53 protein-coding genes, 2 tRNA genes, 1 rRNA gene and 2 other annotated features (1 of these 58 running past the window's edge) are annotated in these 57,671 nt (G+C 49.8%); of the genes, 53 read left to right on the top strand and 3 right to left on the bottom strand.

The genetic code is table 11. From position 1 onward, the window contains the following. On the bottom strand, window positions 1-343 hold the start of the coding sequence (gene asnB / locus OIN60_RS02680) for an asparagine synthase (glutamine-hydrolyzing) (protein WP_305753338.1). 1,502 nt of this gene lie to the left of the window's left edge; only the first 343 of its 1,845 coding nucleotides appear in the window; the start codon lies at window positions 341-343; its stop codon lies beyond the left edge, outside the window. Between the two features lie 129 nt (window positions 344-472). Between asnB and OIN60_RS02675 the strand changes: the two genes are divergently transcribed. Together OIN60_RS02675 and OIN60_RS02670 are read left to right on the top strand one after the other, a co-directional pair. Beyond that, window positions 473-823 (top strand): hypothetical protein, encoded by a 351-nt coding sequence (locus OIN60_RS02675; protein WP_305753337.1) that lies wholly within the window; start codon window positions 473-475, stop codon window positions 821-823. Between the two features lie 245 nt (window positions 824-1,068). Then, window positions 1,069-1,142, top strand: a tRNA-Arg gene (locus OIN60_RS02670). A 103-nt stretch (window positions 1,143-1,245) separates the two neighbouring features. Here the strand turns inward: OIN60_RS02670 and OIN60_RS02665 are convergent. After that, window positions 1,246-2,070, bottom strand: coding sequence for a MerR family transcriptional regulator (locus OIN60_RS02665; RefSeq protein WP_305753336.1), 825 nt, complete (start codon window positions 2,068-2,070; stop codon window positions 1,246-1,248). A gap of 133 nt (window positions 2,071-2,203) precedes the next feature. On the opposite strand from OIN60_RS02665, the gene OIN60_RS02660 reads away from it, so the two are divergent. The 4 genes from OIN60_RS02660 to OIN60_RS02645 all read left to right on the top strand — a co-directional run bounded on the left by OIN60_RS02660 (window position 2,204) and on the right by OIN60_RS02645 (window position 7,040). Continuing rightward, window positions 2,204-3,709, top strand: coding sequence for an MFS transporter (locus OIN60_RS02660; protein WP_305753335.1), 1,506 nt, complete (start codon window positions 2,204-2,206; stop codon window positions 3,707-3,709). Between the two features lie 69 nt (window positions 3,710-3,778). Beyond that, window positions 3,779-4,087, top strand: a complete 309-nt coding sequence (locus tag OIN60_RS02655) for a hypothetical protein (RefSeq protein WP_305753334.1) — start codon at window positions 3,779-3,781, stop codon at window positions 4,085-4,087. Between the two features lie 66 nt (window positions 4,088-4,153). After that, window positions 4,154-5,062 carry an aldo/keto reductase gene (locus OIN60_RS02650; RefSeq protein ID WP_305753333.1) on the top strand — a complete coding sequence of 303 codons (909 nt, stop codon included), beginning with the start codon at window positions 4,154-4,156 and terminating at the stop codon, window positions 5,060-5,062. 319 nt (window positions 5,063-5,381) lie between these two features. After that, window positions 5,382-7,040: a proline--tRNA ligase gene (locus OIN60_RS02645; protein ID WP_305753332.1), complete on the top strand. Its 1,659-nt coding sequence runs from the start codon at window positions 5,382-5,384 to the stop codon at window positions 7,038-7,040. 218 nt (window positions 7,041-7,258) lie between these two features. Here OIN60_RS02645 and OIN60_RS02640 read toward each other — a convergent pair. Further along, window positions 7,259-7,332 (bottom strand) — tRNA-Arg (locus OIN60_RS02640). Window positions 7,333-7,664: 332 nt separating this feature from the next. Between OIN60_RS02640 and OIN60_RS02635 the strand changes: the two genes are divergently transcribed. The 47 genes from OIN60_RS02635 to OIN60_RS02405 form a co-directional block, all read left to right on the top strand. Beyond that, complete coding sequence (locus OIN60_RS02635; RefSeq protein ID WP_305753368.1) at window positions 7,665-8,504, top strand: hypothetical protein; 840 nt, start codon at window positions 7,665-7,667, stop codon at window positions 8,502-8,504. 142 nt (window positions 8,505-8,646) lie between these two features. Next, window positions 8,647-9,954 (top strand): trigger factor, encoded by a 1,308-nt coding sequence (tig, locus tag OIN60_RS02630; RefSeq protein WP_305753331.1) that lies wholly within the window; start codon window positions 8,647-8,649, stop codon window positions 9,952-9,954. 435 nt (window positions 9,955-10,389) lie between these two features. After that, the gene (clpP, locus tag OIN60_RS02625) at window positions 10,390-10,980 is read left to right on the top strand and encodes an ATP-dependent Clp endopeptidase proteolytic subunit ClpP (protein WP_305753330.1); all 591 of its coding nucleotides are present in this window, start codon (window positions 10,390-10,392) and stop codon (window positions 10,978-10,980) included. Window positions 10,981-10,992: 12 nt separating this feature from the next. Next, the gene (gene clpX, locus OIN60_RS02620) at window positions 10,993-12,252 is read left to right on the top strand and encodes an ATP-dependent protease ATP-binding subunit ClpX (protein ID WP_305753329.1); all 1,260 of its coding nucleotides are present in this window, start codon (window positions 10,993-10,995) and stop codon (window positions 12,250-12,252) included. Window positions 12,253-12,362: 110 nt separating this feature from the next. Further along, window positions 12,363-13,478: a flavodoxin-dependent (E)-4-hydroxy-3-methylbut-2-enyl-diphosphate synthase gene (gene ispG / locus OIN60_RS02615; protein ID WP_305753328.1), complete on the top strand. Its 1,116-nt coding sequence runs from the start codon at window positions 12,363-12,365 to the stop codon at window positions 13,476-13,478. Between the two features lie 190 nt (window positions 13,479-13,668). Then, window positions 13,669-15,381: an ATP-dependent protease LonB gene (lonB, locus tag OIN60_RS02610; RefSeq protein WP_305753327.1), complete on the top strand. Its 1,713-nt coding sequence runs from the start codon at window positions 13,669-13,671 to the stop codon at window positions 15,379-15,381. A 161-nt stretch (window positions 15,382-15,542) separates the two neighbouring features. Beyond that, the gene (lon, locus tag OIN60_RS02605) at window positions 15,543-17,879 is read left to right on the top strand and encodes an endopeptidase La (RefSeq protein ID WP_305753326.1); all 2,337 of its coding nucleotides are present in this window, start codon (window positions 15,543-15,545) and stop codon (window positions 17,877-17,879) included. 16 nt (window positions 17,880-17,895) lie between these two features. Continuing rightward, the gene (gene yihA, locus OIN60_RS02600) at window positions 17,896-18,516 is read left to right on the top strand and encodes a ribosome biogenesis GTP-binding protein YihA/YsxC (protein ID WP_305753325.1); all 621 of its coding nucleotides are present in this window, start codon (window positions 17,896-17,898) and stop codon (window positions 18,514-18,516) included. A gap of 360 nt (window positions 18,517-18,876) precedes the next feature. Continuing rightward, complete coding sequence (locus tag OIN60_RS02595) at window positions 18,877-19,464, top strand: non-ribosomal peptide synthetase module (RefSeq protein WP_305753324.1); 588 nt, start codon at window positions 18,877-18,879, stop codon at window positions 19,462-19,464. 328 nt (window positions 19,465-19,792) lie between these two features. Next, entirely contained in the window at window positions 19,793-20,191 is a 399-nt protein-coding gene (gene speD / locus OIN60_RS02590; RefSeq protein WP_305753323.1) for an adenosylmethionine decarboxylase, read from the top strand. A gap of 308 nt (window positions 20,192-20,499) precedes the next feature. After that, window positions 20,500-21,894 (top strand): glutamyl-tRNA reductase, encoded by a 1,395-nt coding sequence (hemA, locus tag OIN60_RS02585; protein WP_305753322.1) that lies wholly within the window; start codon window positions 20,500-20,502, stop codon window positions 21,892-21,894. Between the two features lie 15 nt (window positions 21,895-21,909). Further along, window positions 21,910-22,737: a cytochrome c biogenesis protein CcsA gene (gene ccsA, locus OIN60_RS02580; protein WP_305753321.1), complete on the top strand. Its 828-nt coding sequence runs from the start codon at window positions 21,910-21,912 to the stop codon at window positions 22,735-22,737. Window positions 22,738-22,743: 6 nt separating this feature from the next. Next, a complete protein-coding gene (locus tag OIN60_RS02575; protein ID WP_305753320.1) occupies window positions 22,744-23,394 on the top strand; it encodes a precorrin-2 dehydrogenase/sirohydrochlorin ferrochelatase family protein in 651 nt (216 codons plus the stop codon). A gap of 2 nt (window positions 23,395-23,396) precedes the next feature. Then, the gene (hemC, locus tag OIN60_RS02570) at window positions 23,397-24,326 is read left to right on the top strand and encodes a hydroxymethylbilane synthase (RefSeq protein ID WP_305753319.1); all 930 of its coding nucleotides are present in this window, start codon (window positions 23,397-23,399) and stop codon (window positions 24,324-24,326) included. Between the two features lie 4 nt (window positions 24,327-24,330). Next, window positions 24,331-25,872, top strand: coding sequence for a uroporphyrinogen-III C-methyltransferase (cobA, locus tag OIN60_RS02565; protein ID WP_305753318.1), 1,542 nt, complete (start codon window positions 24,331-24,333; stop codon window positions 25,870-25,872). A 72-nt stretch (window positions 25,873-25,944) separates the two neighbouring features. Continuing rightward, window positions 25,945-26,952: a porphobilinogen synthase gene (gene hemB / locus OIN60_RS02560; RefSeq protein ID WP_305753317.1), complete on the top strand. Its 1,008-nt coding sequence runs from the start codon at window positions 25,945-25,947 to the stop codon at window positions 26,950-26,952. Window position 26,953: 1 nt separating this feature from the next. Beyond that, a complete protein-coding gene (gene hemL, locus OIN60_RS02555; RefSeq protein WP_305753316.1) occupies window positions 26,954-28,255 on the top strand; it encodes a glutamate-1-semialdehyde 2,1-aminomutase in 1,302 nt (433 codons plus the stop codon). After that, window positions 28,252-29,166 (top strand): RluA family pseudouridine synthase, encoded by a 915-nt coding sequence (locus OIN60_RS02550; protein WP_305753315.1) that lies wholly within the window; start codon window positions 28,252-28,254, stop codon window positions 29,164-29,166. The genes hemL and OIN60_RS02550 overlap by 4 nt, the downstream gene beginning before the upstream one ends. A 216-nt stretch (window positions 29,167-29,382) precedes the next feature. Next, entirely contained in the window at window positions 29,383-30,648 is a 1,266-nt protein-coding gene (locus tag OIN60_RS02545) for a LysM peptidoglycan-binding domain-containing protein (protein ID WP_305753314.1), read from the top strand. Window positions 30,649-30,869: 221 nt separating this feature from the next. Next, window positions 30,870-31,129, top strand: a binding site (T-box leader). A 69-nt stretch (window positions 31,130-31,198) separates the two neighbouring features. Then, window positions 31,199-33,865, top strand: a complete 2,667-nt coding sequence (locus OIN60_RS02540) for a valine--tRNA ligase (RefSeq protein ID WP_305753313.1) — start codon at window positions 31,199-31,201, stop codon at window positions 33,863-33,865. A gap of 31 nt (window positions 33,866-33,896) precedes the next feature. Then, window positions 33,897-35,273 carry a bifunctional folylpolyglutamate synthase/dihydrofolate synthase gene (locus OIN60_RS02535; protein ID WP_305753367.1) on the top strand — a complete coding sequence of 459 codons (1,377 nt, stop codon included), beginning with the start codon at window positions 33,897-33,899 and terminating at the stop codon, window positions 35,271-35,273. Between the two features lie 4 nt (window positions 35,274-35,277). Continuing rightward, window positions 35,278-36,669, top strand: a complete 1,392-nt coding sequence (gene murC / locus OIN60_RS02530; protein ID WP_370872353.1) for a UDP-N-acetylmuramate--L-alanine ligase — start codon at window positions 35,278-35,280, stop codon at window positions 36,667-36,669. A 141-nt stretch (window positions 36,670-36,810) separates the two neighbouring features. Next, entirely contained in the window at window positions 36,811-37,917 is a 1,107-nt protein-coding gene (locus OIN60_RS02525; RefSeq protein ID WP_305753311.1) for an SPOR domain-containing protein, read from the top strand. Window positions 37,918-38,037: 120 nt separating this feature from the next. Then, window positions 38,038-38,280, top strand: a complete 243-nt coding sequence (locus tag OIN60_RS02520; RefSeq protein ID WP_305753310.1) for a DUF4321 domain-containing protein — start codon at window positions 38,038-38,040, stop codon at window positions 38,278-38,280. A 23-nt stretch (window positions 38,281-38,303) separates the two neighbouring features. Next, on the top strand, window positions 38,304-38,912 hold the full coding sequence (locus tag OIN60_RS02515; protein ID WP_305753309.1) for a Maf family protein: 609 nt from the start codon (window positions 38,304-38,306) through the stop codon (window positions 38,910-38,912). A gap of 13 nt (window positions 38,913-38,925) precedes the next feature. Beyond that, window positions 38,926-39,615 carry a RadC family protein gene (gene radC / locus OIN60_RS02510; protein ID WP_305753308.1) on the top strand — a complete coding sequence of 230 codons (690 nt, stop codon included), beginning with the start codon at window positions 38,926-38,928 and terminating at the stop codon, window positions 39,613-39,615. 150 nt (window positions 39,616-39,765) lie between these two features. Then, window positions 39,766-40,800 (top strand): rod shape-determining protein, encoded by a 1,035-nt coding sequence (locus tag OIN60_RS02505; RefSeq protein ID WP_305753307.1) that lies wholly within the window; start codon window positions 39,766-39,768, stop codon window positions 40,798-40,800. A gap of 52 nt (window positions 40,801-40,852) precedes the next feature. After that, on the top strand, window positions 40,853-41,680 hold the full coding sequence (mreC, locus tag OIN60_RS02500; RefSeq protein ID WP_370872354.1) for a rod shape-determining protein MreC: 828 nt from the start codon (window positions 40,853-40,855) through the stop codon (window positions 41,678-41,680). Beyond that, window positions 41,680-42,210 (top strand): rod shape-determining protein MreD, encoded by a 531-nt coding sequence (gene mreD / locus OIN60_RS02495; protein ID WP_305753306.1) that lies wholly within the window; start codon window positions 41,680-41,682, stop codon window positions 42,208-42,210. Before mreC ends, mreD begins: the two co-directional genes overlap by 1 nt. Before the next feature lie 96 nt (window positions 42,211-42,306). Next, window positions 42,307-42,972 (top strand): septum site-determining protein MinC, encoded by a 666-nt coding sequence (locus tag OIN60_RS02490; protein ID WP_305753305.1) that lies wholly within the window; start codon window positions 42,307-42,309, stop codon window positions 42,970-42,972. Window positions 42,973-42,975: 3 nt separating this feature from the next. Next, window positions 42,976-43,770: a septum site-determining protein MinD gene (gene minD, locus OIN60_RS02485; RefSeq protein ID WP_305753304.1), complete on the top strand. Its 795-nt coding sequence runs from the start codon at window positions 42,976-42,978 to the stop codon at window positions 43,768-43,770. A 159-nt stretch (window positions 43,771-43,929) separates the two neighbouring features. Then, window positions 43,930-44,772 carry a M23 family metallopeptidase gene (locus OIN60_RS02480; protein ID WP_305753303.1) on the top strand — a complete coding sequence of 281 codons (843 nt, stop codon included), beginning with the start codon at window positions 43,930-43,932 and terminating at the stop codon, window positions 44,770-44,772. After that, window positions 44,765-45,625 (top strand): M50 family metallopeptidase, encoded by an 861-nt coding sequence (locus tag OIN60_RS02475; RefSeq protein WP_305753302.1) that lies wholly within the window; start codon window positions 44,765-44,767, stop codon window positions 45,623-45,625. Before OIN60_RS02480 ends, OIN60_RS02475 begins: the two co-directional genes overlap by 8 nt. A 135-nt stretch (window positions 45,626-45,760) precedes the next feature. Further along, on the top strand, window positions 45,761-46,957 hold the full coding sequence (locus OIN60_RS02470) for an Rne/Rng family ribonuclease (RefSeq protein ID WP_305753301.1): 1,197 nt from the start codon (window positions 45,761-45,763) through the stop codon (window positions 46,955-46,957). A gap of 74 nt (window positions 46,958-47,031) precedes the next feature. Continuing rightward, window positions 47,032-47,115: a sequence feature (ribosomal protein L21 leader region), on the top strand. A 12-nt stretch (window positions 47,116-47,127) separates the two neighbouring features. Further along, window positions 47,128-47,439 carry a 50S ribosomal protein L21 gene (rplU, locus tag OIN60_RS02465; protein ID WP_305753300.1) on the top strand — a complete coding sequence of 104 codons (312 nt, stop codon included), beginning with the start codon at window positions 47,128-47,130 and terminating at the stop codon, window positions 47,437-47,439. A 13-nt stretch (window positions 47,440-47,452) separates the two neighbouring features. Next, window positions 47,453-47,779, top strand: coding sequence for a ribosomal-processing cysteine protease Prp (locus OIN60_RS02460; protein ID WP_305753299.1), 327 nt, complete (start codon window positions 47,453-47,455; stop codon window positions 47,777-47,779). 16 nt (window positions 47,780-47,795) lie between these two features. Next, window positions 47,796-48,107, top strand: a complete 312-nt coding sequence (rpmA, locus tag OIN60_RS02455; RefSeq protein ID WP_305753298.1) for a 50S ribosomal protein L27 — start codon at window positions 47,796-47,798, stop codon at window positions 48,105-48,107. 176 nt (window positions 48,108-48,283) lie between these two features. Then, window positions 48,284-48,679 carry a Spo0B domain-containing protein gene (locus OIN60_RS02450; protein WP_305753297.1) on the top strand — a complete coding sequence of 132 codons (396 nt, stop codon included), beginning with the start codon at window positions 48,284-48,286 and terminating at the stop codon, window positions 48,677-48,679. Further along, entirely contained in the window at window positions 48,676-49,020 is a 345-nt protein-coding gene (locus tag OIN60_RS02445; RefSeq protein ID WP_305753296.1) for a hypothetical protein, read from the top strand. Before OIN60_RS02450 ends, OIN60_RS02445 begins: the two co-directional genes overlap by 4 nt. 13 nt (window positions 49,021-49,033) lie before the next feature. Beyond that, window positions 49,034-50,344, top strand: coding sequence for a GTPase ObgE (obgE, locus tag OIN60_RS02440; protein WP_305753295.1), 1,311 nt, complete (start codon window positions 49,034-49,036; stop codon window positions 50,342-50,344). Between the two features lie 220 nt (window positions 50,345-50,564). Further along, a complete protein-coding gene (locus OIN60_RS02435; RefSeq protein WP_305753294.1) occupies window positions 50,565-51,002 on the top strand; it encodes an ACT domain-containing protein in 438 nt (145 codons plus the stop codon). Window positions 51,003-51,039: 37 nt separating this feature from the next. After that, entirely contained in the window at window positions 51,040-52,326 is a 1,287-nt protein-coding gene (locus OIN60_RS02430; protein ID WP_305753293.1) for a homoserine dehydrogenase, read from the top strand. 95 nt (window positions 52,327-52,421) lie between these two features. After that, window positions 52,422-53,393, top strand: coding sequence for a homoserine kinase (gene thrB / locus OIN60_RS02425; RefSeq protein WP_305753292.1), 972 nt, complete (start codon window positions 52,422-52,424; stop codon window positions 53,391-53,393). Beyond that, window positions 53,390-54,310: a prephenate dehydratase gene (gene pheA / locus OIN60_RS02420; RefSeq protein ID WP_305753291.1), complete on the top strand. Its 921-nt coding sequence runs from the start codon at window positions 53,390-53,392 to the stop codon at window positions 54,308-54,310. The genes thrB and pheA overlap by 4 nt, the downstream gene beginning before the upstream one ends. Continuing rightward, the gene (gene ilvE / locus OIN60_RS02415; RefSeq protein ID WP_305753290.1) at window positions 54,303-55,187 is read left to right on the top strand and encodes a branched-chain-amino-acid transaminase; all 885 of its coding nucleotides are present in this window, start codon (window positions 54,303-54,305) and stop codon (window positions 55,185-55,187) included. Before pheA ends, ilvE begins: the two co-directional genes overlap by 8 nt. A 167-nt stretch (window positions 55,188-55,354) precedes the next feature. Next, window positions 55,355-56,800 carry a LysM peptidoglycan-binding domain-containing protein gene (locus OIN60_RS02410; RefSeq protein WP_305753289.1) on the top strand — a complete coding sequence of 482 codons (1,446 nt, stop codon included), beginning with the start codon at window positions 55,355-55,357 and terminating at the stop codon, window positions 56,798-56,800. 768 nt (window positions 56,801-57,568) lie between these two features. Next, window positions 57,569-57,671, top strand: a 16S ribosomal RNA gene (locus tag OIN60_RS02405); the annotation flags it as partial.

Genomic DNA, 57,671 nt, shown 5'->3' with positions numbered 1-57,671 from the left:
GGCCCCATTCGATGTAGGAAGCAAGCAGCACCTCCGTGTCACATTTGGTTAGAAAGACATGTCCCCTCTGTTGGAGTTCTATTTTCAGCTCAGGTGCATTGTACAATTCTCCGTTATATACCAGTGTATACGTAAGGTCATCCTGTTTACGGATCATCGGCTGTGCTCCGTTCTCGGGATCCATAACACTAAGACGCCGGTGCCCAAAAGCGCATGGATTAGAGATCCATGTTCCCGCCGCATCCGGACCCCGATGGGACAATGTACGTGTCATGTCGGCCAGCAATTCCGACTGTATAGTTAAATCTTTATGCCACTGTATAAAACCAGTAATTCCGCACATGTTGGTTCATCCCTTCCTTGTCTTCCTGCATAAACAAACATATGCCGGATAAAGGCATAAAATGTCTGTCCTTACCGAAAACTACAAACATAAAACGGTTAGCGGCTGACGCGGACAAGGAGGAAACGGATGTATACGATTAAAGATGCAAAAATACGGAGATTTACCGAAATTGATGGTGTGCGCTGTGCAGAAATCGAGGTGAATTCGGCCAGTAAGGAGGATACGGGGCTTCTTGTATATCTCGCTCCGTCTGACGGAGGCGATGGATACAACATGCTGCGTATGATCCGCAATGACGCGGATTTGGAGCTCGACTGGTACGACAATAATCTCCATTCTGCTTTTGAGGAAGTGACGAATGTCGTATTCCGCGATGCTGACGGCAATGATCTGCCGGAGAAGCGGGGGCGTTTCACGCGGGAGCTGTTATCCCATGGTAAGATGGACACAGAGCTTGCGGAGGAGTTCGGGAAATGAAGCTGCCCTGCTGCAGTGGGATGCTTCGATTGGTAATTCTGTTTCGCCGGGATCCGCTGCGATTCGTGAAAGGCGGGTCCGGCGGATCAAACGGCAAGATGAAGTGAAAGGCAAGCAGCCCCAAATAGCCGTGGCATGAAAGTCGGCCTTCTGGGGCATTTCTGTATGAAACATTAAAAAAACACTTCACATACCACCATGAATTATGGTATACTCATTAATGCGCTGTCATACATAATATATATGTCCCAGTAGCTCAGCTGGATAGAGCAACGGCCTTCTAAGCCGTCGGTCGGGGGTTCGAATCCCTCCTGGGACGTAAAAAAAAGTGAAGCTTCCCTTTTAGGGAGGTTTCACTTTTTTTTTACGTCCGGAACTGTTGCTAATTTGCAATTTGATCCATATTTCTAAAAGGTAGCGCTCTACACTCTACTTACTTCTACTGATATCTGTATTACATAGTCATTCGGATTTTTTTCTGTGAAATAGCTAAGCAAATCCACCGTGTACGCATTTCCGCCTACAGCCATCCCGTTATCCTTTATAAATCTTTTTAGAAGTGAGTACGTTTCAGACATGGTTTCATAGGATCCTCTATGATTCACGACCGCGTAGAGACCTTTCGGTTTACTGATCTGTTTCTCTCCCCACACCTGAGTCTTTAATTTATTGGCAATATAGTCAGGATAATAATCCTCTGACTCCAAACGATCCTTGGATAAAATGGTCCAAATCGGGAATTCGTAATCAATGAAGTGATTTTCACAATAATTTCGATGCTCGGTTAATTTGTGGGCAAACTCAGGATCACCATCGCCCTGTTCCAGTCGTGTGACAATGAAATATTCCTCTTCACATTCCTCCATCGACGGCCTATCGTATAACTCTCCCTTGGCCAGCTCCGTCATTTCAATGGCGTCCTTCAAAAGGCTTTGCATTCGTTTTATTCTAATCCGTTCCACTTCCAGGGCCTGCTGTTTCTCTTTAAGTAGCTCTATGAATAGAGGCGTATTCTGATTTTGAATAAAGCCTTTGATTTCCTGGAGTGAGCTTCCTGCCTTTTTCAGTACATTGATAATATCCAGTACATAACATTGTCGAAGAGAGTAATAGCGGTAGCCGTTAGAATTCACGAATTCGGGTTTTAAGAGTCCAATTTCGTCGTAATGAAAAAGCGTATGTTTGGTCACCCCGCAAGTTCTAGCTAACTCACTGGTTGTAAAGTACTCTGTAGACATTCTTTGCATGCTTGTTTCCTCCGCTTGTTATTAACTCCTTATCTAAAGACTCAAAATTAACATTTGACTATAGGGTTACCCTATAGATTATAGTGCGAAGAGTTAAGGATTCAAAACAATATGTTATGGAGGAATGTTAAGCATGTCAAAATTTAATCGCTGGATGATTCTGTTCATCGTCTCCAGTGCGCTTTTACTCATCGTCATGGATATGACCATTCTTTACACGGCATTACCCATGTTAACCCATGATTTGGGAGCCTCTGCTTCAGAAAAATTATGGATACTCAATGGTTACTCGCTCGTTATGGCTGGTCTGCTTCCTGCAATGGGAACATTAGGGGACCGCCTGGGATATAAAAAAATTTTCTCCCTCGGATTAATCGTATTTTCAATAGCTTCACTTATTGCTGCTTTTGCTCCAGAACCTTATGTGTTAGTAGCTGCAAGAGTACTTCTTGCGGTTGGAGCATCTATGATGATGCCTGCTACATTGTCTATCATTAGAGTTACTTTTACAGATCCACGTGAGCTGGGGCTGGCCATTGGCATTTGGGGTTCTATTGCCTCTGGTGGTGCAGGATTAGGGCCTATCGTCGGGGGACTTCTCCTTGAGCATTTTTCGTGGGGGGCGGTCTTCTTAATTAATTTACCGATCGCCATGCTTGCATTTGTACTAACAGTAGTCTTTGTTCCAAAACATGCAGGCAATAAGGACAAAAAGTGGGATCTTACCAGCTCAATCCAGATTATGATTGCCATGGTGGCTCTAATCTATGCAATTAAAGAGTTTACTCGACGAGAGGGTTCCGTAGCTTTTGCAATTATAGGTGCTATTGTCGGCATCGTGGCTCTTGTTATTTTTATACGTCGTCAACACAGAAGCTCTAACCCGCTTATTGATCTTTCATTGTTTAAAATATCTCGTTTTACCACGGCATTTATTACGGCTTTGGTAGGGGCATTTGGCCAGATGGGAATTCAATATATTGTGACTCAACGACTTCAATTGGTGGAAGGTCTCAGTCCACTTCAAGCCGGATTGTATACGTTAAGTGTACCGTTGGCAGCACTTATTGCTGGTCCAGTGACTGGAATGCTGCTGCATCGCTTGGATGTTATTCGTATCAAGAGTGTTGCTCTTTTGATTGCAGCTTTAGGGATGGGGATCTATCTGGTGCAATTTGACTCAAGCATGGCCTGGCAGATTCTTGGACTAGCATTGCTCGGGGCAGGCTTAGGTGCAGGAATGACTGTAGCTTCTCATTCTATAATGAGCTATGCTCCTCCTGAAAAAGCAGGTATGGCTGCATCTATCGAAGAAGTGGCCTATGAAATCGGAGGAGCTACAGGAATAGCAATAATCGGAAGTATTTCAGGCCTTCTGTATACATTATCCATGAAAATTCCAGCCGGACTGAATATGCCAGCTAATGTCAAAGACAGCTTGGATGAAGCATTAATAGCAGCAGAAGGGCTGACTGGACCTGCTTCGGAAGTGTTGAAACAGGTTGGCCGAACTGCTTTTGATGAATCCTTTTTTGCTATTATAGCCGGGTTAACTGTGTTTCTGGTAGTTGCTTCGGTAGGTATCGTAATACTAGGAGCTCGGTCAAAAACAAGAGAATCTGCAGATCCAAGACGGTAAAGCACCAATTATAGAATATTCATCACTCGGTTGTAAGCCGGATTTTTGGCAAACCAAAGAGTCATTCAAATGGCAAAAGAAGCTGGCGTTAAAAAGATCGTGGCGTTGATGGATTATGAAGGAAATCCGCGTCAGGGATTTCGCGTGGTGTTTGCTTCTCATTTTGATCGTCCCACGCCGCTGGCAGATGGAGAAAACGGGATTTTCCACTGGCTGTCCGGGTTTGCAGGGGAATCGTTTTTGTCTTCTTTTCGAGGTGATGAAAGACAGCAAATGTATGAAAAAATCGCTGACAGAGCTATGCCGAGCTTATTTCGGGAAGGTGTGTGGCACGCGGATTACAAGCGAATCCGGGTTGTTGCGGTTAAACCAGCCTAGCTTGCCCGGCAGGCAGGGTTTTGGTTAAGATAAGGGGGAAATACATATTGAAAGGAGTGCTTATCGGTGAAATTCAGAAAGTTAGGGAGAACCGGACTGGAAGTATCGGTTGTCGGTGTAGGGACCTGGCAGTTCGGTGGAGAATGGGGCCTGAATTATACGCAGGCTGAAGCGGATGCGATTCTGGATAAGGCGGCTGAGCTGAATATTAACCTGATCGACACGGCGGAATGTTACGGGGATCATTTATCGGAATCATTGATCGGCGATTATCTCAGCAGACGCAAACGGGAAGACTGGATTGTGGCAACCAAGTTCGGACATCGCTTCCATGACCTGTTCACCCGGACGGACGCCTTTAACCCCGAAGAAGTATTAACTCAACTGGACGCATCGCTTAAAGCGCTCCGTACGGATTATGTGGATCTGTATCAGTTTCATTCGGGTCCTGATCAGGTTTTTGACAATGACGACTTGTGGACGCTACTGGATAAGCAGATTCAGGCTGGAAAAATCAGGCATCTGGGCATTTCTATAGGCAGCAATGATAACCTCCATCAAACACAACAGGCGACCCAGGTGAATGCGGATGTGATTCAGGTGGTGTACAACCGTCTGGATCGCGTTCCGGAGGAGAGAGTTTTCCCTTCCTGTCTGGAGCAGAATCTCGGTGTTCTGGCACGTGTGCCGCTCGCCAGTGGTTATCTAAGCGGAAAATATAAGCCGGGTGCGGAATTTCAGAAAAATGATGTCAGGAACAATCATGATGTGGGGCAACGTGATGAAAAGCTGAGACTTGTGGAGGAAATCCAGCGGAACGAGGTGCCGGAAGGCGTACCGATGGCTGAATGGGCATTGGCCTGGTGCCTGCAGCACCCCGCCGTGACGAGTGTTATTCCCGGATGTAAGACTCCCGAGCAGGTGGAATCGAATGCGCGTGCGGCTGACCTGGTGCTTACTGTTGAAAAGGCTTGACAGTTTGATGGCCTGGATGTAATTTGAATAGCAAGCAATTATATCTAAAAGGTGTTGAACGGGACCATATGCTGCGATTCGGCTGCCGTCAGAGAAGAAACCCTCGGCTGTAAGGTTTCCCGGCACGGTCGTTGCATCCTACCCCGCTAACCGCTTATTTCGCCGGGTCGTTCCGTTATCAACATGAGAAGCGCATGTTTGCTGTAATTTTGAAGTCTGCGCCTAAATAAGGGTGGTACCACGACGCATTCGTCCCTTGATGAATGCGTCTTTTTTGCGTTTGGGCGAAGGCCGAACTCTAAAAAAAGGAGGAAGTAAAATGAGACAGACTCGGGCTGCTGTTCCAACCTGGAGAGAAGCTCCTGCGGAGGCAGAATCCGCCGGACATCGATTCCTGCTGCGGAGCGGCATGATTCGGCAATTGGCAGCGGGGGTATTTACTTATCTCCCGTTGGGCTTTCGAGTATTGACTAAAATTTCTGCAGTTATTCGTGAAGAACTTAATCATGCAGGGGCACAGGAGATGCTGATGCCAGCGTTGCAGCCGGCAGAGCTTTGGCAAGCTTCAGGAAGATATGAGGTGTACGGTTCTGAGCTGATCCGACTTAAAGACAGGCATAACCGTGAATTTGCGCTTGGGCCGACTCATGAGGAAGTCATCACCTCACTGATCAAACAAGAAATTTCTTCCTACAGGCAGTTGCCGGTCGCATTTTATCAAATTCAGACCAAATTCCGTGACGAACGACGTCCGCGCTCGGGTCTGCTGCGGGGGCGGGAGTTTTTGATGATGGACGCATATTCTTTTCATGACGGTTACCCAAGTCTTGATACCTTCTACGAGATCATGCATGATGCCTATGAGCGGATTTTCACCCGCTGCGGCCTGGAATATCGCGGAGTTGAGGCAGATGCCGGAGCCATAGGCGGGCAAGGAGGCTCCCATGAGTTCATCGTCTTGTCCGATATCGGGGAAGATACAATTGCTGTTTGCGGCAGTTGCGGTTATGCCGCCAATTTGGAGAAGGCTGAAGTAGGCCTGTGTCAAAATCGAGGTGAAGAAGATTGGAGTCATGAGGATAAGAAGCCAGCCTCTTCATTTATAAAGACCATATTGTATAATGCAGACGGGCAGGCGGCTGCAGTGCTGGTCAGGGGAGACCGGGAGGTCAACGAGATTAAGGTGAAGCAGGCCTTGGGAGTACAGGAGCTTCGCTTGGCCGAAGAACAGGAGATTACGGCTTGGACCGGGACTGCTTCCGGTTTTTCGGGGCCGGTCGGTCTTGCTATTCCGCTCCTTGTAGATCAGGAGGTTGCGTGTATGAGCGAGGGCATTGCCGGAGCTAATGAGGAGGATATCCACCTCCGCGGTGTCCGTCCTGGAAGAGACTTCAGCCTCGAACGTACTGGTGATTACCGTAATGCGGTTGATGGTGACGCATGTCCTTGCTGTAACGGTGTGTTGACACTGCAGCGGGGGATTGAGATAGGGCACATTTTTAAACTTGGGGATAAATATACCTCCGCGTTTAACGCTGAGGTGCTGCAGGCGGACGGGCAAATCCTGACCCCTGTTATGGGCTGTTACGGAATCGGTGTATCCAGGCTCATGGCTGCTGTTGCGGAACAGTGTCACGACGAATACGGCCTAATCTGGCCGGAGGAAATTGCTCCTTTCCGGGTTCATATAATTCCCGTGACTTCAAAGGATGCTCTTCAGATGCAGACAGCGGAAAAGCTGTACCAGGATTTGAGTGGGTTAGGTGTTGAGGTCCTTCTGGATGATCGCGATGAACGGCCGGGTGTAAAATTTAACGATGCTGATCTGTTCGGAATTCCTTGGAGAATTGTTGTGGGCAAAGGGGTTACCGAAGGTCGTGTTGAGGTGAGGAGGAGGGGAACGGAACAGGCGGACTCGTTGCCGGTGGATGAAGCGGTGCGTCTGGTTGCGTTCCTTACAGAGCCGACTGCGAAGTAGCGCTACCGAAGCGTATGCTCCGACGAACCCAGTGGGTTCTCATACCCAGACGTAAAAAAGCTCCCCAAAAGAGGAGCTTCTACATACGTCCCAGGAGGGATACGGCTCTGGCGAGCCGACTGCGAAGTAGCGCTACCGAAGCGTATGCTCCGACGAACCCAGTGGGTTCTCATCCCCAGACGTAAAAAAAGCTCCCCAAAAAGAGGAGCTTCTACATACGTCCCAGGAGGGATTCGAACCCCCGACCGACGGCTTAGAAGGCCGTTGCTCTATCCAGCTGAGCTACTGGGACATAAAATTCAAGCGAAAATTAATATATCATATTGAATTGGAGTTTGCAAGTAGTATTGTTTATGATTTATAAATAGCGACATACCCGACACGTCATATATAAGTAGAATATATACGTTTTTTTGTTTCTATAAAAGGGTATGTTAGAATAACGGCAATATGTTAGGCGGATTAAGTTGGACAGCGGCTTCCGTTTCCCATATAATCTAACATCATTTAAGCTTTCGGTTGAAAGGGGGTGCCTTTATTAAGGACTCCAGTGCTGCCAAATCGGCGAATAACATTGTATTGTTCCCCCGTACGCTTGATTACTACCAGATTCAGCTTACAGTCATGCTCGAAAACGAGCGTTACGGGGAAGCGGTACGGCTGCTGCAATTTTTGCTGCAATGCCAGGGACAGGAGAAAAAGCACTACGATGAATGGACCGCGCTTTTACAATGGCTTGAAGCGGCCTTTCCTCAATATATGAACCAGGAGCCTGAGACGGCAGACCTGGATGATGAAGACATCAGCGAGGAGGAAATCGCAAGAAGGCATCTTCGCTCCAAGCTCGAAGAGGATGCAGGCTATGGAGATAAGCTATTGCGTATGGCTATGGACGGGCCCTTATCGGATCAAACCATGCTCGCCCTTGAACAGCTCTCTTATCTGGAGCAGCCGGGGATCGACGAAGAGCTGATTCGCTGGTTGAAGGAGGCTAAATTACATCCTTTGCTGCAGTTCCGGGTTGTCCAGACGCTGCGCAAACGGGGGCATGAGGGCATCATTACCTTTAACAGAGGAAATATGAAAGCAGAGATCGAAGTGGAGAGCGTTCCTCTGAAGCCGGACCAATTTCCGGACCCGATCATCCGCATCCTGGAGCGGGTAGCGGATCAGACCGAGGTGCATGAACCGACGCTGTTCTACTTTGCCCAGGAGCTGTGGTCTCAATTTGTGATGGCAATCTATGGAACGGATGATTACCTGTCCATGCTCACCGATGATGACAGCATGCTGGATACTTGGGCGGCCGCGTTGCATCAAGCTGTTTCGGAGACGCTTTCCGGCGGCAGGGCGGAAGAGGAAATGAGAGCGATGTATGGCGTTACGGATACAATGCGCTTCCGTTACGAGCAGGCCTACCGATCCGTGAAACAGTTTGTGATGGCAGGAATGAGCGGCCTGTGACTGGACGGAAACGTTTTCCTCTTGCGTGCTCAAGGGTTCACCCTTGAAAAAGATAGTAATGTTGTTTATACTAGAGTGGTTATTTTGTGCGTGTCTATAAACGTGACTATAAGTAAGATTTTGTTGGAGGGGAAAGCATAAAATGAAAGCAACTTGGGAGAAAATAGAGAAGAACCTTGGGGTTCTTGAAGTAGAAGTGGATGCGGAACGCGTAGCCGCTGCGCTTGACAAAGCTTTTAATAAAGTGGTTAAACAAATTAACGTGCCGGGCTTCCGTAAAGGTAAAGTGCCTCGGTCGATCTTCGAAGCGCGTTTTGGTGTTGAGAGTTTGTACCAGGATGCAATTGATATCCTTCTTCCTGAAGTTTACGGTGAAGCTGTTGACCAAACCGACATCTTCCCTGTAGACCGTCCGGATGTGGAAATCGACCAGTTCACCAAAGGCCAGTCCTTTAAATTCAAAGCGAAAGTAACAGTTAAACCGGAGGCTGAGCTTGGCGAATACAAAGGCGTCGAGGTTCCTGCATCCAAGGTTGAAGTTACTGATCAGGAAGTAGCGGAAGAACTGGAGCGTTTGCAGCAGCGCCATGCCGAACTGATTGTCGTAGAAGACGAAGCGGCACAATCCGGCGATATTACAGTGATTGATTTTGACGGTTCCGTGGACGGTGTGCAATTCGAAGGTGGACAAGCTGAGCGTTACTCGCTGGAGCTGGGCTCCAATACCTTCATTCCTGGTTTCGAAGATCAGGTTGTCGGCATGAATACAGGTGATTTCAAGGACGTTGAAGTAACTTTCCCTGAGAACTATCACTCTGCAGACCTGGCTGGCAAACAAGCGATCTTCAAAGTGAAAATTCATGAGATCAAGCGCAAACAGCTTCCTGAGCTGGATGATGAGTTTGCTAAAGATGTGAGTGAATTCGACACGCTTGCTGAATACAAGGAAGATCTTAAGAAGCAGCTTCAAGCCCGCAAGGAGAACGAAGTCAAAGCGGCTCGCGAGAACGCAGTAGTAGAGAAAGTTGCCGAGAATGCAACTGTCGATATTCCTGAAGCGATGATTAACAACGAAGTTCAAAACTTGGTGCGTGATTTCGACAATCGTCTGCGCAGTCAAGGCATGAATATGGAAATGTTCCTCAGCTTCTCTGGCCAAACCAATGAAGATCTGGAAAACCAAATGAAGGATGACGCCGAGAAGCGTGTGCGCAACAACCTTGTGCTTGAGCAAGTTGCCAAAGTTGAGAACATTGAAGTTTCCGAAGAGGAAATCAACGAAGAATTGCAGACGATGGCTGATACCTACAAGCGCTCTGTTGAGGAGATCCGTAGCATCCTTGAAAGCAACGGTTCCCTTGGAAATCTTCGTGAGGAAATTACACTGCGCAAAACGATTAGCTTCCTGGTAGATAACAGCAAGGAAGTCGAAGCTCCTGCAGCAGAGTAATCTTCTGTAACACCTAGTAAATGTATATTCCATAAGGCACGCGGTTACCCATACTCGTGCCTTATTTTTTCACTACGGAACCCATTTTAGGGGGGATATGGAACTGAATGGATCAGTTTAGTGTGGTGAAAAATAGACGTATTAAGTTACCGCAGCATTACATATACTATTAAAATGATCAGTAAGTAAAATGATCAGTAAGTGTCGCCAACGTCGTCTTGTTCTGAAATTTGCACATACATAAGAAACATGTTTAAATATGATAAGGTCCGAGAGAAATGACATCGGATTGGTATCATGTTAGAATATTTCTAGGTATATCTGTTTCGAAACCGGTTTCCGCTTTAATGGGGAATAAGCATGCTTACCTGCTTAAACTGGATCAACAAACGGTGTATCTGGGTATTATTACCAAAGGAAAAGAGGTTGGTCACGATGAGTCTCGTACCTATGGTTGTGGAACAAACAAGTCGGGGGGAACGTTCCTACGACATTTATTCGCGTCTGCTTAAGGATCGTATCATATTCCTCAGCGGACCGATCGATGACGATGTCGCCAATCTCGTCATTGCGCAGCTCCTGTTTCTGACTGCGGAAGATTCAGAGAAAGATATTCATTTGTACATCAATTCCCCGGGCGGTTCTGTGACTGCCGGTATGGGTATATATGATACAATGCAATTTGTGAAGCCGGACGTATCTACGATTTGTGTGGGTATGGCTGCAAGTATGGGTTCACTTCTGCTTACTGCGGGCGCTCCGGGCAAGAGGTATGCCCTTAGTAACAGTGAGGTTATGATTCATCAGCCGCTGGGCGGAATTCAGGGTCAAGCATCCGATATTCAAATTCATGCGGACTGGATCATCAAAACTCGTCAGAAGCTCAACCAGATTTATGTGAAGACGACGGGTCAGCCTCTCGAAAAAATCGAACGCGATACTGACCGCGACTTTTTTATGGATGCGGAAGAAACAAAAGCTTACGGCATCATTGACCAAATTCTCACGAAGCCGATCAATTTGTAAAGGGGTGGCCCCATGTTTAAGTTTAATGATGAAAAAGGACAATTGAAATGCTCCTTTTGCGGTAAGTCCCAGGAGCAGGTACGAAAGCTGGTAGCCGGTCCCGGCGTTTATATATGTGACGAGTGTATCGAGCTGTGTACTGAAATTGTAGAAGAAGAACTGGGCCATGAGGAAGAGATCGATCTCAAAGATATCCCGAAACCGAAAGAAATCCGGGACATTCTGGACCAGTACGTTATCGGACAGGACCAGGCCAAAAAATCTCTTTCCGTAGCCGTGTACAACCATTACAAGCGTATCAACACTCAAAGCAAAATCGAGGATGTTGAGCTGACGAAAAGTAACATTATGCTGCTCGGACCGACTGGCTCGGGTAAAACCCTGCTGGCGCAAACGATGGCTAAAATTCTTAATGTACCATTTGCCATTGCTGATGCCACTTCTTTGACGGAAGCCGGTTATGTGGGTGAGGATGTGGAGAACATCCTGCTGAAGCTGATCCAGGCGGCCGACTACGATGTTGAGAAGGCTGAACGTGGAATTATCTATATTGATGAAATCGACAAGGTTGCGCGCAAATCCGAGAACCCTTCGATTACACGTGATGTGTCCGGAGAAGGTGTTCAGCAGGCTCTGCTCAAAATCCTTGAAGGAACGGTTGCATCTGTACCGCCGCAAGGTGGTCGTAAGCACCCGCATCAAGAATTTATTCAAATTGATACGACGAACATCCTGTTTATCGTAGGCGGTGCCTTCGACGGACTGGAGCAAATGATCAAGCGCCGGATTGGCAAAAAAGTGATTGGCTTCAACGCCTCTGCCGAGCAAAAAGATCTTAAACCGGGCGAGTACCTGCAGTTGGTGTTGCCTGAGGATCTGCTGAAATTTGGACTGATTCCGGAGTTTGTAGGCCGCTTGCCTGTCATCTCCACATTAGAGCCGCTCGATGAAGCTACGCTCGTGCGTATTCTTTCTGAGCCCAAGAACGCGTTGACCAAGCAGTATCAGAAGCTGCTCGAAATGGACAATGTCAAGCTGGAATTTACACAGGATGCGCTGCAAGAGATCGCCCGAGAAGCGATCAAACGTAACACAGGTGCCCGCGGCCTTCGTGCGATTATCGAAGGCATCATGCTGGATGTCATGTACGAAGTGCCTTCGCGTGACGATATCACCTCCTGCATTATCAATGAGCAGGTTGTGAAGGAGAAGGTTGCGCCTGAACTGCACGGTAGTAACGACAAGAATAAGAAGCAAGAAGAGAGCGCCTGAGCATCGAACCTTCGCGATCTCTAATACATGAACTGCCAGTCTCCACTTCCCACCCCTCCGCAAGGACGGTTCGGGGGGTGGAGCTTTGGCATTATGGGAGAGATATGACCATGTTTTTAAGACAAGACACACGTCCCGTTAAAGTCGGAAATCTGACGATCGGCGGAAGCAACGAAGTCATTATTCAAAGCATGTGTACGACCAAGACGGCTGATGTAGAGGCCACCGTCGCAGAAATTTTGCGTCTGGAAGAGGCCGGCTGCCAGATTGTCAGGGTTACGGTCAATAATGAAGAAGCTGCGGCTGCGATCAAAGAAATCAAAAAGCAAATTCATATTCCGCTTGTTGCGGATATTCATTTTAATTATAAACTCGCGTTGCTGGCGATTGAGAACGGGATAGATAAAGTTCGTATCAATCCCGGCAATATCGGCCGGCGTGAAAAGGTCGAAGCGGTTGTTAAGGCATGCAAAGAAAAAGGGATTCCGATCCGGATCGGTGTCAACGCCGGTTCCCTGGAGCAGCATTTACTGGATAAATACGGTTATCCAACACCGGAGGCTATGGTGGAGAGCGCCCTCTACCATATCGGCATTCTGGAAGACCTGGATTTCCACGATATTATCGTTTCCCTCAAAGCTTCCGATGTGCCGATGGCGATCTCAGCTTATCTGAAAGCTGCAGAAATTATAAAATACCCTCTTCATCTTGGTATTACGGAGGCAGGCACCCTCTTTACCGGTACGGTCAAGAGCGCTGCCGGTATGGGTGCGCTTCTGTCAGCCGGTGTCGGTTCGACCATGCGTATCTCGCTCAGTGCAGATCCGGTGGAGGAGGTTAAGGTAGCGCGTGAGCTGCTGAAAACATTCGGGTTAATCACAAATGCAGCCACGTTGATTTCCTGCCCGACCTGCGGCCGGTTGGATATTGATCTGTTCTCCATTGCGAATGAGGTGGAGGATTATATTGCGAAGCTGAAGGTGCCTATTAAAGTCTCTGTTCTCGGATGTGCCGTGAACGGGCCGGGAGAGGCTAAAGAAGCGGATATCGGCATTGCCGGAGCCCGTGGTGAAGGTCTCCTGTTCCGTTACGGACAGATGATCCGTAAAGTACCGGAAGCGGAGATGGTAAATGAGCTGAAGAAGGAAATTGACAGCATTGTTAAAGCTTACGAAGAAACCGGTGAAATACCAGGCCGCAAGGAGCGTCATGCTCCGACCGTATAACCGGATGTGAATATCGTTTTCTCGTGCGCCGGGCAGGTGATTTAACGTCATTGCCCGGTTTTTTTGTGCCCGATTCTGCTGCTTTTGTTAATTCTTTCATTTAAATCTGTTTAGCAGCCTCCGAAAAGGAAATACTGATTTTAATAGAAACCCGCCGCTATGCGGCGCAGAGAGAAACGGAGGCTTACAAATGGATTGGACAATGATCGTAATTATTGTGCAGCTTTTTTTCGGGATCGTGATCGGGCTTTACTTCCTAAACCTGCTGCGCAGTCAGAAAACGAACCGTAGTGCCGTGGACAGAGAATCGCGCAAAGAATTGGATAAATTAAGAAAGCTGAGATCGGTCACGCTGACGAAGCCGCTGGCGGAGAAAACTCGCCCTGCATCCATAGAGGATATCGTAGGACAGAAAGACGGATTGCGCGCGCTCAAGGCTGCGTTATGCAGCGCCAACCCGCAGCATGTTATTATTTATGGTCCCCCCGGTGTCGGTAAAACAGCGGCAGCGCGTGTAGTGCTTGAGGAAGCGAAAAAGAACCCGCTGTCCCCATTCAAAAGCGACGCTAAATTTACCGAGATTGATGCAACGACGGCCCGTTTTGATGAACGTGGCATTGCCGATCCGCTGATCGGCTCCGTGCATGATCCGATTTATCAGGGCGCTGGGGCCATGGGGGTGGCAGGCATTCCACAGCCAAAGCCGGGGGCGGTCACGAAAGCCCATGGTGGAATGCTGTTTATTGATGAGATCGGGGAGCTGCATCCGACGCAGATGAACAAATTGCTGAAAGTGCTCGAAGACCGTAAGGTATTTTTGGAAAGTGCGTACTATAATTCGGAGGATACACATACACCTGCATATATCCATGATATTTTTCAGAACGGGCTGCCGGCAGATTTTCGTATGGTGGGGGCTACGACACGATCCCCTCATGAGTTACCGCCTGCACTTCGTTCCAGATGCATGGAAATCTTTTTTCGTTCTCTGCTGCCTGAAGAAATCGGGCGAATTGCAGAAGATGCGATCAGCAAACTGAGCTTCGAAAGCTGTCCGGAAGCGGTGCAGGCTGTGCAGCGGTATGCCACGAATGGCCGGGAGGCTGTAAATATGATCCAGTTGGCCGCAGGGCTGGCCTTGACGGAGAAAAGAGACAGGCTGGAGGCGGAGGATGTGGAATGGGTTGCGAGCAGCAGTCAGCTCCAGCCTCGTCCAGAGCGCAAGATTCCGAATCGTCCCCAGGTCGGCTTCGTCAATGGTCTCGCTGTATACGGCCCGAATCTGGGCATGCTGCTGGAGATCGAGGTGACTGCCGCACAAGCTGCCAAAGGGCAGGGGAAATTCAATATTACCGGGGTAGTTGAGGAGGAGGAAATCGGAGGAGGCTCCAGAACGCTTAAGCGTAAAAGTATGGCAAGAGGATCAGTGGAAAACGTGCTGACCGTCCTTCGAACCTGCGGTCTTCGTCCGCAGGATTATGATCTCCACATTAATTTTCCGGGAGGCACTCCGGTGGACGGTCCTTCGGCCGGGATCGCAATGGCCGCGGCTGTAGCATCGGCTATTCGCGGGATTCCGGTTGATCATGAGCTTGCGATGACAGGTGAAGTTAGCATTCACGGACGCATCAAGCCAATCGGCGGTGTGCTGGCCAAGGTGGAGGCTGCTCTTCAAGCCGGGGCCAAGCGGGTGCTTATCCCTGCCGATAACTGGCAGAACGTTTTTGATAAACTGGGGAATGTTGAGGTTATTCCAGTACAATCTATTCACGAAGCCTTCAGACAGATTTTTGGAGAAGAATGGGAGGAAACAACAGAGGTTCGCACTTCTCCCGATATGTTTACACCAGCGCAATCCCCTTATCTGCAGGCGGATGGATCCGGACAGGGAAGCACTGTGTGAAGCTGGTTTGCGGAAGAAAGCACCTTCATTGGTTTTTCCATGGAACATTTGATAAAATATGAACTATCCTTATCAGAGTAAGCTGTGCAAAGCATAACCGCTATATTATAACCGGTGCATGCAACTTGCTGAACCTGTGAACCATTGGAGGTGCGAAAGCGATGGGACCAAGTAAAACGAAAGGCCGTCGTTTTCCTTTACTGCCTTTAAGAGGACTTCTTGTCTACCCGAGTATGGTTCTGCATCTCGATGTGGGCCGGGACAAATCGGTCAAGGCTTTGGAAAAAGCGATGGTTGAAGACAATCTGATTCTTCTATGTTCCCAATCAGAAGTGAACATTGAGGAGCCTACACAAGAGGATATATTCAGAATCGGCACAGTTGCCAAAGTGCGACAGATGCTGAAACTGCCTAACGGTACAATTCGTGTGCTCGTCGAGGGACTCGAAAGGGCTGAAATTATTCAGTACACGGACAATGAGGAGTACTACGAAGTTCATGCCCGTGAGCTGCCTGAAGACGATACCATGCATCCGGAGACGGACGCACTGATGCGGACCGTTCTGAATCAGTTCGAGAACTATATCAATCTGTCCAAAAAGGTAACGCCCGAGACACTTGCCGCAGTATCTGATATTGAGGAGCCTGGGAGATTGGCCGATGTGATCACCAGCCATCTTTCCCTTAAAATCAAAGATAAGCAGGAGATTCTAGAAACCGTTGATATTCGCAAACGGCTCGAAAAGCTCCTTGATATTCTGAACAACGAGCGCGAGGTGCTCGAGCTGGAGCGCAAGATTAATCAGCGGGTCAAAAAGCAAATGGAGAAGACTCAGAAGGAATACTATCTGCGCGAGCAAATGAAGGCGATTCAAAAGGAATTGGGCGAGAAGGAAGGCCGGACCGGGGAAGTCGAGGAGCTGCGCAGCCAGATGGAAGGGCTTATTCTTCCGGATAAGGTACGGGAGAAGATTGAAAAAGAGATTGACCGTCTGGAAAAAACGCCTGCGAGCTCGGCGGAAGGCGGAGTCATTCGCAACTATCTGGATTGGCTGCTCAGTCTGCCATGGAGCAACGCGACGGACGACGATCTGGATATAGCCAAGGCTGAAGAAATTCTGGACGCAGACCATTACGGTCTGGAGAAGCCGAAGGAGCGGGTGCTGGAGTATTTGGCCGTGCGCAAGCTTGTGAAAACGATGAAGGGCCCTATTCTTTGTCTGGTCGGGCCACCGGGTGTGGGCAAGACATCGTTGGTGCGGTCCATTGCCAAAGCGCTGGGACGTGAGTTTGTCCGTATATCCTTAGGGGGCGTCCGTGATGAAGCGGAAATCCGTGGGCACAGACGTACCTATGTTGGAGCCATGCCAGGTCGGATCATCCAGGGCATGAAAACGGCAGGAACGGCCAATCCTGTCTTTCTGCTGGATGAAATTGATAAAATGGCATCCGATTTTCGTGGGGATCCTTCTGCGGCCCTGCTGGAGGTGCTTGATCCGGAGCAAAACAATACGTTCAGCGACCATTTTGTGGAGCTGCCGTTCGATTTGTCCAACGTGATGTTTGTCACCACGGCGAACGCGATTCACAACATCCCGCGCCCGCTGCTGGACCGGATGGAGCTGCTGAATATTCCGGGGTATACGGAGCTGGAGAAGCTCCAGATTGCCGGACGTTACCTTCTGCCAAAGCAAAAGCGGGAGCATGGTCTGACAGACGAACAGATCACAGTAGAGGAAGACACGCTGCTTAAAGTAATTCGTGAGTATACCCGTGAGTCCGGAGTGCGTAATCTGGAACAGCAGATGGCTTCGCTTTGCCGCAAGGCCGCCAAATCGGTTGTGTCCGGCATCACGGAACGGATTGTGATCACTCCGGATAACTTGAAGGATTTCCTCGGCATTCCGCGATTCCGCTATGGCATTGCGGAGCTGGAGGATCAGGTTGGAACCGTTACGGGTCTGGCATGGACGGAGGTTGGCGGTGAAACGCTGACGATCGAAGTTACGGTTGTACCGGGGACGGGCAAGCTGATCCTGACCGGCAAGCTGGGTGACGTGATGAAGGAATCTGCACAAGCGGCTTTCAGCTACACCCGTTCGAAAGCGGGCGAGCTTGGCATCAAGCCTGATTTTTATGAGAAGAACGATATACACATTCATATTCCTGAAGGAGCAATCCCCAAAGACGGACCTTCAGCCGGGATTACGATCGCAACTGCGCTTGTATCAGCTCTGACCAACCGTCATGTATCCAAAAGCGTTGCGATGACCGGAGAAATCACTTTGCGGGGAAGAGTGCTGCCTATCGGCGGGCTTAAGGAAAAGTCACTGGCCGCACACCGTGCGGGCTACAAAAAAATACTGCTCCCCAAGGACAATGAACGCGACCTGCGGGACATTCCCGACAGCATCAAGGAAGAAGTTGAATTTGTGCCTGTAGCGCATATGGATCAAGTGCTGCAGCATGCGCTGGTGGAGCAGACCGGGTTGCAATAGAGAGGAAACGGTAGACATGAAGGTAACAAAATCCGAATTTATAATCAGTGCTGTCCGGCCGGAGCAATATCCTGCTGACGGCTTGCCGGAGGTAGCTTTGGCAGGCCGCTCCAACGTGGGCAAATCCTCCTTGATTAACAGGATGATTAACCGCAAAAATTTGGCCAGGACGAGTTCCACGCCGGGTAAAACACAACAGCTTAACTACTACCGTATCAACGACGACCTGTACTTTGTCGATTTTCCGGGTTACGGGTTTGCGAAGGTGTCCAAATCATTGCGGCAGGCATTCGGTGAGATGATTGAAACCTATCTTACACAGCGTGAGCCATTGAAGCTGGTGCTGCAGATGGTGGATCTCCGCCATCCGCCTTCCAAGGACGATCTGATGATGCATGAGTGGCTGAAGCATTACAATTTGCCTTTATGCGTTGTCGGCACCAAAGCGGACAAAATTCCGCGTACTCGCAGAGAGAAGCATATCAAGGTGATTAAGCAGGAGTTGGGCATCGGCTCTGGTGACTTATTTATCCCGTTTTCATCTGAGGAAGGCTTGGGCAGAGAAGAATTATGGACAGTCATCTCCCGATACACGGGGGTAGGACAAGAATTGAATGAAGCTGCGAATCAGGAGTGAGAAGCGCCCACCGGGCGCTTCTTTTTTTCGTAGATGTTACCCGTTGGCGGCCTGATCTTTTTGTCCTGAATGTTAAAAGGCGAAGGATTTTGGCAAAATTATGGCGTGAAAGTGAGCATCCGATGAAAATGCAGGGATGAATAGCGGTTCATTGCGGTTTATTCTCATTTTTGCAGTTATTTCATAATTGGAGAATAAGGAAAAGAGACGGGGGGATGGTGTATAATATTCATGTATAGCTGAAAAGCGTACATCGCCGTATGAACCCGCAGGGTGTGCGGCAGTCGGCCTGAAGAGCATTCGCGCCCCAGTGGCATGGGGAGTCGAATAAACTTTCAGGAAAGAATTGAGGAGATTTTTATGGCTCAGCGGTTAGCCACAGAGTATGTTAACGCCACTTTGACATTGTCGGAAGTTCAAATGAACCAATTTTTGCGTGCAGCGGAAGACCCCCTTGTTCACAGTCGAATTAAAGTGCTGGACAATGGAGGACATGAAATTGTGCTGGAGGATGTTACGGGAGAAGAAGTTCATTTGCCTTTTGACCGGAGAAAAGGCATGTATGTCTGTGAATTAACTTGCCGCTTGGTTAATCAGCCTTTGACGAATATGATCAGAAAGCTGTTTCTGCGCTTTAAGGGCGAAGGTATCGTAAACCGGGTGTATCATGGATTTACAATGATTTATACCTATAATCAGGGCTCTGTCCGCAGAATTGTGGAAAAGACGGACGGCGGCTGTCGGCTGGTATTCGAGTATAAAAATACGGTGCAGGAGCTGCAGCACAAATTCCTGGCACGTGATGTTGAACGTGAGATCAGCAGAGTATACAACGAAATTAACGATTTATTGGATCAGCGTATTCGGATTCGTGACAAGAAACGGATCGGGGATATTGATCAGCGGCTCCGCAGTCTGAGCAATATCCTGTTTACGCTTGAGGCATAAGCTGTATCTGATTTGCAACAGCAAGAAGCTTTCCTTCTGAGAAGGGAAGCTTTTTTGTATATTTTATTATGATTCTGCATGTTTATTTACAGGCTTGTCTGGTCACGGCGCAGGCGAAAAATTTAAATATGTAAACTTTTCGAAAAACTATTGCATTTGCTCCCTATAGATGTTATTTTTAATCTCGTTGAAAACGAATATAGGAACCAGGATTCACTCAGGACATTGAATGTTGCGAGAGATTATTCCCTCGGGAAGTGAATGACGTAGGTCCTAGCGGATGAAATTTTTTTCAAACATTTTATTCCTAGGAAGGGGGAACCGAAAGATGGAATATTCAACTTTCGGAAGACACGTTGCTGTTGATACTTGGGGAGTCAGCTTTGATTTGCTGAACGATGCGGAATTTTTGCAAGCACAATTGGTAGAGGCTGCCGAAGCTTGTGGAGCAACCGTAATGTCCGTACAATCGAAGCAATTTGAACCACAGGGAGCGACAGTTCTTGTACTGCTGTCGGAGAGTCACCTCTCGATTCACACGTATCCTGAGAGAGGCTTTGCGGCGATTGATTGTTATACTTGCGGTGAGACAGTGGATCCACAGCTGGCCATTGATTACCTGGTATCCGTATTGAAACCGGAAAAGACTTATGCGAAGAAACTGGTTCGTGGACTCGGGGAACTGAAGGTCGAAACGCCGGAAATGAAGCATGCTGAATTGGTGTAGCCTGAAATTGTAATATGTATATACAATAACCATGGAGAGTATCCATGGTTATTTTTATTCTAAAGATTTTTATTCTAAAGATTTTTATTCTAAAGATTTTTGTTCCAGGGATTGTTATTCTCGGACGAATAAGAAAATTCAGGGATAGCAAGCGAAGGGCATGTTTACACTACATAGACAGACAGGATCTTCATAAAGATTTCATATTAAATATCCTTTGTACCGGACTCTCTGTGATATAATTAACATAGTTTGAAGCAGGATATAGGATGTATTTATTTAAGGATTAGAAGGCAGGTGAACTTGCAATGCACATCCTTGTTGTAGGGTTAAACTATCGTACGGCTCCGGTGGAAGTCCGTGAACGTTTTACATTTGCTGAACAGGATTTGCCGGAGGCGCTGGAGCATCTAAGGCTAACCAAGAGTGTGTTGGAAGGCGTTATCGTCGCAACCTGCAATAGAACCGAAATTTATGTTGTTGTAGACCGTCTGCATATGTGCGGATTTCATATACGGAATTTCATGGAACAGTGGTTCGGTATTTCCAGGGATGATTTCACGCAGCATTTATATATCTATGAAGATGAACAGGCTGTCCGACATCTCTTCCGGGTTGCCTGCGGTTTGGATTCGATGGTGATCGGTGAGACGCAGATTCTCGGTCAGGTCAAGCAGGCATTCCTGCAGGCTCAGGAGCAGAAAGCAACCGCTACGTGGTTCAATATGCTGTTTAAACAGGCGGTTACCCTGGGCAAACGCGCGCACTCCGAAACATCGATTGGTGAAAGCGCGGTGTCCGTAAGCTATGCGGCTGTTGAGTTGGGTAAACGAATCTTCGGAATGTTTACCGATAAGAAAGTGCTGATTCTCGGCGCAGGCAAAATGAGCGAGTTGACCGTGAAGCATTTGTACGCAGGCGGGGCGGCTGAGGTCATTGTCGCGAACCGGACCCTGCAGAAGGCGCAGGAGCTTGCGGCCAAATTCAAGGGCACACCATGTACGATAGATCAGGCTGCTGAGCGGCTTGCCGATGTAGACATCGTCATTAGCTCCACGGGGGCCGACAGCTATGTGCTGGATAGTGCAACGGTACGTCAACAGATGAAGCGTCGTCAGTCTCGACCTCTCTTCATGATTGATATTGCTGTGCCAAGGGATATCGATCCTACCGTTGGTGAAGTGGACAATGTATTTCTATATGATATCGACGATCTGGAAGGGATTGTCGAAAGCAATCTGGAGATGCGCCGTGCGGAAGCTGCCAAGATTGAAGTCATGATTGAGGCGGAAATGGAGCAGTTTTATCAATGGCTGAAAACCTTGGGCGTTCGCCCGGTGATTCGCGCGCTGCAGGAGAAAGCTTCGTCGATTCATGAAGAGACGCTGAACAGTCTGTTCAACAGGCTGCCTGATCTAGACGAGCGTCAGCGGAAAATCATCAGCAAGCTGACCAAAAGCATGCTGAACCAAATGGTGCATGATCCGATTAACCGAATCAAGGAAATGGCCGTGGAAAAACAGGGTAACGAGGCTTTGGAGGTCTTCTCCGAAATCTTCGCCCTGGAGGATCGGCTGGAGGAAGCAACCCAGAAGGTGGAACAGAGCCATGAACAGGCTTTACGCAAACCTGATGCTGCGTCAAAGCGAGGCTCCAAATCATCCGATTCCATACCGGTGTCTTATGCGCCGGTCGGTCTGTGAGGCAGGTGATCGGCTGTGCTGCCGGGCAGCGGTGTCTATGACGCCTTGATCTATACTTACGCCCTGAGCCTACTGTTCGTATTCTCGGATTGCATTCGACGCAATGCGAGTGCCAAGCGGATAGGCACAGGGCTTCTTGTCGTCGTTCTGGTTTTTCAGCTCGTATTTATGGGAATTAGAACTTGGACGGAGCAGCATCTTCCTTTTCTGATCACCTATGATTTTTTGTTTTTATTTGTCCTTATTCTTGTCATCACTTCGTTGATTATGAGCCGATACCCGCGTCTGGAATTTACCGTCTTTCTCCTTAATCTGATCGGCTTCAGCGTCATTGTGCTGAATAAGCTGTGGTTCCAGCCAATTGATAATCCGCTGGCCACCTGGCAGACGGTCCACGGTTTGCTGATTCTGCATATCGTGCTTGCTAATTTGGGCTTTGTAGCATTGACGGTAGCGGCGGTTTTTTCCGTGATGTATCTGTTTCTGCATCGTAGACTGAAAGCTAAGAAATGGACCGAAACGACCCGCAGACTACCGAGTCTTGAGGTGCTGGACCGTTATATGCATATGGCGATGCTTATTGGGGCGCCGCTGCTGGCTGTTTCCGTGCTTGTTGCCGTAATATCAATTATCGCCGATGGAAGATGGGGGCTGCTGTTTGATCTGAAGGTATTAGCCACAGCCGCGGCCATGTGTGTATATGTCATCTATCTTGTCAGCAAACGTTCCAACCAGCATTCCGGTGTGGTCATGGCCAAATGGGCGCTTGCAGGGTATGCTTTTCTGATTATGAATTTCCTTGCGAATTCATGGTCCGCATTTCATCAATGGACGGGGGAGTAAGTGGTCATGAGTCGGCATTTGATTCCTGTTATGCTGCGGTGTGAGGGGAAAAGCTGCTGTATCGTCGGCGGCGGCCGGGTAGCGGAACGAAAGGCAGCGGGGCTGCTGCACAGTGGCGCCACTCTTACCGTCATCAGCCCCTCCATAACCGATGGCCTGCAGGTCATGTTGGACAACAATCAGCTCCGCTGGATCAAACGCCCTTATAACGAGGGGGATCTACAGGGAGCATTTCTTGTATATGCGGCTACGGATGATCTGGAAGTGAATGATGCGGTGATGCGAGAAGCGCGTGGTAGAGGTATACTGGTAAACGTGGCAGACCATTCGGAAAAAGGGGACTTTATTACACCCGGCGTTGTAAGGCGGGGCAGACTCGTTCTGAGCGTTTCGACATCCGGGGCGGGGCCATCCGTATCCGTCGCAATAACCACAAAGCTGGAAGAGACGTTTGGATTAGAGTACGAAGCATATCTGGACTTTATGTATGACATGAGAGAACGCATCAAAAGCAGGGTGCATGATCCGCTTGTCAGGGCCCGTCTACTGAGAAGGCTGGCGTGCAGCGGCGTTCTGGAACAAATTCGCAGCGGCGAGTTTGACGGTTGGACAGAGCTTGAGATGGACAGATGGATCGCTGAGAATCGGGAGGAATAGACATGCGAACGATCGTGGTGGGGAGCCGACAGAGTGCGCTGGCACTTACACAAACCGGACACGTCATCGAGGACTTAAAGGCACTTTGTGCAAGGCATGGAATGAACATGACCTTTGAAGTCCGCAAAATTGTGACCAAAGGGGACAGGATTCTGGACGTAACCCTGTCCAAGGTGGGGGGCAAGGGACTGTTCGTGAAAGAAATTGAACAGGCGATGCTCGACAAGGAAATTGACATGGCTGTGCACAGTATGAAGGATATGCCTGCTGAGCTCCAGGAGGGATTAGTGAACGGAGCCGTGTCGCGCCGGGTCGATCCCCGGGATTGTCTCATAACGAAGTCGGGAAATGGGTTAATGGAGCTCCCGTATGGAGCGAAGGTGGGCACGAGCAGCCTGCGCCGTTCAAGCCAGATGCAAGCGCTCCGCCCGGATATAGTTCTTGAGCCGGTACGTGGTAATATCGACTCAAGACTTAAGAAGCTGGAAACGGAAGGGTTCGATGCGATCATCTTGGCCGCAGCCGGACTCCACCGGATGGGCTGGCAGGATCGTATTACGGAATACATTGCGGAGGATGTCTGTCTGCCTGCGGTCGGGCAGGGGGCACTCGGGATTGAATGCCGCGAGGACGACAAAGAGCTGCTGGATCTGCTTTCTTTATATAATGATGAAATCACCGCAGCAACGGTGGCAGCGGAACGGTGTTTCCTGGGTGAATTGAACGGTGGCTGCCAGGTTCCGATCGGAGCTCATGCTGTGCTGGAGGAGTCAGGGATGATCCGGCTGACCGGGATGGTAGGCTCCCCGGATGGAAAGGTAATTCTTAAAGATACACGGACTGGAAAGGACCCGCAGCAGTTGGGAGAGCAAGTTGCGGCAAGCCTGAAGGCCAAGGGAGCGGAACAGATTCTGTCTGAAGTAAGGGGATGACTTGATGGCGGGGAAGGTTTATTTAGTGGGGGCAGGACCCGGTGATGCGCGGTTAATCACCGTAAAAGGATGGCACTGCATTCAGAAGGGGGACGTTATCGTCTATGACCGTCTCGCCAGCCCGCGGCTGTTGGGACTGATGAAGCCGGGGGCCGAGAAAATATATGTCGGCAAGCTTCCGGACCGTCATACGATGAAGCAGGAGGATATTAATCGTCTGCTGGTTGATCTGGCATTGAAGGGAAAAACGGTCGTTCGACTGAAGGGTGGAGATCCTACCATTTTCGGCAGGGTCGGCGAGGAAGGGGAGCTGCTGAGGAAGCATGGAATTCCTTATGAAATTGTACCAGGTATTACTTCTGCGATCAGTGTGCCGGCCTATGCGGGAATTCCGGTCACACATCGGGATATGGCCTCCTCACTTTCCATTATTACAGGGCATGAAAGTCCCGACAAGCTGGATCGGAGCATCCAGTGGGATAAGGTGACGAATGCAACTGGAACGCTGATTTTTCTGATGGGAGTCGCGAAGATAGGGTATATCAGCGAACAACTGATTAAACATGGCCGTTCTCCGGAAACACCGGTGGCACTGATTCGTTGGGGCACTCGCGCCGAGCAGGAGACGCTGACAGGCACACTTGCGGATATTGAGGCCAGAGTGAAGGAAGCGGGCTTTGAGCCTCCGGCCGTCATCGTCGTCGGTGAGGTGGTCCGTCAGCGTGAACAATTAAAGTGGGCGGAAGATATGCCCTTGTTCGGCAAACGTATTCTCGTCACTCGGGCCCGCAGTCAGGCGAGCTCATTGGTGCAGCATATCGAGGATTTAGGCGGAGAGCCCTATGAATTCCCTGTACTGGATACCCGTTTGCCGCAGGAGGAAGACCAATATAAGCATATCCGGGAGGCATTTTCCCGAATGCACGAATTTGATTGGGTATTTTTCACTAGTGTGAACGGAGTGGATTATTTCTTTCAGCATCTGGAACGGGAAGGACGGGATATCCGCTCTTTGCATAAAGCGCGCATTGTGGCTGTCGGGCCTGCTACCTCTATGGCGCTTCGCAGCCGTGGTGTAGCGGCGGAACCGTTAACAGGAAATTTTCAGGCTGAGGGGCTGCTGGAGGCGTATGGGCAGAAAATGCAGGCTGGCGAGAAGGTGTTCCTGCCGCGCGGCAATCTGGCTCGCTCCTGGCTTCCGGAACAGTTGCGTGAGCTGGGACTGGAGGTAACCGAGGCCAGTCTGTATGAAACGGTGCCAGCCGATTTCCGGGATGATGAGCTGATCTCCTTGCTCGAACAAGGAGCCGTGCATGCCATTACGTTTACCAGTTCCTCCACGGTCACCTATTTTATGAGAGCCCTGCGCCAAATGGGCATCGAAGATCCGCTTGATGTATTGCAAGACGTGATCATTGCCGTCATCGGTCCCGTTACTGGGCAGACTGCCGAAAATGAGGGCTTGAAGGTCGGACTCATGGCGGAGGAAGCAACGATTGACAGTATGGTTAACGCGCTCTGCGCCTGGAATAAACGGACAGAATAAAGAAGTGGGTAAGGGAATCAAGCGTTCGAATACGTATTTTGGCCGAAATCAATTTGTTGGGAGTGCATATCTATGAGCTTATCTTTTACACGGCACCGCCGTCTTCGCCAATCCGCTGCGATCCGCAGCATGGTACGGGAAACGGTTCTGACGCCGGCTGATTTCATTCAGCCTATTTACGTCACCTACGGTGAGGGAGTCAAGCAGGATATTAAATCCATGCCCGGAGTGTACCGCTTCTCGCTGGACATGCTCGAAGAGGAGCTGCTGGAGATTGTCTCGCTGAACATTCCGGCCGTTCTCCTGTTCGGCATACCTGAGACGAAGGACAGCGTAGGTTCGTCGGCCTATGCGGATAATGGCATCGTGCAGGAGGCGACCCGGCTGATTAAGTCGCGTTACCCGGATCTGCTCGTCATTGCGGACACCTGCCTGTGTGAGTTCACTGATCATGGTCACTGCGGAATGGTGCATACTTATGAACACGATGGGGAGCTGTGCGGCGATGTACTGAATGACGAATCGCTGGAGCTGCTTGTGAAAACCGCCGTATCTCAGGCGCAGGCGGGCGCGGATATTATTGCTCCTTCCAACATGATGGATGGTTTCGTGCAGGCGATTCGCGGTGGGTTGGATGAAGCAGGCTTCAGCCACATTCCGATCATGTCTTATTCTGTAAAATATGCCTCTGCCTTTTACGGGCCTTTCCGTGAAGCGGCTGGTTCAGCACCGCAATTCGGGGACCGGAAGACTTATCAAATGGATCCGGCCAACGCCCGCGAGGCGTTGCGCGAAGCAGAATCGGACGTGCTGGAAGGCGCGGACATGCTGATGGTTAAGCCTTCGCTCTCTTATCTTGACGTCATGCGCACCCTGAAAGACCAGTTTGATCTTCCCCTTGTGGCTTATAATGTCAGCGGTGAGTATGCCATGGTCAAAGCGGCCGCCCTCAACGGATGGATCGACGAGAAGGCGATGGTTTTGGAAATTTTGACAAGCATGAAGCGCGCGGGCGCCGACATGATTATTACGTATTCGGCCAAGGATGCGGCAAAATGGCTTCAGGACGGAGGGCGATAAGATGAGCGATCAGGCTAAGGTCCGGGCGGACGAGCGGTCACGGATAGCTTTTGAGGAAGCCAAGCAATATATTCCAGGCGGTGTGAACAGTCCTGTTCGTGCTTTCAAGTCTGTCGGGATTACCCCCATTTATATCGAACGTGGAGAGGGTTCTCGGGTATACGATATTGATGGCAATTCGTTTATCGATTATGTCGGTTCATGGGGACCGCTCATTATGGGACATGCGCATCCCAAGGTGATCGGCGCTCTGCAGGAGGTTGTCGTTAAAGGGACCAGCTTTGGCGCGCCCACGTTAATCGAGACGGAAATGGCAAAGCTTGTCTGTGAGCGTGTTCCTTCGATCGACATTGTACGTATGGTGAATTCGGGGACGGAAGCGACGATGAGCGCCATTCGCCTTGCGCGCGGGTATACGGGACGAAGCAAAATTTTGAAATTTGAAGGCTCCTATCATGGTCACGCTGACAGCCTGCTGATCAAGGCCGGCTCTGGCGTAGCCACCCTCGGGCTTCCGGACAGTCCGGGTGTCCCGGAGGGGGTGGCAAGCAACACCATTACTGTTCCGTACAACGATCTGGAGTCCGTTCAGCTTGCATTTGAGAAATTCGGGGAGGAAATCGCGGCCGTTATTGTGGAGCCGGTAGCCGGTAATATGGGTGTCGTTCCGCCGCAGCCGGGCTTCCTGGAAGGTCTTCGTAAAGTAACGAAGGAGCAGGGCAGCCTGCTGATCTTTGACGAGGTCATGACCGGTTTCCGTGTAGGACTTCATTCGGCACAGGGGCGTTTCGGTGTGACGCCGGATCTGACCTGCCTCGGAAAAGTCATCGGTGGAGGTCTTCCTGTCGGAGCCTACGGCGGGCGCAGGGACATCATGGAGCAAATGGCCCCTTCCGGCCCGGTGTATCAGGCAGGCACGCTCAGCGGCAACCCGCTGGCTATGACCGCAGGTTACACCACATTGAAGCTGCTGACGCCTGAAGTTTATGACCGGCTTGAGCAATTGGCGTCCAGGCTGCAGGCAGGGTTTGAGCGCAACGCCAAGGAAACAGGCATACCAGTGACGATTAACAGAATTGGTTCCATGGTGTGCCCGTTCTTCACGGATCGGCAGGTCGTGAATTATGATACGGCCAAGCAGAGCAACCTTGACCATTTCCGTCGATATTTCGCAGGCATGATTAATCATCGGGTCAGCGTAGCGCCGTCCCAGTACGAGGGCATGTTTGTTTCGGGTGTGCACACCGATGAAGATATCGATGCAACGATCGAAGCAAATTATTATGCATTAAAGCAGCTATGAGCTGGCTTGGAGGCTGGGTCAAGCGAGGTATCTGGCTTGAGGTTGCTCCGGGAAGAGAAGTGACGGGCAGTGCTCAGAAGGAGGAGGCTGCAGACCGATGGCTTCTGGAAGTGTTCGGCTTGCCCGAGAAGCTGTGGCGAAGATTGCGTCATGAGAAGCAAATCCGGCTTGCCGGTGACCGGCTGCGGCTGGCTCTTTTCCCAACAAGGGAATTCGGTATCGAACCGAGGTGGCACGAGCTCACTATTTTGTATGAGGATGAGTTTTGTCTTGTGGTACATAAGCCAGCAGGTATGCCCGTACATCCTGATTCATCCGACTCCGGGGGGCCGATCACTTTGAATCATGCCGTGGCGGCTTATTATGAGATGAACAGCATTGAAACGGCGGTCAGACATGTGCACCGTTTGGATAACGACACAACAGGTGCTGTATTATATGCCAAAAACGAATTTGCGCTGCTTAAGCTGGACGAGCAAATGAGAACCAAGCAGATCGGGCGCCGTTATGCCGCGCTCGTGGCCGGCAGGGTGTCCTCAGGGCTGCGCACCATTGATCTGCCGATCGGGAAGGACCGGCATGATAAGCAGAGAAGGCGCGTATCTCCTTCCGGCCAGTCCGCCGTAACCCATGTCGAGCTCGGAGCTTATCTGGGCACAGCCAGTCTTGTGTATCTAACGCTTGAGACCGGGCGCACGCATCAAATTCGTGTGCATCTCAGCCACGAAGGACATCCTTTGCTGGGGGATACACTGTACGGGGGTAGCAGAAGCGATTTTGGGAGGCAGGCGCTGCATGGGCAGTCCCTAACCTTCCGGCACCCGTTGACAGATGAAATAGTCGAGGTCTTTGACCCGTGGCCGGAGGATTTTCAAGTGCTGTATGATCGGTTGGACAATAAATACATCTGACAGGATTTGATGGAGTTAAACCTTGGGAGCATGCTTTTCCTGATACGCGCCGAATGGTGTTGCAGGAGAGCATGCTCTTTTGTTTTGCATCATTTCCAGTGTTTAAATGTAGGCATGCCATCCTTTTTAGTGCATATACATAACCCGAGAAGAGGAGCATGGAGTCTCCGTTCCGCAAGAACGGAAGCGGAAACTGCCTAAAGGAGGATGCCGTCTATGGATAACCGGCCCTACGGTTTGCGTTTTGATATTTATGAACGTGTCCATTTAACGGAGGATGTTGCAGGAATTGCTGAGCTTGAAGAAATTGAACTGGTTCCTCGCATTCAGGTGGTGACCCAGGGGGAGCATGCCGCACTGCGTGGTCATTTACAGTTGCAAGGCGTATACAGAGGGGAGGAGAATGAAATCAGGGAGCTGCATCATCAGATCCCTGTTGAAATTACCATTCCCATGAACCGTGTCACCAAGCTTGAGGATATTGCGATGGAAATAGAAAATTTTGACGTCGATCTGCTATCCTTGCGGAGCTTGAATATTACAGGGGTATTGACGCTGTATGGGGTTGACGGGACGCAGACGGAGGAAACGCCTGACTGGGGCGATGACGAGTACACGGCTGTGCATACGCCAGCGCCGGAGGAGCAGCAGTCCGAGCCTGCGGATCGCTCTACGGAGGAGCCTGAACAGGAACAGCAGCCTGAGCAGGAATTGCAGCAATATGAGCCCGAGCCAGAGCCAAAGCCGGATCAGGTGGCCATGAGTCAGCAGACACAGGAGGTATGGAATCCCCAGCCGGAAGAAACGCAGCCGACAGCAGCCGAAGATCATACGCTCGCAGACGTCATCCGGAATGAGGATCAGGAAATTGCGGATTTTACGAGCAGCGATACTGCAGCCTGGCAGTTAGACTCCAGACCGGAAGCGACGATGAGCCCTGAGCCCCCAGCAACCCCAGTGATCCGGGAGCCGGAGGTTGAACCTGAGAATGAACCTGCTGAGCAGTTCAAGTCAGAGGCCGTGTTCGAGCATGAACGGCCGGAAGAACCGGTTTCGTTTGCGGAGCCTTCCGTAGCGGTGTCGGCAGATGTGCCGACAGAGGACAAGAAAGAACCGAAGGTAGCCTTCGGAAGCAAAAAGGAAACAGACGCCATAGAGGCTGAGGCTGTACCCTTTTCTTCGTTGATCGCGTCTCAGCGTACGGGTAGGGATTATGAGCTGGTACAAGACGAAAGCTCAGACCCATCCTCCTATGAAGAAGACGGTGATTCGCGGCCGGACAGCGGCAAGTGGAAAAACCTTTTTCAGCATGGGTTTCAAGAAGAAACTCCGTTCCGCAGAGTCAAACTATGCATTGTTCAGCGGGAGGAGACACTTGAAACGATCGCGGAACGTTACGAGCTGAGCGCGCGGGAGCTGCAGATGCACAACCGGCTGAGCGAACAAAACGTGGAAGAAGGTCAGGTGCTGTATATTCCATAGATAGCTTCCTCATTTTCTTTTACGTGCACACAAGGTCGAGAACAGGGGTACACTTGCTCCTGTTCTCGACCTTGTTCATGAATCGGCGTTTCTTCTTTTGTTTAAGTTGGGAGATTTGGGGATACCCTAATGCATATATGTCACAAATTGTACGTTGCGACGGTTGACTAAGAAGGTCAGGCAAGTTATTATGTGATATATCGGTTTAAGGGAACTTTATATGAAAGACATTGAACGGGAAGAGTAGGCAGTATGCCCTTCAGAGAGCGGAATTGTAGCGCTGGAAGATTCCGCAGGAACCAGCTAGCCGAAGTCGCCCGGGAGTCGCCTGTTTGAACAGGTCCATTGTGAGGACCATTAGTAGAACAAGGCCGGAGAGCGGCCGTTATCCGCATGAGTGTCACAGTTTATGCCGTTTTCGGGCGGGATATGCGTGTGAAACAAAGGTGGTACCGCGAAAGAACAGCCTTTCGTCCTTTGAGGATGATGGGTTTTTTTTATGTCCAGAAAAAACGACCAGTACCAAAACCAATCATGGAGGTCAGGGAACATGTCAGAGCAAATGAACAAAACAATCTTGGAAATGCCGACGACGTACGATCCGAAAGCGGCAGAACAGAAATGGTATAAAGCCTGGATGGAGAACGGATATTTCCGCGCGGGACGTGTTCCGGAAGCGGAGCCTTTTACCATTGTTATTCCTCCTCCGAATGTAACTGGAATGCTTCATATGGGGCATGCGCTCGATTTCACGCTGCAGGATATCATTATCCGTGTGAAGCGGATGCAGGGCTATGACGCACTGTGGCTTCCAGGTGCCGATCACGCCGGGATTGCTACACAGACTAAAGTGGAACAGAAGCTGCGTGAAGAAGGGCTCAGCCGTTATGATCTGGGCAGGGAGAAATTCCTGGAGAGAGTATGGGAATGGAAAGAGCTTTATCTTGATAACATTCACAAACAATGGGAAAAAATGGGTTTTTCAATGGACTATTCCCGCGAGCGTTTTACGTTGGATGAAGGTCTTTCGAAAGCGGTACGGACCGTTTTCGTCAAGCTTTATGAGAAGGGTCTGATCTACCGCGGCAAGCGTATTATCAACTGGGACCCGGTAGCGCGCACAGCCCTGTCGGATATCGAAGTGGAATATAAGGAAGTGAACGGCCACCTGTATCATCTGCAGTATCCTTTGAAGGACGGAAGCGGACATATTACTGTGGCGACCACCCGTCCGGAGACGATGCTTGGGGATACCGCCGTTGCTGTTCATCCAGAAGATGAGCGGTACAAGGACATGATTGGCAAGATGCTGATTCTTCCGATCATCGGTCGCGAGATTCCAATTATTGCTGACGATTATGTTGACAAGGAATTCGGCAGTGGAGCGGTTAAAATTACCCCTGCACACGATCCGAACGACTTTGAAATGGGACAACGCCATAATCTGCCTCAAATTACCGTTATGGATGAAGACGGCAAGATGAACGCCGAAGCCGGAAAATATCAAGGTCTTGACCGCAGCGACTGTCGCAAGCAGATCGTAGCGGATCTGAAAGAGCTGGGCGTGCTGCATCGTATTGAAGACCATGTTCACCAGGTGGGACACAGCGAGCGTACCAATGCGGTTGTAGAGCCGTACCTGTCCACGCAGTGGTTCGTTAAAATGCAGCCACTGGGGGATACGGCCATTAAAGCGCAAAAGAGCGGAGATGGCGTTAACTTCGTTCCAGACCGGTTTGAAAAAATCTACATGCACTGGATTGAGAATGTACGGGATTGGTGTATTTCACGCCAGCTATGGTGGGGACACCGCATCCCAGCATGGTATGACGAAGATACCGGTGAGATCATCGTATCTGCCGAAGATCCTACAACCCTGCCAGAATATGCGGGCAGAAACCTTAAACAGGACGAAGATGTGCTCGACACCTGGTTCAGTTCCGCTCTGTGGCCGTTTTCCACGTTGGGCTGGCCTGAGAATACGGAAGACCTCCAGCGCTACTATCCAACCGATGTGCTGGTAACAGGTTATGATATCATCGGCTTCTGGGTATCCCGCATGATTTTCACCGCCCTTGAGTTTACGGGAGAGATTCCGTTCAAGGATGTCCTGATTCACGGACTGATCCGAGCTGCGGATGGTCGCAAAATGTCCAAATCTCTCGGCAACGGGGTTGATCCGCTGGAGGTCATTGATACTTACGGAGCGGACGCCATGCGTTATATGGTAGCTACGGGCAGCACGCCGGGGCAGGATCTCCGTTTCCGCGAGGAACGTGTTGAACAAGCTCGGAATTTCGCGAATAAAATTTGGAACGCTTCCCGCTTTGCGTTGATGAATCTGGATGGGGTTACCGTTACCGATATTGATATCACAGGTGAGCTCAGCACGGCGGATCGTTGGATTCTTCATCGCCTGAACGAAACTTCACGTGATATTACGCGTCTAATAGATGCTTATGAATTTGGCGAAACAGGTCGATTGCTGTATAACTTTATCTGGGATGATCTTTGCGATTGGTATATTGAATTTTCCAAGCTGTCTCTCTATGGTGAAGATGCCGCGGCCAAAAAGAAGACACAGTCCGTGCTTTCCTACGTGCTGGATCGTACACTGCGCATGATTCATCCGTTTATGCCTTTCATTTCGGAAGAAATCTGGCAGCATCTGCCGCATGAAGGAGAGACGATCACGCTCGCTTCTTGGCCGGTCTATGATCCAGCATTTGAAAACAGCGAAGCGGTAGCTGAAATGAACCTGCTGATGGATGCGATCCGTGCCGTTCGCAACATCCGCGCGGAAGTGAACGTGCCGATGAGCAAGAAGATAGAACTGCTGATCAAGGCGGGCGACCAGACGTATCTGGATATTCTGACCCGCAACAGTGATTATGTGCGCCGCTTCTGCAACACCTCGGAATTTGAAGTGGGGCTAAGTACCCCTGTACCGGAAAAAGCAATGGCGGCAGTAATTACAGGCGCTGAATTGTTTCTTCCGCTGGCGGGGCTGCTGGACATTGATCAGGAGATCACCAGACTTGAGAAAGAGCTGCAGTATTTAAACAGCGAAGTGCAGCGGGTGGAGAAGAAGCTGGCTAACGAAGGGTTCGTGGCGAAAGCACCTGCCAAGGTCATTGAAGAGGAACGAGCGAAGCAGGCCGACTATACAGACAAACGCGATAAGGTTATAGCCCGCATTCAAGAGCTCAAGGGCTAATATGAAATCTATCGACCTGAAGGTGAAGAACATGTCGGATTTGCGCGGGACCGCAGCTGCGGGTCCTTTACAAACATACAACGAAGCGGTGGAATGGATTAATGGCCTGATTCCTTTCGGGATCCGGCCGGGGTTGGAGCGGATCGAACGGCTGATGATCCTGCTGGGCGAGCCGCACCGTCACTTGAAATTCGTGCATGTCGCGGGAACGAACGGAAAAGGTTCGACCTGCGCCATGCTGACGTCTGTACTGCTGCAGTCCGGGTATGATGTAGGGACATTTACATCCCCTTATATCACCAAATTCACGAACCGTTTTCAATTTAACGGCGAGGATATACCGGAAGAAACACTGCTCGAACTGGCTAACAGGCTGCACCCGCTTGTAGCGGAGATTGCGGCATCAGAGCTGGGCTCGCCTACGATGTTTGAGGTGTCGACAGCTCTGGCCATTCTCTATTACGCTACCGTTACTTTTCCCGATGTAGTGGTATGGGAGACGGGGCTAGGGGGAAGGATGGATGTTACCAATATTGTTACTCCAATTGTATCGGTTATTACCAATGTCGGATATGATCATACCGATATTTTGGGGGATACGCTGGAACAGATCGCAGCGGAAAAAGCGGGCATTATCAAACCGGGCGTACCTGTTGTCAGTTGTGTAACCCAGCCTGAGGCGATGTCAGTCATTAAGCAGACTGCGGCAGGGAAGCGTGCAGCGGTGTATCTGGTTGGTGAGCAGTTTGCCTATGAGTCCTCCGGAGGGGATGAGCACGGACAGACTTTCGTATTCCGCGGCCCTTTCCGGGAACTGGAAATCAGCCTCAGCCTGTTGGGTGAGCACCAGTGCGCCAACGCTGCGGGAGCCATGATGACGCTGGAAGTGATGCGGCAGTATTTGGCGTTTGTACTGGATGATGAGGATTTGCTGATCGGATTCCAGAACGCCCGCTGGGCAGGGCGGCTTGAGCAGATGCCCGGCAGTCCGCAGATCGTGATTGACGGTGCGCATAATCCCGAAGGCGCGGAGTCGCTGGCTAAGAGTTTGCCTTCGCTCTACCGTTACCGGAAGTTGATTTTAATGATGGGCATGCTTGCAAACAAGCATCACGAAGCATACTTGAAGCATATACTGCCACTAGTGGATACGCTTATCCTGACCGAACCCGATTTCCGTCGCAAAATGGATGCAGCCGAAATGGCAGGGATCGTGGAGAAGCTCCGGCCGTCCTATGCTAAAGAACATGTGGAAGTCATCGTGGAACAGGACTGGAGGAAGGCTCTGGCGCTGCTGAAGTCCCGCACGGAAGCGGAGGATCTGGGGGTAGTTTCTGGCACATTGTATCTAATATCTGATGTGCGCGCGGCCCTTTTGCATCAAAGCGATTCGGAAAAAGGTTGGTGAGATCTTGTTAAATACTACGGAACATGTACATTTTATCGGTATCGGCGGTTACGGGATGAGTGCCATTGCACGTGTTATGCTGGAAATGGGCTATACGGTAACGGGGTCGGATGTAGCTTCACAGGAATTAACGGAAAAACTGGCGGCTAAAGGCGCCAAAATATACATTGGCCATACGGCGGAGCATGTTCAGGGGGCGGACCTGGTTGTTTATTCTACGGCTTTGCCCAAGGACAATGTGGAGCGTATGGCGGCAGAACAGTTGAATATCCCTACATTGCACCGTTCGCAAATGCTGGCAAGGCTGTTGAACGAGCGCAAAGGGGTGGCCGTAGCGGGAGCGCATGGCAAAACAACAACCTCATCCATGATCGCTCTGGTTATGGAGAAATGCGGGGCTGACCCTACTTACATCATCGGCGGAGAGATTATGAATGTGGGAACGAATGCCAAAGCAGGCGAAGGTGACTGCGTGGTGGCAGAGGCCGATGAGAGCGACGGTTCATTTCTGCAGTACCATCCATGGGTTGGGATCGTGACAAATATCGAAGCCGACCATCTTGAAAATTATGACGGGGACTTTAACCGTTTGAAGAGTGCTTATGTTCAGTTTTTGAGCCAGATTCGTCCTGAAGGCACGGCTGTCGTTTGTGCCGATGACGAGAATATCCAGGAGATTTTGCCCAAGCTGTCCTGCAAAGTGACCACTTACGGCATTGATCGGCCTGCGGATTATGCGGCTACCGACATTCAATTGGGCGATCGCCAGTCTTCGTTTACCCTGAATAAAGATGGAGTTCCTTTGGGAGTGATCCGTCTGGCTGTTCCAGGCAAGCATAATGTTTACAACTCCATGGCTACAGTCATTGCATGTGTGGAGGCGGGGCTGGAATTTGAGCAAATTGCGGAGGCCATCTTGGAATTCAGCGGTGCGAAACGCCGCTTTCAGGTGCTTGGGGAGGCTGATGGCATTTTGGTGATCGATGATTATGCCCACCACCCTACGGAAATTGAAGCAACCATCAGCGCGGCCAAGGCGACGGGCAAGCGGATTATCGCGGTATTCCAGCCCCAGCGCTACACCAGGACGTTCTTTCTGTTGGATGCATTCAGCCGCGCCTTCAGTGAAGCGGATGAAGTCATTATTACGGACATCTATTCGCCGGCTGGTGAACAAGAGATTAAGGGAGTTCATTCCTCCAAGCTGGTTGAATTAATTGTTAAGAACAGCAACGGCAATACGGCGTATATTCCGACCAAAGAAGCAGTTATTGAGCGGATCAGCGAGCGGTTGCAGCCTGGAGACCTTGTCCTGACGATGGGGGCAGGGGATATCTGGAAGGCTGGTGCGGCTCTTGCCCGCAAGCTGAAGGAAAGAACGTCTGATGATAAATGATTGAGAAGGTGTCCCAATAGGTCCATAGACCTGGGGCACTTTTTTGTTGGATTGATATTTCGTGGAAAAGCTTCTGCATAACGCACGTTCCTCTTTCATACATCTGAATTGTAGGCAGTAAGGGACAAGGGAGTGTGCGGAGTGAACAAAGCGAAAATGACATTCCGGTTCGATCAGGAAGGCAGAGGGATCAGCGGCAAACCTAATGGGGGACGAAATCCGTCAAATACGGAACACCCTCTTTCCGACGAAGGCGCTTTCGATACATCCCGATTGCATGCTGTAGATAGCAGCGAGCAGAGGAAGTCGGCCGATGCGATTGAGGATTACTATGTTGCAGAGGAGTGGCAGGACCCGTTTGGTACATCAGCGGCATCATGGTCTGCCCCAGGCTACTGGGATAAAAGACCAGGGGCTGCGCCTCCGAAGCGGAAAGGCCCCTCTGGCTGGAAGTTATTCGGGTCCGTGGCCAGCGCTCTGATGACCGGAGGGATCTTTGGCTATATTGTGCTTTATTTGTTCCAGGCGCCTGGAAATGCCGATCCCCCTTCCCTTCCTGCATGGTCTCAGACGACCGTAGGGAATGATGGGCAAACAAACGGTGCGCAATCCGTCTCTTTAATTACAGCGGACATCCCCGCACAGAGCTTTTATATGCTGCAATACGGGGTATTCAGTACGCCGGAGAGCGCCGAGCAGGCCAAGGCAGAACTGTTGCAGGCAGGAACAGCCGCAGGGACGGATCCTTCGGACAGCTACCGTGTATATGCGGGCATATCTTCGGACAGGGAGGAAGCGAAGCTGCTCGGCAGCCGTCTGAAGGGCAGTGGGATGGATCTGTATGTGCGGGAGATGCGTCTGCCTGCCCTGGACCAAGCCTTCTATAACGGCAGCGGGGACACGCTTCTTACCTATTTCACAACGAGCACAGAACTGATTCAGCGGCTATGTCATATGTCTGCCTCTATGCTGAGTGATGACCAGCTCCAGACCGTTTCTGAATCGGACATGACAGCGCTGAACACACTTCATCAGCAATGGATGAAGGACATCGCTACATTGACGCAAGGTCTGCCTCTGGAGGGAAGAACGATGTCTGCTGGGCTCGACAGGTCTATGAATGGTGCGATAACGGCTCTTGCCGAGTTTAATAAAAACAGTTCCAAGGAGCATCTGTGGGAGATTCAATCCATGATGATGGAGTATGTCCGTCTGCAGCAGCAGTTACTTGAATTCCTGAAACAATAAGCATTCATCAGCCATCCGGCAGGGATCTGGAAATAGTTCCCCCTGCTGGATTTCTGTTTGTATTGAACAGGAAATCACCGTATAATATGAAGGTGTCAAAAAATGGCGAGGTAGGTCAAGATGAAGAAGAATGTTGGAGTGCTTACATTGTTCATATTGCTGGGCTGGCTTATCGGTGCTTGGATTGCCAAGGCCCTACAGTCTTTCAGCGGATTGTCCTTTCTTACCCGCGCCACCGCTATATCATGGTCGCCGCGGGCTGACCTGGATATTATAAGTTATAATATAACCGTTCAATTGCAGATGAGCCTGCTCAGCCTGATCGGCATCATTGCCGCTGTTTGGCTGTACCGCAGGCTTTAATTACTGAAAAAGGAGCTTTGCTCGTGGAAGAGACACGTACGCCTACGCTTATACTGGCATCGACCTCTCCACGGAGGAAGGAACTGCTTGCATCTTTGCAGCTTCCGTTTGAGGTTGTGCCAAGCCATGCCGATGAATCCGTACAGGCAGGCTGGAGTCCCGAGAAAATTGTGGAGACACTCGCTTTGCGCAAGGCTGATGCTGTAGCGCAAGCCGTTAGGGAGCAGTATGATAACGCCTTGATTATCGGCAGCGATACCATCGTGGTACTGGACGGTAAAGTGTTGGGAAAGCCGGATAACGTGGAGGATGCGGTGAGAATGATTACGTCACTGCAGGGCAGAACGCACCGGGTGTTTACGGGAGTGGCTTGCATACATACAGGGAACGATGGGCAACGTGTCGGCTTCCGTGAAACTGCCGTGACTATGAAACCGCTTGACGCTAAGACGATTGCTGCATATGTTGAGACAGGGGAGCCTGCGGACAAAGCGGGCGCATATGCTATTCAGGGACTTGGCGCAACGTTGATTGAAGGAATTCAGGGTTGTTATTTTAACGTAGTGGGGCTGCCGCTTTCATTGCTTTCGGACATGCTGTCCGGTTTTGGAATTCGCGTGCTGCGCCCGTAAAGGGGAAGGAATAATGGAGTCGCAAATCTTCATGCTTCGCGATATCCCCCATGAGGACAGACCTAGAGAACGAATGCTTCAGTATGGGCCGGAAGCCGTAAGCAATGCTGAACTGCTGGCAATTTTGCTGCGCACAGGAACCCGCAACGAATCCGCACTGCATGTAGCCCAAAGGGTTCTTCAGGCAGCGGGCAGCATGCGACAGCTTGTAGATTTAAGTGTAACGGAGCTTACGCAAATCAAGGGAATCGGTCTGGCTAAGGCAGTCCAGTTAAAGGCAGGTATAGAGCTTGGACGGCGGCTGGCTCTGGCGCGGCATATGGAGTCGCCCGTCATCAAAAGTCCGCGCGATGTCGCGGATTTGCTATCCGAGCAGCTCAGGTATTTACAGAAGGAACATTTTGTATGTCTGTTTCTCAATACGAAAAATCATGTTATTGCCCGGGAAACGTTATCCATTGGAAGCTTGAATGCGGCCGTAGTGCACCCAAGGGAAGTATTCAGGGCTGCTATCAAGTGCAGCAGTGCTTCCATCATATGCGCTCACAATCATCCAAGCGGTGATCCGTCACCGAGCACCGAGGATATCCAGTTGACCCGCCGTCTGATTGAAGCGGGGAATATTGTTGGAATTGACGTGCTTGATCACATTGTGATTGGTGACGGGAAATACGTAAGTTTGAAGGAGCAAGGGCTTATATAATATAATGTGTTGAGGATTTTAGCAGAATCCGACGAATTTATGTTATGTAATGTTCGTATTCTTAATTTGATAATGAAAATAATGGCCGTTAAGGCCTGGATATTACACCAAGGTAAGAGAATTTGAGGGAATAGAAAAGGAGATTACATCATGTTTGGTGGATTTACTAAGGACTTGGGAATTGATTTGGGGACGGCGAATACATTGGTTTATGTACGCGGCAGAGGTATTGTGGTAAGAGAGCCTTCCGTGGTCGCGCTTCGTACGGATACTAAGAGCATTGAAGCGGTAGGGGAATCGGCCAAGAAAATGATTGGCCGGACTCCAGGCAATATCCGAGCCATTCGTCCGATGAAGGATGGCGTGATTGCGGATTTTGACACGACGGCTACGATGATCAAGTATTTTATCCGTCAGGCGCAAAAGCAGCGTTCATTTTTCCCCCGTCACCCTAATGTAATGGTATGCGTCCCTTCCGGCATTACTGCAGTGGAGCAGCGTGCGGTTGAGGATGCTACAAAACAGGCGGGAGCACGCGAGGCTTACACGATTGAAGAACCGTTTGCGGCAGCGATCGGTGCTGATCTTCCCGTATGGGAGCCGACAGGCAGCATGGTTGTAGATATCGGCGGAGGCACGACTGAGGTAGCCGTTATCTCCCTTGGAGGCATCGTAACAAGCCGCTCTGTTCGTGTCGCAGGGGACGAAATGGACGAGTCTATCATTCAATACATTAAGCGCCAGTATAATCTGATGATTGGTGAGCGCACTTCAGAGCAGCTTAAAATGGAAATCGGCTCCGCTATGTCGCTGGAGCAGGTGGAAACGATGGAAATCCGCGGCCGTGATCTCGTAACCGGACTGCCAAAAACCATTACAATTACCTCCGATGAGATTAGTGAAGCTCTGTCCGATACGGTGAATGCGATTGTTGACGCTGTTAAGGTTACGCTTGAGAAATGTCCACCGGAATTGGCGGCTGACATTATGGACAGGGGGATTGTATTGACAGGCGGAGGAGCGCTGCTGCGTAATCTGGACAAGTTGCTGGCCGATGAAACGGGAATGCCGGTCATCGTTGCAGAGAATCCGCTGGATTGCGTAGCGATTGGTACGGGCAAGGCGCTGGAAAATATTCATTTATTCAAATCGCGCAGCAGCTCAGCAGTCCGCTCCAAACGCTGAGACGGGGGTGTAACAACTGTTTAAGCTGCTAGGTAACAAAAGGCTTTTTATTCTGTTGATCGGCATCGTAATGTTCATAGCCTTGATGGGATTTACGCTTGGACAGCGGGAATCCCTGTCCTGGCCTGAGAAATTTGTCCGAGATACGACCGGTTTTGTACAGCGTATTTTTTACAAGCCCGCTGCATTGATAGCGGGCTTCTTTGAAGATATCGGCAACATGAAGGATATCTATGAGGAGAACGAGCGGCTGAAGATTGCTGCGGCCCAGTACCATGCGGATAAGGTACGCTTTAGCGGCCTGGAGGAAGAGAATACCCGGCTCGAAGAGGCTCTGAATTTTACGGAAACCCAGCGGAATAAGTATAAATATGAGAACCGGATCGCCCAGGTCGTCAGTGTGAGTGGAGATCCGACGGATAAAACGTTGGTGATCGACATCGGCTCCAAAGACGGGATCAAGCCGGGAATGGCGGTCAGATCCATAGACGGGCTCGTCGGCACCATCAGCAATGCAAGCAATTTTAGTTCAACGGTCAAGCTTTTGACCTCTATGGATGCTAAAGATCCCACTTCTAATGGAATCGCGGTTACCGTGGTCGGCAAGGAAAAATCGTTCGGCGTGCTGGAAAATTATAATGCGGAAGATAGAACCTTCGAAATGAGCAGGATTGAAGAGGATGATCCGATTAAGGTGGGGGATCAAATTATGACTTCCGGGTCCGGCGGGAAATTCCCTAAATATCTGCTCATTGGTAAAGTTAAGGAAATTCGGGTGAGTGAATACGGACAGACGAGGACGGCGATTATTGAGCCTGCCGCCAATTTTACAGACTGGAAGGAACTATTTGTTGTATTTACGCCAGAGGTGCAGGAATAATGCGGATGCGCGGTCAAGTTCTGATTCTGCTGCTGTTTGTTTTGTTTATTATGGAGGATACGGTTCTTCCCTGGCTTATTCCGGATGCATGGCAGCTACGATTTTCTCCGAACCTCGTTTTTGTAGTGATCCTTTTTGTGGCAGTCTATTACAGCCGTCATGCCGCATTGGTGCTGGGCCTTGTTTTCGGGCTGCTGCATGACGTTGTTTTTTACGGGTCCATGATCGGGGCTTACTCCTTCGCGATGGGATTGTCCGCTTATGTGATGGGATTGGTTTTTTATTCACCGCGCGCGTTGATGCCAGTTATGATGAGTGTGGTACTGCTGGGGAGCCTACTGCTCGACTCGACCATCTTCGGCATCTATAATCTGTTCCAATTGAACCATCAAACCTTTGATTGGGCACTGGTGGAATATATGGTCCCCGACTTGTTTCTACATTTTGTTTTTGCCCTTATTATTTATGTCCCGGTACGAAAGCAACTGGAACGGTTGGAAAAACGGGCAAAAAAGGAAGAAGCCGTCTGAAATTGGATGTTCAAGCTAGGTGGACGACGAATTTTCCACGGATTAGCAGGATTTTGACGTTCCGACACGAAATGATTGGATAGGAGGTACAGGCTAATGGTAGTAAAATCGAATCTTGTTACGATTAAAGGCATCAAAGACGGCCTGGTATTCCTGCTGGACGATCAGTGTGAATTTGAGGAACTGCTCGAAGAACTGCGCTACAAAGTGGAATATACTCACCAGAATATTTTAACCGGACCGATCGTGCACGTGGATATTAAACTGGGAAGTCGCAAAATCGTCAGCGAGCAGAAGGAGCTTCTGCTTGATATATTAAAGCAAAAAGGGAATCTTCTCATCCGTTCCGTTGAGCCGCCTAGTCATAGACCTGACACGGAAGAGAAGAAGGAAAGCATTTACACGGTTACTGGCATGATCAGGTCAGGGCAGGTGCTCCATCATGACGGAAATCTGCTTTTTCTGGGAGATGTCAATCCTGGCGGAACGATAACTTGTACGGGCGATATATTTGTTCTGGGCGCATTACGCGGAATGGCTCATGCGGGTAACGAAGGTAACAGGAATGCGATAATAGCCGCTTCCTACTTCTCCCCGACACAGCTCCGGATATCCGATGTAATCAGCCGCCCGCCGGACGAATGGGAAACACGCGAGGCCGGTATAGAATTTGCGTATTTGCAGGAGGGCACCATGCAGATCGATAAAATGAGCAATATAGGCCGACTTCGCCGGGAATTTAATGTGTTTAAAGGAGTGTAGCACATGGGAGAGGCTATAGTCGTCACTTCAGGGAAAGGCGGCGTTGGTAAAACGACGACGTCAGCCAATATAGGGACCGCTCTGGCGTTGCTCGGTAAAAAAGTATGTCTGGTGGATACCGACATCGGGCTGCGCAATCTGGATGTTGTGATGGGGCTGGAAAACCGGATTATTTATGATTTGGTCGACGTCGCGGAAGGACGCTGCCGATTGAGCCAGGCTTTGGTGAAGGACAAGCGTTTTGACGAGCTGTATATGCTGCCTGCGGCGCAGACCAAAGACAAAAATGCCGTCTCGCCTGAACAGGTGAAGGATATTATCCTTGAATTGAAGAAGGAATTTGAATATATCATTATTGACTGTCCGGCAGGCATCGAGCAGGGCTTCAAGAACGCCATAGCAGGTGCGGATCAGGCGATCGTCGTTACGACACCGGAAAATGCGGCAGTGAGGGATGCCGACCGAGTAATCGGTCTGCTTGAGAGCTCTCATGTTGCTTCACCGAAGCTGATTGTGAACCGTATTCGCAACAGCATGGTTAAGTCAGGGGATATGCTGGATATTGATGGCATACTCCAGGTGTTAAATATTGATTTGGTCGGTATTGTACCGGATGATGAACTGGTGATCAAGGCCGCGAACACGGGGGAACCCACGGTCATGAATCCCGATTCACAGGCTGCGATTGCGTACCGCAATATTGCAAGACGTATCCTGGGCGATACGATCCCGTTGATGCAGTTGGACCAAAAGCAGGGTGTGCTGACCCGGTTCAAGAAATTTCTCGGCATAGGCTGAAAGCCCTCGTACCACTCTTAATCGTATAGCTATCCTTTTGTTTTAACCGGGGCCTTTGGCACCGGCTTTTCTTTTTTTTCAGAAGGAAGTAAGTTCAACATAAGCCAATGCCCGTCCTCATATACATAGTAGCAAAGAAACCTCGTTGGGGGGCTGGATATGGACAGAAAATCAGGGATTAAGCAGCGAAGGGAAGAACGAATCCAACGGCTGATCGAAATGAGAACACCTTCGACGCCGGCCGCCGATCGTCATTGGACAGGCAGAATCGTAGAACCGCCAGGAGATATGGAGTTGCCGCAGAGTGCCGAGCAGGATCCGGAGCTGGTCTGGAAAAAAGAGCGTGAGCGTATGCACTCCGCTTTCAGGGAAGAGCACGGGCCTTCTTTTTTCGTCTCATTAAGGCGGCGTCTGATGATCAGTTGCATATTGTTTGGCGCTGTTTGGGCTATGTTCCGTTGGGACATACCCTATACGGCTGAATCCAGGCTGTTTATTGCGGATACGCTCAATCGTGACATGGATATGACCGCTGCAGCGGAGTGGTATAAAGCTCATTTTGGAGGGGCACCGTCCTTTCTGCCTGCCTTTGGAGAAGAGGAGACAGGCTCAAAGCAGGTGAATGCATCAGGTCCTCCGGCTGCGCCGCTGACAGGTACGGTTGTTCAGAGCTTTGCAGTAAGCCTTAAGGGGATTGAAATCGTTCCAGACCGGGATGGGACAAAGCCAGTAGAGGTCAAGAGCATTGAGGCGGGCCGTGTTCTGGAGGTTACACATCATCCCCAGAACGGAACGACTGTCGTGATTAGGCATACTGGCGGACTTACCGCCGTATATGGAAAAGTGACAGGGACGCAGCTACAGGTGGATGATTGGGTTCAGAAGGGGGAGGCGATCGGGCTTATTGCCGTTCGGGAAAGCGAAGAGCCGGCCACCTTGTACTTTGCCGTCAAGCAGGACGACCGCTACATTGATCCTGCGGAAGTGGTATCCTTTGATTAACATTCGCGGCGTAACGCTCGCTCTCCATCCCCTCTTTGTATTAATTATGCTGGCATCGGTGTTCACCGGACAATTTATTGAGCTGATTACGCTGTTTGCTATCGTATTTATCCATGAGCTTGGACATGCCGCAGCAGCGTTTCTGCTTGGAGTCAGGGTGGTTTCGATTCAACTGCTGCCCTTTGGAGGCGTGGCGGTCTTGGAAGATCGGGGCTGTATGCCTGCGTGGAAGGAAATCATCATTGCGTTGGCAGGCCCTCTACAAAATGTATGGATGATTCTAGTCCTTATGTTTCTGGACCGCTTTCATTGGGTAAACAATGAATTTGTGATCTATGCGATTAACGGCAATATGATCATTGCTTTATTCAACCTGCTTCCGGTGCTTCCACTGGACGGAGGTAAAATTGTACAGGCCCTGCTGAGTCTGCGGCTCCCCTATCATTTGACGCTTTTGTGGACCCTGCGGACGAGTATTTTGTTCAGCGCCTTATTTTGTCTTTACGCGGCTCTTCCGGTGTGGCTGAATACCGGAGGACTGCAGTTAAATATGCTGGCTGTTGGCATTTTTCTGCTGTATTCCAATCTGGTCGATTATCGTAATATTCCATATCGGTTCGTCCGTTTTTTGCTGGGGAGGGATGCTCTTTTCTATCAGCAGGCAGTTCAGGGAAATTTTGCTGTTCCTATATTCTCGCTTCCGGTGAAACATTTGGATTCGATATTGCGTCTGTTTAGGAGAGACAGGTATCATATTATATATGTAATGAATGAACACGGTAAAATTATAGCCGTTCTGCCGGAGCAGCGAATTATCCGGTCCTACTTCAAACCAAACGGAGGGGGAACGTGAAGGTGCGGCGGACCGGCTAGAACCTCTATTTTGCAGTGTTTTCCAATACTTAGGATAAAGATCAACAGAAGTATAGAAGCAGCTTAAGTTGCCTTGAATAATGGGCTGTGCACATTTTTCAAGATAGGAGAAACCATGAAACAAATGATTGTACACTGCAAGCAGAATTCAACTCAAATGGCGCTCCTGGAAAACGGAAGGCTGGTGGAATATGCGGCGGAGCGGGCCCGTAATCAAGGGACATTGGGTTCGTTTTTTAAGGCGCGGGTTGTCAATGTCGTCCCTGGAATGCAGGCCGCATTCGTAGACATTGGGCAGAAGAAAAACGCCTTCTTATATGTTGATGATGTGCTTCATGCTCATCTGGATAAGCAGCCCCCCGTAAAACCAGCTATTACCGAGTTGCTCAAGCCTGGTCAGGAAATCATCGTGCAGGTGTTCAAGGAGGCGGTTGGGAGCAAGGGAGCGCGTGTTACGACCCACTATTCGCTTCCCGGCCGCTGGATCGTATATATGCCTCGTGCCGATTATGTGGCTGTTTCCAAAAAAATAGAGCGTGAAGCCGAACGTTCCAGGCTGAAGGGGATTGGCGAAGAAATCCGGCAGGGAGAGGAAGGTCTGATTATCCGTACCGTATCCGAGGATGAGAGCCGTGAGGCGTTGGACCGGGATCTGGAGCAACTGAGAAAGCAGTGGCGCGCGATTATGAAGAAGGCGGAGCAGCAGAGTGCGCCCTGTCTCCTGCACCGTGATCTGAGCATTGTACAGCGCTTTATACGGGATGCGTTTACGCCGGAGCAAGATGAATTGATTATCGATCATGAGGGGCAAGCGCAGGATGCACGCTCCTACTTGCAGGATATGGGGATCACCGAAGCCCAGATACGTTTGTTTGAACGGGAAGAGTCTATCTTCCAGAAATTTGGTGTGCAGGAGCAGCTTGACCGTGATTTTTCGCGTAAAATATGGCTTAAGGGCGGCGGATATATTGTCATAGATCATACGGAGGCCCTCACTGTCATCGATGTAAACACCGGAAAATACACCGGCGGCAGTAATCTGGAGGAGACTGTGACCCGAACCAATCTTGAAGCGGCTTCCGAGATTGCAAGACTGCTGAGGGTTCGAGATATCGGCGGTATTGTTATCGTGGACTTTATCGACATGGAGCGTGAAGAGCACCGCAGGGAAGTGGCGGCAATTTTTGAGGAAGGGCTGAGGCAGGATCGGACGAAATCCTTTGTCGTTGGCTGGACCAAGCTTGGGTTGCTGGAAATGACCCGAAAGAAGGTCCGTGCGGAAAGTTCCCCCGATGAATGGAACGGCAGGTGAATCTTTAGTGCTTGAATCAGGGAATGCCTTGTGCTATACTCATTGAGTATGTGTACGGCGAGGTTCTAATGCTGCACATGCTGTAACCGCTCCGATCTGGTTGAAGTGTATTCTTCTCTGGAGAATGCCACCTGCATCAGGCGAGTCTGAGACATAAGGAGGTGCAGACAATGTACGCAATTATCGAAACAGGCGGTAAACAATACAAAGTTCAAGAAGGCGATGTATTGTTCATTGAGAAATTGAACGCTAACGACGGTGACACTGTAACGTTTGATCGTGTTCTGGCAGTATCCAGCGACAACGGTTTTACAACAGGTACACCACTCGTTTCCGGCGCTTCTGTAACGGCTACTGTGGAGAAACATGGCAAAGGTCAAAAGGTTGTTGTCTATAAATACAAACCGAAAAAGAACTACCATGTGAAGCAAGGCCACCGTCAACCGTATACAAAAGTGACAATCGGAAAAATCCAGGCATAAGAGGGTCCGATAAGTGATTATCGTACAGATTAACCGCATGGAAGACGGAAGCATTCGGGGCTTTTCGGTGAAAGGCCACGCGAATTATGCCAAACGCGGAGAAGACATTGTCTGCGCAGGTGTATCCGCTGTAACCGTGGGTGCCGTTAATTCCATTGAAGCATTGACCGGCGTGGTGTTGAATTCGAAGATAAGGAATGGTTTTTTAAGTGCCGATATTCCTGATCTGGAGGATGAAGATATTCATTCCAAGGTCCAGCTATTGATGGAGTCCATGAAGCTTATGCTGGAGGGTATTGCTGAGTCATACGGTGAGTATATTCAAATACACAATAAATAAGAAGGAGGGGACATTCATGTTGAAATTGGATCTTCAGTTGTTCGCATCGAAAAAAGGTGTAGGTTCCACAAAGAACGGACGTGACAGCAAAGCGAAGCGCCTGGGCGTGAAACGTGCTGACGGTCAGCTCGTAACTGGCGGAAGCATCTTGGTTCGTCAACGCGGAACGAAAATTCATCCGGGCACGAACGTAGGAATCGGTAAAGACGACACTTTGTTTGCGAAAGTGGACGGCGTTGTGAAATTCGAACGTTGGGGCCGTGATCGTAAAAAAGTAAGCATCTATCCGGTTGATGTCGCTCCGGTAGCGGCTGCAGTAGAAGCTTAAACAGCGGTGTGATTCCGTGAAAGAAGCCTCCGGCATTTGTGCCGGGGGCTTTTTTTCACAAAAATATAACAGACCAGAAAGCGTTTTGTGCAGGCTGGTAATGAACTGGAAAGTAAGTCATGCTATACTTGTAAAGACTGATTGGCCATTTCAAGATCCAGAACGGAGAGAAAACCATGTTATCGCGGAAAAGGTTACCTCTGCTTGTGGTATGCTCAGCTCTAGCTCCACTGGTACTTGCTCTGCTGGTTCCCGGCCCTGTAACAGTCATCATTCTGGCTGTATGGGGAGGGGCTGCTGCTATAGCTGGAGTTGAAATTACCCGGCGAAACGCTGAAAAAGAAAATACAGCGATAAGGCGCACGCTGGAAGAGGCAGCAAACGCCGCTCTCAATCATCACAGACATGATTGGATGAACGATTTACAGGTGCTGTATGGATATATCCGGATGGGGAAGTATGATAAATCTGCAGAGTGTGTGGAAAGAATAAAGGAGCGTGCCGCACAGGACAGCAAATTATCCAAACTGGGGATTCCTGCGCTTATATTTTTTTGCACTCGTTCCGGGTGAACTCAGGAAGTCTGCGGCTTGAGGTTCATGTAGAAGACCAGTTGCAACTGGGAACTGTCATGTCTCCCGAAGACGGCGAGTCGCTCGCTTCGGCGGTAAGGGATACGGTACAAGCGTATCAATACGGCGTGGGCCGGTCGTCCTGGGGAGAAGTGCGCAGTTTGAGTTTATATTTCGGTATGGATCAGGGAGATGTAATTGTTCGGTTTGAAGGCAGTGATCTGCCTGCCGATTCGGAAATGTTGATGCAGGTACGGGCCAAGCTGGAGAATCGGAGCTTGCGGATGGAGCAGCTTCCTTCCGGACAAATCTTCCAGATTCGGATGCCGTGCCAAACATAAGGATGGTGTATATATGTTTGTTGATAAAGCAAAGATTTATGTGAAAGGTGGCGACGGAGGGGATGGCCTTGTAGCTTTCCGCCGTGAAAAGTATGTGCCTAACGGAGGTCCGGCCGGTGGAGACGGCGGCAAGGGCGGAGACGTTATATTCCGCGTGGACGAAGGACTGCGTACGCTGATGGATTTTCGTTATCAGCGGCATTTCAAAGCCAAGCGCGGCGAGAAAGGACGCAACAAAAGCCAACATGGTGCGAATGCGGAAAACATGCTGGTACGAATTCCGCCGGGAACGGTTGTGATTGACGACGATACCGGAGAGGTGATTGCTGATTTGACCCGTCACGGGCAGCAGGTGGTTGTTGCCAGGGGCGGACGCGGAGGCCGGGGAAATACTCGTTTTGCAACCCCTGCGAATCCGGCGCCAGAGCTGGCTGAGAACGGTGAAGAAGGTCAGGAGCGCTACGTCACCCTTGAATTGAAAGTAATGGCCGATGTCGGACTTGTAGGTTTTCCGAGTGTTGGCAAGTCGACGCTGCTGTCTGTAGTCTCTGCAGCCCAGCCCAAAATCGGGGCCTATCACTTCACGACGATCACCCCTAATCTGGGAGTGGTCGAGGTCGAGGAAGGGCGCAGCTTTGTCATGGCCGATCTTCCGGGGCTCATCGAAGGGGCTCACACCGGTATTGGTTTGGGACATGAATTTCTAAGACATATTGAGCGGACCCGGATTACTATTCATGTGGTGGACATGGCTGGCTCGGAAGGGCGGGACCCTTTTGACGACTGGGTGAAGATCAATGATGAGCTCAAGCTGTATAATTCCACTCTTGCTGAACGGCCTCAAATTGTCGCCGCGAATAAAATGGACATGCCCGATGCTGAGGAGCATCTGGAGCAATTCAAGGAACAGGTGGCTGCAGTGCGTCCTGACCTTGAGATTATGCCCATCTCCTCATTGACCCGTCAAGGCGTCAAAGAGCTCCTGTATCGTGCAGCCGATTTGCTAGACCAAATGCCGGAAGAGGCTGATGTGGAAGAGGTAGCGGAAGTTCAGGAACGGAAGGTCTATAAGCTGGAGAAGGAAGAGGACGAGAGCTTTCGGATTGTGCGTGAAAATGAGATCTTTATCGTGGAGAGCCCGAAAATTGAGCGCATGATGAAGCGGATGCAGTTGAATTCCCATGATGCGATTCTGAAGCTGGCAAGAACGATGCGGCATATGGGTGTGGATAATGAGCTGCGCAAAAGAGGCGCTGAGGACGGAACGATTGTCCGCATCGGTGATTTTGAGTTTGAGTTCGTGGAAGGCAGCAGCTATTATTAATTTCAACCAGAGCTGCCCTTTCGGAAGAATATGATATTACTGTAAGAAGGTGTCCTTGGTGGGCACCTTTTTTTAAGATACCATAAGTATATGAGCCTTAGAGAGCGGTCACTGTCGGCAAGAAAAACTTTGACAATTATAATAGTCTATTGCCCTCGCGTGTCAGATTAGTTATAATGTCCTCTATATGTATACATGAGTCTCTGAGGAGAGGACGACTTTGAAGGAACGTTATTATTTAGTGCGGGAAGACATCTTGCCTGAAGCCATCGTCAAAACTATCCAGGTGAAGCAGTTGCTGGCTTCCGGCGACATCAAGACTGTGCATGAAGCTGTTGAACAGGTTGGCTTAAGCCGAAGCGCTTTTTATAAATACAAAGATGGCATCCATCTCATTAATCAACTGGAACGGGACCGAATCGTGAATATTTCTGTAGATCTGGACCATCAGTCGGGGATGCTTTCCAAAGTACTTGCCATGATTGCTGATTACGGGGGGAATGTGCTGACCATTCAGCAGAGCATTCCTTTGCAGGGGAGGGCCAATGTGGTGATCTCTGTTGAAATGTCGCGGCTCAGTGAAGAACTGGGCAACCTGCTGACAGGCCTGCAAGGCGTATCCGGGGTTAAACGCGTCCGATTGATCGGCCAGGGGTAGAAAGTAATGATTTTTCGAAAACAGGGGGAATGAGCGAATGAAACCGGTAAAAGTAGGATTGTTGGGATTAGGTACCGTTGGAACTGGCGTTGTTCGTATTGTGGAAGGGAATCAGGAAGATTTGAGCAGCCAGGTTGGTTCCCCGATCGTGGTTGAGAAAATAGCAGTCAAAAATTTGGAGAAGGCACGCTCTGTTACGGTGGACCCATCCAAGCTGACCGAGGATCCGTGGCACGTAATTAACGATCCGGAAATCGACGTGGTCATTGAAGTGATGGGCGGCGTGGAGCAGACGAAAGCGTACCTGCTGCAAGCGTTAGAAAACGGTAAGCATATCGTTACCGCCAATAAAGATTTGATGGCTCTGCACGGAGCCGAAATACTTGCTAAGGCGCAGGAAAAACAGTGCGACGTATTTTATGAAGCTAGTGTGGCCGGGGGAATTCCGATCATTCGGACGCTGATTGAAGGCTTCTCGTCCGATCGGATTATCCGCATTATGGGCATTGTAAACGGCACAACCAACTATATTTTGACTAAAATGAGTCAAGAAGGCGTTTCTTACGAGGAGGTTCTTAAGGAGGCTCAGGAGCTGGGCTACGCCGAGTCCGATCCGACTTCAGACGTCGAAGGTCTTGACGCCGCCCGCAAGATGGCCATTCTGGCCACACTTGGGTTTCGCTCCAATGTGGAGCTTGCGGATGTTAGTGTTAAAGGAATTTCACAAATTTCAAGTGAAGATATCGCGTTTGCCAAAAAGCTTGGTTATGAAATGAAGCTGCTGGGTATCGCGGAAAGAAACGGCGACCAGTTTAACATTAGTGTACAGCCTACGATGGTCAGTCAGAACCATCCGCTTGCTTCGGTGAACGGGGTATTTAACGCGGTTTATGTCCATGGAGAGGCTGTTGGTGAAACTATGTTCTACGGCGCAGGCGCGGGCGAAATGCCGACGGCAACGTCCGTTGTCGCCGACCTGGTCGCGGTTGTTAAAAATCTGAAGCTGGGGGTTAACGGCTTGAAGGCGATCACTCCGTATAAACCCAAGCGGCTTACCAGCGATGAAGAAGTGTTCAGCAAAAACTTCATCCTGCTGCATGTGGACGATAAAGCCGGAGTGCTGGCTCGAATTACACAGGTATTTGCCGAATTCGGCGTAAGTCTGGCATCGGTGGTGCAGCAGCCGAACGAGCACAACCCGAATGCTGAAATTATCATCGTTACCCACAGCGCAAGCAAGGCAAGCATGAAGAAAGTGCTTGATCATTTTGAATCGTTGGAGGTCATTCGCAAAATTAAGAGCGTATACCGGGTTGAGGGCTAGGGGTCAGCATGCTCTGATTTTGTTTTCCATTGCGGGTTTAGCTTGTTAATAATAGATGTGATGGTTGTAAAGCATCGCAAGTGGAGGCGGAAGGAATGTTTGATTCACCGTTTGTGAGGGTCCGGGTTCCGGCGAGTACGGCTAACCTAGGACCGGGGTTTGATACGCTGGGGATGGCGCTTAATCTGTACGCATGGATTGAGATGAAGCAATCCGATGAAACGCGGTTTTATTTGCATGGGGATCAGTTTAAGGATATTCCGGCTGACAAATCCAATCTGATATACGGAGTGGCGCAGATGCTTTTTCGCGAAGCCGGGGTGTCCGTGCCGGAACTGGAAATATCCATGTACTCGGATATTCCTTTGACCCGTGGTTTGGGCAGCAGTGCATCTGCGATTATCGGTGCTCTGGCTGCTGCGAATGCGCTGATCGGTTCTCCGTTGTCCGATGCCAAGCTGTTTGATATGGCGACGGCCATAGAGAAGCATCCCGATAACGTCGGTGCCTCTTTGTATGGCGGAGTGATTGCTGCGATCTGGGACGGTGAGCATGCTCAGTGCATAAAGCTTGAACCGAATGACAATCTGGAGACTCTGGTTGTTATTCCAGAATTTCAATTGTCGACCTCCAAGGCAAGAGGTGTGCTGCCTGCAAAATTCCCGCTACAGGATGCTGTATATAATATCAGCCGCTCCTCTCTTCTGGTGGCGGCATTGGCCACAGGGAATTTTGCTGTCATTGCCGAGGCGATGAAAGACCGGATCCATCAGCCGTATCGGGCGGCTCTTGTCCCCGGCATGGCGGAAATATTACAGGGGGCCTCACGCCATGGAGCCCTTGGGGCCGCCTTGAGCGGGGCTGGACCGACTCTGCTGGCGCTGGTGGATCGGCGTGAGGAGCGAAAGGCGGAGTTGGAGTCTTATTTTAAGGAAACAATGCAGCGCGAGTCCGTCCAGGTCCGCATGATGTGGCTTAAGCCAGAAGCGCACGGGGTGAAAGTCTACACAGATGGGGAAAGTCATCGTTCGTTCTTGGATATGATAAAGGGGGATGACGTGCTGTGACACGTATTGCAGTTTTAACGGAAGGCTCGGTTTCTCATGAGGCGGTGAACTACTTGCTGGGCGATCAGCCCTCTGAACTGGTTCACTATCAACAAATCACGGAAGTCTTCCGTTCCACGGACAGCGGAAATACCGATTACAGTGTAATTCCGATTGAAAATACGATCGATGGATCGGTAAGCCTACATATGGATTGGTTGATCCATGAAGTGGATATTGCCATGCAGGCGGAATGGATTTATCCATCCGTTCAGAATCTGATTGGGCATAGGAATGAATTTTTAAATAAAGCTGGGGATTTGGATTTGAGCAAGGTGACGAAGGTAATGTCACATCCGGTTGCGCTGCCGCAATGCCAGCAGTTCATAAGTGAACATATGCCGCATGCTGATCTAGAAAGCACAGGCAGCACGGCAGAGGCAGTGAAGATCGTTAAGCGGAATCCGGGCAAGGGATGGACTGCGATCGGGACACGCCTGGGTGCGGCCACACATGAACTGGATATTTTGGCTGATCGGATAACGGACCATCATAACAATTTCACCAGATTTGTGTTGATCGGGCATCATCCTTTAGAACTGCAGCGTAAGCCGAAAGGAAATAGAACGAGTGTGCTTATCACGCTGCCGGAGGATTTTCCGGGGGCTCTCCACCAGGTGTTGTCGGCATTCGCCTGGCGTCGTTTGAACCTGTCACGGATTGAATCACGTCCGACCAAGAAGCAGTTGGGCAACTATTATTTTTACATTGAAGTGATGGAATCACTGGAATCGGTGCTGCTTACGGCGGCTTTTGCGGAAATTGAGGCTTTGAAATGCCAGGTAAGAATTCTAGGTTCTTATCCAAGCTATGCGTATGATGATGCATTAAACTCTTATAGAAAAATAGGAAAAAGCGGAGGTATCCTTAATGGCTGAGCAGTGGATCTATCTAGACGGTGAATATGTGACCAAAGAAAATGCAAAGGTCTCGGTCTATGACCATGGTTTCTTGTACGGTGATGGTATATTTGAAGGCATTCGTATTTATAACGGGAATATTTTTAAATGCAAGGAGCACTTAGACAGACTCTATGATTCGGCTCGCTCCATTCAGTTGAACATCCCGCTTTCCCGGGAGGAAATGCTTGAGGTCATGGCGGAAACGATACGCCGTAATGATATGCGCAGCGGTTATATCCGCCTCGTTGTGTCGCGGGGGCCCGGCAATCTTGGCCTGGATCCGCTTCGCTGTCCGAAGGCCAGTGTCATTATTATCGTGGAAGAGCTTTCGATCTATCCGGAAGAAGCCTATCTGACCGGCCTCAAAACGATATCCGTATCCCAGCGCCGCAACATTCCGGATGCACTGAATCCAAAGATCAAGTCGCTCAACTATTTGAATAACATTTTGGTTAAAATGCAATCCAACTACGCCGGTGTGGGTGAAGCGATCATGTTGAATTCTCAGGGCTATGTGACGGAAGGGTCTGCGGACAACATTTTTATTGTCAAGAACGGAACGGTGTTCACCCCTCCATGTTATTTGGGAGCATTGGAAGGCATCACGCGCAACGCTATTATCGATATCTGCGCCGAGCTTGGTTTCCCACTGAAAGAGCAGCCTTTCACGATGCATGATGTGTATGTGGCCGATGAAGTGTTCTTTACCGGCACAGCGGCGGAAGTTATTGCTGCGAATGAAGTGGACGGACGGACGATCGGGTCGGGTGCCGCGGGGCCCATCACCTTGAAGCTGTTGGAGGAATTCCGTAAGATTGTACACGTGGATGGATACAAGGTTTGGGAATCCTAATCCATCATATGCCGCCTTGGGACTGGGTACTCTCATTCCAAGGCGGCTTTTTTGGGATATTTTTTTATGAATGGGGATGTCATTCGCCCAATATCTGCATAGGATGTTATTAACGATAGGCGGGCACAGGTCAGCCCGTAAACGAAAGTTTAGGAGGTTTTGACACCGTGAAGATACACATCCTCAAAAAAGAGGAGTCTCTACATGAGCTCTCACAAAAATTTAAAGTTCCTCTTGAGCAGTTGGTTAGTGCCAATCCACATATTGAGAATCCGGATCTTGTTGTAGCGGGCACAAAGATCAGAATTTCGTCTCCCGCATCGGCTCTTCTACCGGCACAGCCCGTGGAGGTGGCGTATCAGCATAAGGTCAAACAGGGGGATAGCCTTTGGAAGCTTGGTAAGGCAGCGGGCATTCCTTTAAAGGACATGATAGATGCCAATCCACAGCTTAAAAACCCTAACGCCCTCATGACCGGAGAAATTGTTAATATCCCAAAAGTTAAAGGCGAAGATACAGTCCCCGGGCAGAACAACGGCTCTGGGAGTCAAGGAAATGGAAGTACGGTGATACCGGATAAAAAAAATACGGGGGTTAAAGAGGAAACTGCCTCCAATCCGGCCATGCCTTATGAAATGTTTGAAATGCCTGAGATTCCCGAAATGCCACCTATTCCTCAGTTATTCCCGGAAAATGCAAACATGATGGATGAAGCTGAAAGCGAATCGGCCGAAAACGAAGAGACGGAAAAGAAAGACACGGAAAATGTAGAGAACATAGAAAACACTGATAACATGGATAAAACAAACAACTCCATGGCACCCGAAAATATCCTTCAGGGCAATGAGCTGAATAAGCCGTACGAAATGCCAATTTATGAGCCGTACTCACTTCCCAATATGACTCAACCGGATGTCAATAATATGTATCCTGGAATCATGGCGGAGCAGGACAATTCCAATATGCCTGCTGCGATCAACCCAGCTCCCTATAGTGAAGATAATAAAGCTTTTGCATATAACATGATGTATTCGAACTACTCTTACGGAGAAAATGTAGAATGGAAGCCGAAGTGGGAAGCTGGCTCAGTAACGCCTGTCAATTCAAAATTTGGAGAGCATCATTATCAAGCCTACCCGAATTATGGCCATATTCCTCCATCGAATGCATATATGGCAGGCGAACCCTTTGTCCCCCCATTTTATCCTAATTCCTGCTCCCCGACCTTGTATACTGCCGCTCCCAACATTCCTTCCAACAACGATCCATATATGCCAACCAACTATTCACCTTATATGAGCGCTCCAACCGTCCCACAGACCTATTATCAACCTGTATTTCCTCAACCGTATGGGTTCCGCACGGAGTTGAACCAGAACTTGAACGTGATGGTGCCTCTCCAGGGAGAGCAGCCGCAGCTTCATTCGACAGGGCTGGAAGATGAAACCTACGCGGAGCTGGAACGCTATGTGATTGGAACCGCTAAAAGTAGGGCCAAAGCGAAGATCAAAAGTACTTCAGCAAAAAAAATCAATCGACGAAAAACAGAGAAAACGGAAAAACGAAAGCAGTCGGCTAAACCAAAACGTAAAAATCCCTGGTTAATGGGATAAAATGACTCTTCCCAAAGAACGGAATACACTACCTCCGTTCTTTTTATATTTTCTTATGTCCATCGTCAGTGAAAATGTCACCTTTGTGGTATGGGGCGATGGGTTGACAGGGAGCTTCTGGGTGGCCTGTCTGTGGTATTTTCCATGGATGGCCTACGGTGGGTTTGCGTGGCTGCGCAGAACCCGCTTTTTTTCGTTTCCGGCGATGACTGTTGTTTCGTTGGCTTCTCCGTTAACCGTATAAAGGAATCACTCGGCCCTGATACACTAGAACGATTTCGGCGGTCGTGGTCTGGCGAACTTGATGTGAGAGATAGGCAGTTCCGCCATCGCTTTGCCGAAATGAGAGAGCGGCCGGGTTTCCCTGCCAGCTCCTGTTCTAACGACAATATCACAGCACAACGACAATGATTAAAATTGTGCTTGCTAATTCATAGGGTTCATGGTATATTCTAATTCCGGCCAAAACGAGTCACAAAAGTGCTCAGGTAAAGAACTTTTCTCGAAAAAAAGTACTTGCCAAATGGTTTCGGAAATGATATGATATAAAAGTTGCTGATGCGAAGTACTGAAGCGATGAAATAAGAAGTTTGATCTTTGAAAACTGAACAACGAGTGAGTGGATTTCACGAAGTGAAATCGCCCCGTGAAGGTTTTTGGTACATGTCTATGACAGTATAAAAACCGGAACGGATCATTGAGATATTTTATCTCGTCAGATTCAAAATGAGCTTATCGCTCTTGCAATCGATCATCTTCGGATGATCTTTCATGGAGAGTTTGATCCTGGCTCAGGACGAACGCTGGCGGCGTGCCTAATACATGCAAGTCGAGCGGACGGATGAAGAAGCTTGCTTCTTCAGAAGTTAGC

Origin of the sequence: Paenibacillus zeirhizosphaerae (assembly GCF_030705605.1) — a bacterium.
In the GTDB taxonomy this organism is placed as follows: Bacteria; Bacillota; Bacilli; order Paenibacillales; family Paenibacillaceae; genus Paenibacillus; species Paenibacillus zeirhizosphaerae.
The sequence above is the reverse complement of the archived record's forward strand: the minus strand, read 5'-3'. Positions and strand labels throughout refer to the sequence as shown.

Bases quoted from the DNA above. Each gene is read 5' to 3' on its own strand.
- OIN60_RS02675 (WP_305753337.1), top strand. From the start codon at position 473: ATGTATACGATTAAAGATGCAAAAATACGGAGATTTACCGAAATTGAT.
- OIN60_RS02665 (WP_305753336.1), bottom strand. From the start codon at position 2,070: ATGCAAAGAATGTCTACAGAGTACTTTACAACCAGTGAGTTAGCTAGA.
- OIN60_RS02660 (WP_305753335.1), top strand. From the start codon at position 2,204: ATGTCAAAATTTAATCGCTGGATGATTCTGTTCATCGTCTCCAGTGCG.
- OIN60_RS02655 (WP_305753334.1), top strand. From the start codon at position 3,779: ATGGCAAAAGAAGCTGGCGTTAAAAAGATCGTGGCGTTGATGGATTAT.
- OIN60_RS02645 (WP_305753332.1), top strand. From the start codon at position 5,382: ATGAGACAGACTCGGGCTGCTGTTCCAACCTGGAGAGAAGCTCCTGCG.
- OIN60_RS02635 (WP_305753368.1), top strand. From the start codon at position 7,665: ATGCTCGAAAACGAGCGTTACGGGGAAGCGGTACGGCTGCTGCAATTT.
- tig (WP_305753331.1), top strand. From the start codon at position 8,647: ATGAAAGCAACTTGGGAGAAAATAGAGAAGAACCTTGGGGTTCTTGAA.
- clpP (WP_305753330.1), top strand. From the start codon at position 10,390: ATGAGTCTCGTACCTATGGTTGTGGAACAAACAAGTCGGGGGGAACGT.
- clpX (WP_305753329.1), top strand. From the start codon at position 10,993: ATGTTTAAGTTTAATGATGAAAAAGGACAATTGAAATGCTCCTTTTGC.
- ispG (WP_305753328.1), top strand. From the start codon at position 12,363: ATGTTTTTAAGACAAGACACACGTCCCGTTAAAGTCGGAAATCTGACG.
- lonB (WP_305753327.1), top strand. From the start codon at position 13,669: ATGGATTGGACAATGATCGTAATTATTGTGCAGCTTTTTTTCGGGATC.
- lon (WP_305753326.1), top strand. From the start codon at position 15,543: ATGGGACCAAGTAAAACGAAAGGCCGTCGTTTTCCTTTACTGCCTTTA.
- yihA (WP_305753325.1), top strand. From the start codon at position 17,896: ATGAAGGTAACAAAATCCGAATTTATAATCAGTGCTGTCCGGCCGGAG.
- OIN60_RS02595 (WP_305753324.1), top strand. From the start codon at position 18,877: ATGGCTCAGCGGTTAGCCACAGAGTATGTTAACGCCACTTTGACATTG.
- speD (WP_305753323.1), top strand. From the start codon at position 19,793: ATGGAATATTCAACTTTCGGAAGACACGTTGCTGTTGATACTTGGGGA.
- hemA (WP_305753322.1), top strand. From the start codon at position 20,500: ATGCACATCCTTGTTGTAGGGTTAAACTATCGTACGGCTCCGGTGGAA.
- OIN60_RS02575 (WP_305753320.1), top strand. From the start codon at position 22,744: ATGAGTCGGCATTTGATTCCTGTTATGCTGCGGTGTGAGGGGAAAAGC.
- hemC (WP_305753319.1), top strand. From the start codon at position 23,397: ATGCGAACGATCGTGGTGGGGAGCCGACAGAGTGCGCTGGCACTTACA.
- cobA (WP_305753318.1), top strand. From the start codon at position 24,331: ATGGCGGGGAAGGTTTATTTAGTGGGGGCAGGACCCGGTGATGCGCGG.
- hemB (WP_305753317.1), top strand. From the start codon at position 25,945: ATGAGCTTATCTTTTACACGGCACCGCCGTCTTCGCCAATCCGCTGCG.
- hemL (WP_305753316.1), top strand. From the start codon at position 26,954: ATGAGCGATCAGGCTAAGGTCCGGGCGGACGAGCGGTCACGGATAGCT.
- OIN60_RS02550 (WP_305753315.1), top strand. From the start codon at position 28,252: ATGAGCTGGCTTGGAGGCTGGGTCAAGCGAGGTATCTGGCTTGAGGTT.
- OIN60_RS02545 (WP_305753314.1), top strand. From the start codon at position 29,383: ATGGATAACCGGCCCTACGGTTTGCGTTTTGATATTTATGAACGTGTC.
- OIN60_RS02540 (WP_305753313.1), top strand. From the start codon at position 31,199: ATGTCAGAGCAAATGAACAAAACAATCTTGGAAATGCCGACGACGTAC.
- OIN60_RS02535 (WP_305753367.1), top strand. From the start codon at position 33,897: ATGTCGGATTTGCGCGGGACCGCAGCTGCGGGTCCTTTACAAACATAC.
- OIN60_RS02520 (WP_305753310.1), top strand. From the start codon at position 38,038: ATGAAGAAGAATGTTGGAGTGCTTACATTGTTCATATTGCTGGGCTGG.
- radC (WP_305753308.1), top strand. From the start codon at position 38,926: ATGGAGTCGCAAATCTTCATGCTTCGCGATATCCCCCATGAGGACAGA.
- OIN60_RS02505 (WP_305753307.1), top strand. From the start codon at position 39,766: ATGTTTGGTGGATTTACTAAGGACTTGGGAATTGATTTGGGGACGGCG.
- mreD (WP_305753306.1), top strand. From the start codon at position 41,680: ATGCGGATGCGCGGTCAAGTTCTGATTCTGCTGCTGTTTGTTTTGTTT.
- OIN60_RS02490 (WP_305753305.1), top strand. From the start codon at position 42,307: ATGGTAGTAAAATCGAATCTTGTTACGATTAAAGGCATCAAAGACGGC.
- minD (WP_305753304.1), top strand. From the start codon at position 42,976: ATGGGAGAGGCTATAGTCGTCACTTCAGGGAAAGGCGGCGTTGGTAAA.
- OIN60_RS02480 (WP_305753303.1), top strand. From the start codon at position 43,930: ATGGACAGAAAATCAGGGATTAAGCAGCGAAGGGAAGAACGAATCCAA.
- OIN60_RS02470 (WP_305753301.1), top strand. From the start codon at position 45,761: ATGAAACAAATGATTGTACACTGCAAGCAGAATTCAACTCAAATGGCG.
- rplU (WP_305753300.1), top strand. From the start codon at position 47,128: ATGTACGCAATTATCGAAACAGGCGGTAAACAATACAAAGTTCAAGAA.
- rpmA (WP_305753298.1), top strand. From the start codon at position 47,796: ATGTTGAAATTGGATCTTCAGTTGTTCGCATCGAAAAAAGGTGTAGGT.
- OIN60_RS02450 (WP_305753297.1), top strand. From the start codon at position 48,284: ATGTTATCGCGGAAAAGGTTACCTCTGCTTGTGGTATGCTCAGCTCTA.
- obgE (WP_305753295.1), top strand. From the start codon at position 49,034: ATGTTTGTTGATAAAGCAAAGATTTATGTGAAAGGTGGCGACGGAGGG.
- OIN60_RS02430 (WP_305753293.1), top strand. From the start codon at position 51,040: ATGAAACCGGTAAAAGTAGGATTGTTGGGATTAGGTACCGTTGGAACT.
- thrB (WP_305753292.1), top strand. From the start codon at position 52,422: ATGTTTGATTCACCGTTTGTGAGGGTCCGGGTTCCGGCGAGTACGGCT.
- ilvE (WP_305753290.1), top strand. From the start codon at position 54,303: ATGGCTGAGCAGTGGATCTATCTAGACGGTGAATATGTGACCAAAGAA.